Below are 55237 nucleotides of genomic sequence, written 5' to 3'. Positions count from 1 at the left end.
CGCGCAGCGCCGGGCCGCGGCCCTGGAGGCGGGGGACGCGGTGACCCGGCCGAGCGAGCGGCGGCCGGGGGCGCGGCGGAGGCGTACGACGACCTGAACGTGACGGTCGGCTGGGGCGGCACCGGATCGGTGCCGCCCCAGTGGTATGTCCGGCTGCCGTGCTACGTGACGGTGTGGCCGTAGCGCAGCAGGTTGTCCGGGTCGTACGTCTTCTTGGCCTCGCGCAGGCGGGTGAGGACCTCCGGGGTCCAGGCGCGGGCCCGGTCCTCGGCGTCGCCCGGGGTGCCGTGGATGTTGACCATGGTGCGGCCGGTGCCGTACGGAGCCATGGTGCGGTGCAGGGAGGCCGTGGCCCGCTCGATCGCTTCCGCCGCCGGCGGGGCGGCCAGGACGCCCACCGCTTCGAGGAGGAAGGTGGCGTCCCGGGCGCAGATCGCGTCCTCGGTGCGTGCCGGGCGGGACAGGGCGCCGCCCATGTGGCGCAGGCCGACCGCCAGCAGGGGGTAGTCGGCTGCCTGCGGGCCCGCCTCGTGGAGGAAGGCGCGGATCGCCTCCGGCGGGAGGTCGCGCAGCAGGCTGCACGATTCCCGGGCGGGGAGCGGGTCCTGGGGTTCCATGTAGATGCGGTCGAGTGCCGCGTACGGCATCTCCTCGACCAGGTCGACGGCTACCGGGGCGGCCTCGCGGATCGGTGCCAGCAGGGCTTCGCCCTCGGCGGGGTCCGCGGTCCAGGCCACCGCGACGCGGGCCCAGGAGCCGCCGCGCAGGGGTTCGGGGATCTGGGGGATCGGGGGCAGGCGCAGCAGCGTGAACGCGCTGCACATGGTCTCCGGGACGTCCTGGGCCCACTGTGCCCAGGCGGTCATGAGGGCTTCGGCGTGCTGGATCTCGCAGTAGATTCCGCCGCCGAGGAGGGTGGGGAGTTCGAGCAGGCCGCAGGTCATGGAGGTGACGACGCCTACGTTTCCCTTGCCGCCCTTCAGGGACCGGAAGAGTTCCGGTTCGTGGGTGGCGTCCGTTTCGTGCAGGGTGCCGTCCGGGGTGACCACCTGGAAGCTGTGGACCAGGTCGGCGGCGAAGCCGTAGGCGCGGCCCAGGACGGGGAGGCCGCCGCCGAGGGTGTAGCCGATGGCTCCCGCGTCGGTGGCGGAGCCGCTGAGGGCGGCGAGGCCGTAGGGGGTGGCGGCGTCCAGGACGTGTCGCCACTTGGCGCCCGCGGAGATCTTCGCGGTGCGGGTTTCCGGGGTGACCGTCACGTCGGTCATGCGGGTGGTGTTGATGAGCAGGCCGTGGTCGATGGGGAAGTTGGCGCCGTGGCCGGTGGCCTGGACGGCGACGGGGGTGTGGGTGGCCGAGGCCCAGCGGAGGGCGGTGACGATGTCGTGGGGGCTGGTGGCTCCTACGACGACGTCCGGGGTGTGGAGGGCGGCGAGGTTGAAGCCGGTGACTTCGTCGCCGTAGCCGGGGTCGCGGGGGCGCAGGACTGGGCCCTGGATCTCCGAGAGGGCGAAGAGGTCGGGGGTGGGGTGGGGGGCGGTCATGTGGTCCTCCGTCGGGGGTGTACGGAGGGACGGCGGCGGTCGGGGGCGGCCGTCGGGGTCCTGGGTGCGCGCGCTTGTTCTTCCAGGATGACTGGTGGGGGTGGGGTGTGCAGGTTGGCGGGGGTGGGGGCGGGTGCGGGTGCGGGGGTTGCGGGGCGCCTTCGTGGGGGCCTTTTTGGGGTGCGGGTTGGTTGGGGCTGGGGTGGGGTGGGTTTCGCTGAGCCCCCGCTGGCGGGATGCCTCCCCCAGAGGGGGAACCCCCAGCCCACCAGTGCCGCCCCAGCGGCGGACGCCCGCAGCTACGCGGGTTGGGGGCGGCTGTCTGCAGCCGCGCGGGTGGGGGACGGTTGTCTGCGGCTGCGCGGGTTGGGCACGACGGCCCGCGGTTGCGCGGGTGGGGCGCTGGTGTCGCGGTGACGTGGGTGGGGCACGACGGCCTGCGGCTGCGTGGGCTGGGGGCGCGGCTGCCCGCGGTTGCGCGGGTCGGGTGTCGGTGCGCAGTGGCGTGGGTGGGGGCGGGTGCCTGTGGTTGCGCCGGTGGGGGCGCTGGTGTCGCGGTGGGGCGGGTGTCTGCGGCTGTGTGGGTGGAGGACACGACTGCCTGCGGCTGCGTGGGTTGGGGGCGGCTGTCCGTGGCTGCGTGGGTGGAGGTCGACGGCCCGCGGCTGCGTGCGTTGGGCACGGCTGCCTGTAGCTGCGTGGGCGGGGTTGTGGTGGGTGGGGGAGGCCGACATTGCGTCGGCATCGGGGGGGTCTGGGCGGGCGTAGCGTAGGTGGTATGACGACGTATGGATCTTTTCCGGGGACTCGGCCCCGGCGGTTGCGGGGTTCCGCTGTCATGCGGCGGATGGTTGCCGAGACCCGGCTGCATCCGGCCGACTTCATCCTTCCGGCCTTCGTGCGGGAAGGGGTCAGTGAGCCTGTGCCGATCGCCGCCATGCCGGGCGTCGTGCAGCACACCCGGGACAGCCTGAAGAAGGCCGCCGCCGAGGCCGTCGCCGCCGGCGTTTCCGGGATCATGCTCTTCGGCGTGCCCGAGGAGAGCAAGAAGGACGCCCTCGGCACCCCCGGGACCGACCCGGACGGCATTTTGCAGGTCGCCCTGCGGGACGTGCGCGCCGAGGTCGGTGACGAGCTGCTCGTGATGTCCGATCTGTGTCTCGACGAGACCACAGACCACGGACACTGCGGGGTGCTCGACGCCCAGGGGCGCGTCGACAATGACGCCACCCTGGAGCGGTACGCCGAGATGGCTCAGGTCCAGGCCGACGCCGGCGCCCATGTCGTCGGGCCCAGCGGGATGATGGACGGGCAGATCGGGGTCGTCCGGGACGCTCTGGACCAGATCGGCCGGGAGGACGTCGCCATCCTCGCGTACACCGCCAAGTACGCGTCCGCCTTCTACGGCCCCTTCCGCGAGGCCGTCGGCTCCTCCCTCCAGGGGGACCGCAAGACCTACCAGCAGGACCCCGCCAACGCCCGGGATTCCCTGCGGGAGTTGGCCCTCGATCTGGAGGAGGGGGCCGACATGGTGATGGTCAAGCCCGCCGGGCCCTATCTCGACATCGTCGCGCGCGTCGCGGACGCCGTGGACGTGCCCGTCGCCGCCTACCAGATCTCCGGCGAGTACTCCATGGTCGAGGCCGCCGCCGAGAAGGGCTGGATCGACCGGGACCGGGCCATCCTGGAGACGCTCACCGGGATCAAGCGGGCCGGAGCGCGGAACATCCTCACCTACTGGGCCACCGAGGCTGCTCAGAAGCTCCAGGAGCGTCAGTAGCCCAGCGCGTCCCGGAGGCCGGGCGTCCGTATCGCGGAAAGCTGCTTGTAGGCACCACCTAGCTCCTTACAGTGCGGGAAGCAGCCGTATCGCCAACGAGGAGCCGCCCCGTGACCGTCGTCGAGCCCGTGCCGTTCCGTTCCGCGCCCGTTCCGCCGCTCGCCTCCCGCGCCCGGTCGGTGGGAGGGTCGCCGGTACGCGACATCCTGGCCGTCACCGCGCGGCCCGAGGTGATCAACTTCGCCGGCGGGCTGCCGGCGCCGGAGCTGTTCGACGTGGCGGGGATCGCGGCGGCCTACGGGGCGGTGCTGGCCGACGTGCCCGCGCGGGCGCTCCAGTACGCCCCCACCGAGGGCGAGCCGGAGCTGCGGGCCGCGCTCGCCGCGCGGACGTCCGCGCGGGGGCTCGCCACCGACGCCGACGACATCCTCGTCACCACCGGCTCGCAGCAGGCGCTGTCCCTGCTCGCCACCGCGCTGCTGGAGCCCGGGGACACCGTGCTGGTCGAAAGCCCCTGCTATCTGGCGGCACTTCAGGCCTTCGCTCTCACCGGGGCGCGGCTCGTGGCGGTGCCGGGCGACGGGGACGGCGTCGACCCGGCCGCGCTGGAGGAACTGGTCGTCCGGGAGCGCCCCAAGCTGCTCTACACCGTCCCCACCTTCCAGAACCCGACCGGCCGCACCCTGCCCGCCGCCCGCCGGGCCGCCGTCGCCGCGGTGGCCGCCCGGCACGGGCTGTGGATCGTCGAGGACGACCCGTACGGCGAACTGCGCTTCGAGGGCGAGCGCGTGCCGTGGATCGCCGCCCACCCGGGCGCCGAGGACCGTACCGTCCTGCTCGGATCCTTCTCCAAGGTCATGGCACCCGGGCTGCGCCTGGGCTGGCTGCGCGCCCCGGCCGGGCTGCGCCGCGCCTGCACGGTCGCCAAGCAGGCCGCCGACCTGCACACCCCGACCGTCAACCAGCTCGCCGCCGCACGCTACTTGGCCGACCGGGACCTCGACGCCCACGTGGCCCGCGTCGCGCGCGTCTACGGCGAGCGGCGCGACGCCATGCTCGCGGGCCTGGCCGACGCCCTCCCGCCCGGCTCGACCTGGAACCGGCCCGAGGGCGGCATGTTCCTGTGGGCCCGGCTGCCCGAGTCGTACGACACGGCCGCCCTGCTGCCGAAGGTGGTGCGCGAGGACGTCGCCTACGTCCCCGGCGCCCCCTTCTACGCCGGCGAACCCGACCCCTCGACCCTGCGCCTGTGCTACGTGACGGAGACCCCGGAGCAGATCGCGGAAGGGCTGCGGCGGTTGGGCCGAGGGCTGCGGGACTAGGACGGAAGTCCCGGCGCTGTTGCGGCTGAGGTCCGCCGACGGGGGCGGGGGCGGCTGCCTAGGGTGAAGGCATGTCCGACACAGTGGAGTTCGACCTCGACGCGTATCTCGGCCGCATCGGATGGGACGGGGAGCGCAGGGCCGACCTGGCCACGCTGCGGGGGGTGCATCTGGCGCACTCCCGGTCCGTTCCGTTCGAGAACCTGGACGCGGTCAGCGGCAGGGCGCCCTCGCTGGAACTCGGCGACCTCATGGCCAAGTTGATCCACGGGCGCCGCGGCGGCTACTGCTACGAGCACAACACCCTCTTCCGGCACGCCCTGGAGGCCCTCGGCTTCCGGGTGACCACGCTGGCGGCCCGGGTCGTCCTCGGCGCGGACCGGCCCGAGAGCCGGCCCCGCACCCACATGACCCTGCTCGTCCAGGTCCCCGGCGAACCCGAGCCCTACCTCGCCGACGTCGGCTACGGAGCCCTCGGCGCGCTGCTGGAGCCGGTGCCGCTGAGGACCGGCGCCGAGTTCCGCGGCGCGGGCCGCCGGCACCGGCTCGTGCACGTCCCGCACCACGGGCCGCTGGAGCTGTGGATGCTGGAGTGGCACGACGGCAAGGACTGGGAGCAGCAGTACGCCTTCACCCTGGACCCCTTCGAGGAGCCCGACTACGAGGTGTTCAACTGGCACGTCGGGACCAACCCGCGCTCCCCGTTCACCCAGAGCCGCTACGTCCAGCGCGTCACCCCCGACCGCCATGTCCTGCTGCACGGCAACCTCCTCACCGAGACCCGCGCCGACGGCACGGTCAGCGCACGCGAGGTCGCGGACGAGGACGTCGAGCGGCTGCTGAAGGAGGAGTTCGGGATCGAGGCCTAGCCGGCGCGGGCGTCCACGCACTCCCGGCGGCCGTCGGCGGGCCAGAAGCAAGCGCGGACGGTGGCTCCGGGGGGCGTCGCGGTCATCGGCGTGTAGACGTAGGCGTCCGCGTCGATGCCGTCCTCGATCCGCCTGCCGCGGGTCGCGCCGCCCGCCTCCACCTCCAGCCGGTCCCCGACCCGCGTGCCCCACATCCGGCCCCAACTCGCCCCGCACGCCGGGTTGTAGCGCACCGCCACCCAGGCTCCGGAGGCCGTGCGGTGCTCGGCGAGGGTGGCGGGGCCCCTGCCGCAGCCCATGTGCATGGGGTCCTGCCCCTCGCAGGCGGCCCCTCGGCAGCGGGGGCCGGTGAGCGTGCCGGCGGGGGCGGCGGACGGTTCGGCGCCGTCGCCCGGCAGCAGGAGCAGGCCCGCCGCGACGACCCCGGCGAGCAGTACGACGCACCCGGCCACGAGCGGAACGCGTCGCCGCCGGCCTGCCGCGACGGGCGGCTCCGGCTCCTTCGCCCGGCCGCTCCACTCCGCCTCCGCGATCTCCCACAGCGCCAGATACCGGCCCTCGGGCTCCCGGGCGATCCGGCACAGCTCTTGCACGGCCCGCCGGGGCGGCAGCGTCTTGCCGTTGAGGTACCGCTCCCAGGACGACTTGCTGTACGTCGTCCGGCCCGCCAGCGCCGCCATGCTCAGGCCCGTACGCGACCGCAACTCCCGCAACTCGGCGGCGAGTCGGGCGCCGGTCATCCGCGCAGGGCCTTCCAGGTGTGCGGCCCGATGATGCCGTCCACGACCAGACCCTCCCGCTCCTGGATCCGCTTGACCGCGCCCTGCGTCAACGGGCCGTAGATCCCGTCGATCTCGCCCGCCGGGAACCCGGCCCGGCGCAGCAGGCACTGCGCCTCCGCTACCTCCGGGCCCGCCTGGCCGTACGCCAGGATCGCGTCCCGGGTACGGCTGTTGCCCGCGTACCAGCGGCCGTCCGCGCTCCGCTCGACCCGGCACTCGTAGGTGCGCTTGGACCGGGACGCCGACGCGGGCCTCGGAGGCGCCGCCGCGCGTTCCTCCCCGGAGCCGCCGTCCGTGAACCGCACGACCAGCACGACCGACGTGGCGATCGCCACCACCAGGGCCACCGCACCCGACACGAACACGACCCGCAGGCGCCGCGGTGCCTCCGGTGCCACCCGGCGCGCACCCCACGCCTCCGCGGCGACCTCGTGCAGGGCGAGCAGCCTCGTCGGATCGTCCCCGCCGACGCGGGCCAGCGCCGCCACGGCCTCCCGGGGCGGCAGCGACCGGCCGCCCAGGTACCGCTCCCAGGACTTCGCGCTGTACCCCGTCTTGACGGCCAGTTGCCGCATGCTCAGCCCGCTGTGGTCCTTCAGCCGGCGCAGGCGCACCACCAACTGGCGCACCTGCGGGCTCAATCCGGCGGGCAGCTCTCTCCAACGCGCCATGCCGGCAAGTACGGCCCCCACCGCCCCGCGGTTCCCGCCGCCGTCCGGAACCGGCCACCGCGGCCGTCCCGCGCCGCCGTCCCGGCCGACCGCGTCCCCGCAGGTCAGCGCGCGGGACGTCCCGGGAGGCCGTCACTTGCCCGGTGACCGTGGCGGGCGGCCGGCCCGACCCCGCAGTCTCGATGGCGACGCACCACTGTCCAATCGAAGGGGGAACACCATGGGAGCCATGACGAGGACCCTCGTCAGTCTGACCGCCGCCGCCGGGATCGCCGCGGGGGGCCTGGCCGCCACGGGCACCGCCCACGCGGCCTCCGCACCGGCCGCCCGGCCGGCCGTGAGCGCCGAGGCCGTCGCACCGCTCGCGGTCAACAACCTCGGCCTGAACACCACCCAGGCCAAGAACTGGCAGTGCTGGCTGCGCGACACGGGCTACAACCCGGGCGCGATCGACGGCCAGCTGGGCACCAACAGCTGGAAGGCGGCCCAGCGGAAGTTCAACGACCTGGGCCTGGGCGCCGGTGCCGTCGACGGAGTCGTCGGAACCAACACCGTCAAGGCGCTCCAGCGCTACCTGAACATCTTCGACTACGGCCTCACCGTCGACGGGGTCGCCGGAACGAAGACCAGGGCCGCCTTCGCCGACTTCAACTCCATCGGCTGCTGAGCGGGCCCGCACACGCCGCGGCCCGTCCTCCCAGCGGGGGAGAGGACGGGCCGCGGTCCCGCGTGCGCGGTTACAGCCGTGCGGGCGTCCGGATGCCCAGCAGGGCCATGCCCCGGTGGAGGGTGCGGGCCGTGAGGTCGCACAGCAGCAGACGGTTCTCCGCCACGTCCCTCGGCGGCTCCGGCTTGATCACCGGGCACTTGTCGTAGAACGTCGTGAACAGCGACGCCAGCTGGTACAGGTACGCGGCCAGTTTGTGCGGGGCGTACTCCGCCGCCGCCTCGAAGACCGTGTCGCCGAAGGCGTCCAGGTGCAGGCCGAGAGCCCGCTCGGCCGGGGCGAGTGCGAGCTCCGGGTGCGCGGCCGGCTCGGTCGCGCCCGCCTTGCGCAGGATCGACTGGATCCGGGCGTACGCGTACTGCAGGTACACGCTCGTCTCGCCGTTCAACGACACCATCTGGTCCAGGTCGAACTTGTAGTCCCGGTTCGGCGACGTCGACAGGTCCGCGTACTTCACGGCGCCGATGCCGACCTGCGCGGCCCGCTCCTGGATCTCGTCCTCGGTGAGGTCCCGCGCCTTCTCCCGTACGACCTCGGCGGCCCGCTGGGTGGCCTCGTCGAGGAGGTCCTCCAGCTTCACCGTCTCGCCCTCACGGGTCTTGAACGGCTTGCCGTCCGCGCCGAGCACCGTGCCGTAGCCCATGTTGTGCGCGGTGACGTGCTCGCCGAGCCAGCCCGCCCGGCGGGCCGTCTCGAAGACCATCTTGAAGTGCAGCGACTGGCGGACGTCCACCACGTACAGGAGCGTCGTCGCCTTCAGGTCGAAGACCCGGTTGCGGATCGCGGACAGGTCGGAGGCCGCGTAGCCGAAGCCGCCGTCCGCCTTCTGCACGATCAGCGGCACCGGCTGGTCGTCCTTGCCGCGGATCTCGTCGAAGAAGACCACGAGCGCGCCCTCGGAGCGCACGGCGACGCCGGACTCCTCCAGCAGCCGGGCCGTCTCCGGCATCAGGTCGTTGTACGCCGACTCGCCGACGATCTCCTCGTCCCGGACCCGCATGTCCAGCTTCTCGAAGACCGAGTAGAAGTAGACCTTCGACTCGTCCACGAACTGCTGCCACAGCTCCAGGGTCTCCCGGTCGCCGGACTGCAGGGCCACGACCCGCTTGCGCGCCCGCTCCTTGAACTCCTCGTCGGAGTCGAAGAGCGCGCGGGAGGCCTTGTACACCCGGTTCAGGTTCGACATGGCCTGCTCGCCGTCGACCTCCGAGGCGGGGGCCAGCACGCCGGGGTGCTCCAGCAGGTACTGGATGAGCATGCCGAACTGGGTGCCCCAGTCGCCGATGTGGTGCCGGCCGATCGTCTTCTCGCCGGTGAAGTCGAGCATGCCGCGCAGGGCGTCGCCGATCACCGCGGACCGCAGGTGGCCGACGTGCATCTCCTTCGCCACGTTCGGCTGGGCGTAGTCGATGACCGTGACGCCGGGGTTCTGCTTCGGCGCCACGCCGAGGCGGTCGGGGTCGGCGTACCGGGCGGCGAGGTTCTCGGTGATCGCCCTGTCGGTGAGCGTGATGTTGAGGAAGCCGGGGCCCGAGACCTCGACGTCCTTGATCACGTCGCCGGTGACGATGCTGCCGACGACCTGCGCCGCCAGCTCCCGCGGGTTCGCCTTGGCCTGCTTGGCCAGTGCGAGGACACCGTTCGCCTGGAAGTCGGCCCGGTCACTGCGTCGCAGCAGGGGGTCCGCGGAGGTCTCCGGCAGGGCGGCGGAGAGGGCGGCGGTGAGCTGCTGTTCGACGGAGTCGCTGAGGGACGTGACCGGAGCCATAGGAGTGGGTGCCGTTCTCCTCGTGGGAATCGATGGGCACGGTCAGTATCCCACGGGGGGTAAAGCCGTTTTTCCGGCCGCACGCAGGTCTGTGACAATGGAGCCTCACCCGTTCAGAAAGAAGGACGTGCCGATCGTGGCTCAGAGCACCGAGACCACCGACTGGGTCTCCCGTTTCGCGGATGAGGTCATCGAGGAGTCGGAGCGTCGGGCCCCGGGCAAACCGGTCGTCGTCGCGTCCGGGCTCTCCCCCTCCGGGCCCATCCACCTGGGCAACCTCCGTGAGGTCATGACCCCCCACCTCGTCGCGGACGAGATCCGGCGCCGTGGCCACCAGGTCAGGCACCTGATCTCCTGGGACGACTACGACCGCTACCGCAAGGTGCCCCAGGGCATCGCCGGGGTCGACGAGGAGGCCTGGACCGAGCACATCGGCAAGCCGCTCACCTCGGTGCCGGCGCCCAAGGGCTCCCCGCACCCGAACTGGGCCGAGCACTTCAAGGCCGCGATGATCGACTCGCTCGCCGAGCTGGGAGTGGAGTTCGACGGGATCAGCCAGACCGCGCAGTACACCTCCGGGGTGTACCGCGAGCAGATCCTGCACGCCATGAAGCACCGCGGCGACATCGACGCGATCCTCGACCAGTACCGCACCAAGAAGTCCCCCGCGAAGAAGCAGCAGCAGAAGCCCGTCGACGAGGCCGAGCTGGAGGCCGCCGAGGGTTCGGGGGCCGCGGCCGAGGACGACGGCTCCTCCGGCTCGGCCGGGTACTTCCCGTACAAGCCGTACTGCGGCAACTGCGAGAAGGACCTCACCACGGTCACCTCCTACGAGGACGAGACCACCGAGCTGTCGTACACCTGCAACGAGTGCGGCTTCGCGGAGACCGTCCGGCTGAGCGAGTTCAACCGCGGCAAGCTGGTGTGGAAGGTCGACTGGCCCATGCGCTGGGCCTACGAAGGTGTCGTCTTCGAGCCGAGCGGTGTCGACCACTCGTCCCCGGGGTCGTCCTTCCAGGTCGGCGGGCAGATCGTCGGGATCTTCGGCGGCCGGCAGCCCATCGGGCCGATGTACGCCTTCGTCGGCATCTCCGGCATGGCGAAGATGTCCTCCTCGCGCGGCGGCGTGCCCACGCCCGCGGACGCCCTCCAGATCATGGAGCCGCAGCTGCTGCGCTGGCTGTACGCCCGCCGCCGCCCCAACCAGTCCTTCAAGATCGCCTTCGACCAGGAGATCCAGCGGCTGTACGACGAGTGGGACAAGCTCGACGCCAAGGTCGCCGACGGCTCCGCCCTCCCGGCGGACGTCGCCGCGCACGCCCGTGCGGTGCGCACGGCCGCCGGGGAGCTGCCCCGGACGGCCCGGCCGATGCCGTACCGGACCCTCGCGTCCGTCGCCGACATCACCGCCGGGCACGCGGACCAGGCGCTGCGGATCCTGTCCGAGCTGGACCCGGCGAACCCGCTCGGCTCGCTGGACGAGGCCCGGCCGCGGTACGACAAGGCCGAGGCGTGGATCAACACGCATGTGCCCGCCGACCAGCGGACCATCGTGCGGTCCGAGCCCGACGCCGAGCTGCTGAAGTCGCTGGACGAGGCGTCCCGGCAGTCGCTGCGGCTGCTGCTCGACGGGCTGGCCTCGCACTGGTCGCTGGACGGGCTGACCCACCTCGTCTACGGCGTGCCCAAGGTGCAGGCCGGCTTCTCGGCCGACGCCACGCCCAAGGAGCTGCCGCCGGAGATCAAGACGGCTCAGCGGACGTTCTTCGCGCTGCTGTACCACCTGCTCGTCGGGCGGGACACCGGGCCCCGGCTGCCCACGCTGCTGCTGGCGGTGGGGCAGGAGCGGGTGCGGGCCCTGCTCGGGGAGTAGGCGGTACGTACGGAAAGGGGGCCCTCGGCTTGGTCGAGGGCCCCCTTTCGTGTGCCTGCTGTTTCTGTGCCTGTCAGGCGATGTGCTCGTCCGCCAGTTCCGCGTTGAGGCGGTTCGAGAAACGGTTCACCATGCGCTTGGCCTCGGCCTCGGGGAGCGTGACCCCGTAGGTCGCCTCCACGTCGGCCATGAAGCCGCGGGGCGTGGGGGCTCCGTTGCCGCTCTTTATCGACTCGCGGAAGACCTGGTAGTAGGCGTCCTCGTCCGGTTCGGCGGGGAGGGTGCCGCCGCCCTCGCCGAGTTCACGGGTGCGGCCGGGGGCGACGGGGATGGGGAAGCTGCCGGTTTCCTCCATGGAGGGCTCCGGGGTGGGGGGTTCCTCCTGGTGCCACTGGTCGAAGCCCGGGTCGTACGTGGGGTCGTAGCCGCCGTGGTACTCGATCTCTTCCGGGTGCCTGGCGTGCAGCCAGGGGCTCTCTTCCGGCTCGGGTTCGTGGTCGAGGTACTCGGGGTGCGGATCGCGGGGCAGTTCGGGGCGCTGCTCGCGGGCGGGCACCGCCGCGTCGGCGCGGCCGGCCGTGACCGGCTCGGGCCGGGGCGCCGGAGGGAGCAGGGCCGGTTCGATTCCCGCCGCCGCCAGGCCCGCCGGGGCCGTTTCCGCCAGGGGGACGCCGTAGCGGGCCAGGCGCAGGGGCATCAGGCTTTCCACCGGGGCCTTGCGGCGCCAGGACCGGCCGTAACGGGAGCGGAGGCGGGCCTGGTAGACCAGGCGCTCCTGCTCCAGCTTGATGACCTGCTCGTACGAGCGGAGCTCCCAGAGCTTCATGCGGCGCCACAGCAGGAACGTCGGGACCGGGCTCAGCAGCCAGCGGGTCAGCCGGACGCCCTCCATGTGCTTGTCGGCCGTGATGTCCGCGATCCGGCCGATCGCGTGCCGGGCCGCCTCCACCGAGACCACGAACAGGATCGGGATCACCCCGTGCATGCCGACGCCCAGCGGGTCCGGCCAGGCCGCCGCGCCGTTGAAGGCGATCGTCGCCGCCGTCAGCAGCCAGGCCGTCTGGCGCAGCAGCGGGAACGGGATGCGGATCCACGTCAGGAGCAGGTCCAGCGCCAGCAGGACGCAGATGCCCGCGTCGATGCCGATCGGGAAGACGTACGAGAAGTTCCCGAACCCCTTCTGCAGGGCCAGCTCGCGGACGGCGGCGTACGACCCCGCGAAGCCGATGCCGGCGATGATCACGGCGCCGAACACGACCACGCCGATGAGAACGCGGTGCATCCGGGTCAGCTGTATTGGCGCGGCCACCCGTACTCCCCTCCCTTACCTGGTGTTGCGCGCAACAGGGTGGCACATGTGTGCGGCGCACGTGGTGCCGGAGGGGGTCAGCTCTTCTTCGTCGCCGTGGCGGAGGGCTTCTTCGAGGGCGACTTCGAGGCCGAGCCGGAAGCCGACTTGGCCGGGTTCGCGCTCGCCGAGCCGCCGCCCGCGCCGTTCGCCTCCGTCACCGCGGCCACCGCCTCCTTGGCGGCCTTCTTCGCCAGCTTGGTGAGGGTGTCCGCGCTCGGGGTCTGCTCACCGGCGAGACCGGCGCCGTTGTAGTCGAGGGTGACGACGACGTTCTCGACGCGGGCCACGACCGACTGCTGCTTGAAGAGCCCTTCCTTCTTCTTCAGGTCGTAGCGCACGGCCGTCGCCTCGTCGCCCGTGCCGGTGACCGGCTCGGACTTGACGTTCTTCGCGCCGTCCACCGCCTGGACGTCCTCGACCTGCTTCGCGTAGTACTCCTGCGCCAGCTTGTCGCCCTCGCCGCGGGTGACGTCGGAGTCGAAGCGCAGCAGCGAGACGTTCAGCCAGCGGAACTGCGAGCCGTCCACGCCGTTGTTGTCCAGGCTGTTCCAGGAGCAACTGGCGCGCGCCGCCGTGTCGTTGGACGCGCCCTCCTTGCCCGACTTGCTCGCCTTCGGCACGAGATCGCTCAGGGTGCCCTTCGACAGCACGTCGCAGGCCTCGGGCAGCTTGCCGTACGCGGCGGCCTGCACCGTGGGCGACGGGCTCGCCGAGGCCGAGGCGCTCGCGGAGCTCTTGCTCGCGTCGTCCGTGCCGGAGTCCGAGGAGCAGCCCGCGGCGATCAGCATCACGGGGACGGCGGCCGCACCGACAACAGCGCGGGAAAGGCGCCTGGCTCGCTGGGGGCTCGGGTCACGCTGGACTGCTCGCTGCATGGTTCCTTCACTCATGAGACTCGTGGTTCCTGCCGTCGGATCGGGTCCGAGGGGCCACGGTACGCGGTGAGCACGGCGGGCGTTTCGGTTTCGCCGTCTTCGCGAACGGCCGCGAACGGACCTCAGCCGGCCAGCGCGTCCGCCAGCTCGGCCGCCAGATTCCGCGCCCTGTCCTGCATTTCCTTGCTGTCCGGGACGGTGCCGACGGTGGCCGGCTGCTCCTCGTACTGGATGGTCACGATGACGTTGGACGTGCGGAACGCCACAGTCACCGTGCGCTGCTGGACCGTCGAACCGGCGCTGCTCAACACGTCGTCCAGGAACGCCTCGTCGCCCACGTCGTCCAGGACGCGGGGCTGGAGGTCGGTGGGGGTGGCGGACGGCGAGGAGGAGGGGGAGGAAGAGGCGGGGTCCGGTTCCGAGGGGGTCGCCGAGGCGGACGCGGAGCCGCTCGGGGTGATGGTGGGGGCCACGGAGTCGGACTCGGTGACGGTCGGCACCGGGAGGTCGGCCGCCGTGCGCCGGCCGGCGAAGAGCTGCTCGGCCTGGGTGTCGTCGCTGACGCTGTTGTCGTAGGACACCACCCGCTCGAAGTCGATGAAGAGGTGGTCGGTGGCGTCGGCGGACTCCACCTTCCAGCGGCAGCCGACCTTGCGGTCGGTGTCGTAGGTGAGGGTGGCGGTGCCCTCGTAGGCCTTCTCGCGCTGGTTCGGGTCGGCGATCTGCGGGATGCCGGGCAGCAGGACGTCGAGGGTGTCGGCGCTGACCGCGCCGCAGGGTTCGGGCAGCGTGCGGTAGCGGCCGGGCTCGGCCGCCGTCGTCGCCGTACCGGAGTCGTCCGCGTTGGAGCCGTCCGTCGTGCCGGTGTCCGCGGAGCCGCCGGTGCAGCCGGCCAGCAGGGCCGCGAGGAGCGCGACGGCGCCGGATACGTACGCCTTCCGCTGCACGGTCGGCTCCTCTCGCTGCGGGTTAATCGTTTGCGGGGTGGGGGCGGCCCCTGCAGACAATGTGTATCGCACGCACTGCCGTGAACGCCGGTCCGTTGTCCCTTACGTTGACCTTGGCGCCGGTTTTGCGATTTAAGACTTGTGTTGCTTATCGGGGGAATGAGGACGATATGTCGTACGTGGAAATGCCCGGCGCGAAGGTTCCGATCCGGATGTGGACGGATCCGGCGACGGTGGAGGACGTGGCCCTCCAGCAGCTGCGGAACGTGGCGACCCTGCCGTGGATCAAAGGTCTGGCGGTCATGCCGGACGTTCACTACGGCAAGGGCGCGACGGTCGGCTCGGTGATCGCGATGCAGGGTGCGGTGTGCCCGGCGGCGGTCGGCGTCGACATCGGCTGCGGTATGTCGGCGGTCCGGACGTCCCTCACGGTGAACGATCTGCCGGGGGATCTGTCGAGGCTGCGGTCGAAGATCGAGCAGGCGATCCCGGTGGGCCGGGGCATGCACGACGACGCCGTCGACCCGACCCGGATGCACGCCTTCGGCACGGCCGGGTGGGACGACTTCTGGGGCCGCTTCGACGGAATCGCGGACGCGGTGAAGTTCCGGCAGGAGCGGGCCACCAAGCAGATGGGGACGCTGGGCAGCGGCAACCACTTCGTTGAAGTTTGTACGGACACCGAGGGTGCCGTCTGGCTCATGCTGCACTCCGGTTCGCGGAACATCGGCAAGGAACTGGCCGACTTCCACATCGGTGTGGCCCAGAAGCTGCCGCACAACCAGGGTCTGGTCGACCGCGACCTCGCCGTCTTCATCGCGGACACCCCGCAGATGGCGGCGTACCGCAACGACCTGTTCTGGGCGCAGGAGTACGCGAAGTACAACCGCTCGATCATGATGGCGCTCCTGAAGGACGTGGTCCGCAAGGAGTTCAAGAAGGCGCGGCCCACCTTCGAGCCGGAGATCAGCGCGCACCACAACTACGTGGCCGAGGAGCGCTACGACGGGATGGACCTGTTGGTCACCCGCAAGGGCGCGATCCGTGCGGGCTCCGGCGAGTACGGGATCATCCCGGGCTCGATGGGCACCGGTTCGTACATCGTGAAGGGCCTCGGCAACCCGCTGTCCTTCAACTCGGCCTCGCACGGCGCGGGCCGGCGCATGAGCCGTACCGCCGCCAAGCGCCGCTTCTCGACGAAGGACCTGGAGGAGCAGACGCGGGGCGTGGAGTGCCGCAAGGACTCCGGGGTCGTCGATGAGATCCCGGGTGCCTACAAGCCGATCGAGCAGGTCATCGATCAGCAGCGGGACCTCGTCGAGGTCGTGGCGAAGCTGAAGCAGGTCGTCTGCGTCAAGGGCTGACCGACCGCGGGGGCCCGGGCCGTTCTGGCTCGGGCCCTTTCGCGCGTCAGGCCAGCTTCTTCTCCAGCAGCAGCGTCACCGGGTACGGGCCTCTCAGGTCGCCCTGTTTCGTGGGGTGTTCGCCGACCACCTGGTAGCCCGCGGACTCGTAGTACGTGCGCAGGCGGGGGTTGGCGGTGGGGCAGGTCAGGCGGGCGTAGGGGCGGCCGGTTGTGGTGATGCGGGATTCCGCCTCGGCCAGCAGGGCTCGGCCCGTGCCCGGTGGGGCGGTGTGGGCAGTGGTCATCAGGCGGTGGATGTAACCGGCGTCGTCCGGGCGGGGGCCCCAGGCCTCGGGGTCGGTCCAGCACAGTTCCCAGGCGCCGGCCAGCCGGCCGCCCGCGTGGGCGAGCCAGACCTCGCCGTCCCGCATGCGGTCGAGGAAATGGGCCTCGTCCTTCTCGCCGGGCTTCCACTGGTCGATGCCGCGGGCCAGTTGCCACAGGGCCGCGGAGTCGTGGAGGCGGGCGAGGGTGCCGGTGTCGGTCACCACCGCCTTGCGGTAGGTCAACTGTGGCCAGGTGGCGGGGGGTTGTTCCAGGAGTGCGGTGCGCAGGGTGTGCGTGAGGGCCTGCGCGTCCAGGGACAGGGCCTTGGTGACGTAGTCCTCGAGCGAGCCGTAATGGGTGGTGAGGGAGGCCAGGAACAGGCGCATCACCGACTCGGGGGCGCGGCCGTAGCCCAGCCAGGTCGGTGTCCGGCCGTCGTTCCGCGCCCGCCACTCGGCGAGGAGCGCCGGGGCCGCCAGCTCCGTGAGGCTGAAGTCCTCGATGACGGTGTGGTCGTCGACGCCGAGCAGTCCCAGGACCAGGGCCGCCAGCAGTCCCGTACGGTCCTTGCCGGAGGCGCAGTGGAAGACCAGGGGCTGGTCCGCCTCGGCCGCATCGGCCACCAGTTCCAGGGCCCGGCGGATCTCCTCCGTGCCGTCCTGCGCCACCTCCAGGTAGCGCTCCGCCAGATACGGGCCCGGATCCACGTCGGCGGCGAGCGCGGGCTGGTCGTAGGGGCGGTGCTCGATGCTGAGGTTGTGGTAGGCGAGGCCGTCGTGGTGCGGGACGCGGCCGCGGCTCTCGATCTCCCAGGGATGGCGCAGGTCGATCACCGTGCGGATGCCCAGGGAGCGGAAGCGGGACCAGTCCGGGGTGGCTTCGGCCAGCTTGCTCAGGGAGTCCGCGCGGTAGAGGCGGGACGGGCGGACGCGGCGGCCGTCCGCGGCCGGATAGCCGCCCAGATCGCGGAAGTTGTGCAGGGCGTCGAAGCGTATGTGTCTGTCCACACGATCGTTCTACTGCCCGTTGTGTTGCGAAGCCCCCGGAAACGGAAAGGTCGTCACAGGTCGCGGTGCACCTTGGTGTTGGACGCCTGGGCGCGCGGGCGGACCACCAGCAGATCGATGTTGACGTGGCTGGGGCGGGTCACCGCCCAGGTGATGGTGTCGGCCACGTCGTCCGCGGACAGCGGCTCGGCCACGCCCTGGTAGACCTTGGCCGCCTTCTCCTCGTCGCCGCCGAAGCGGGTGAGCGCGAACTCGTCGGTCTTCACCATGCCGGGCGCGATCTCGATGACGCGGACCGGGCGGCCGACGATCTCCAGGCGGAGGGTCTCCGCCAGGACGTGGGCGCCGTGCTTGGCGGCGACGTACCCGCCGCCGCCCTCGTAGGTGCTGTGGCCCGCGGTGGAGGAGACGACGACCACCGTGCCGTCGCCGCTCGCCTCCAGCTTCGGGAGCAGGGCCTGGGTGAGGTTGAGGGTGCCGATGACGTTCGTCTCGTACATCGTGCGCCAGTCGGCCGGGTCGCCGGTGGCCACCGGGTCGGCGCCGAGGGCTCCGCCGGCGTTGTTCACCAGGACGCCGATGGTCCGGAAGGCGGTGGCGAACTCGTCGACCGCGGCGCGGTCGGTGACGTCCAGCTGGTAGGCCGCCGCCGAGTGGCCGGCCGCGCTGATCTCCTCGGCCAGCGCCTCGATGCGGTCCTTGCGGCGGGCGGTGAGGACGACCCGGTATCCGGCCGCCGCGAGCCGCCGTGCGGTGGCGGCGCCGATTCCGCTGCTCGCACCGGTGACGACGGCGATGCGGGAGGCGGCGGAGGGTGCGGCGGTGGCCATGGGGCTGCTCCTCGGGGCGGACCGGTGGAAGGTCTCGGGTCGGCGGACTGTCCGGCCAGGATAGGCGGGCGGTGGGACAATGAAACGGGTGATCCCCACTGTGGGAGGTGGACCATGGGACAGGCACGTGAGGTCATGGACCGGCTCACGGAAGCGATCACGTCGGCGGACCAGAAGACCATCGGCGAGCTCTACGCGCAGGACGCCGTCGCGATCACGCCGGACGGCGGTGAGCTGCACGGCCGGGAGGACATCGCCGCGTACTGGCGGCAGATGACGGAGGCGATGCCGGAGGCCAGGTTCGAGTCGGTGCACTCGTACGAGGTCGGTGACACGGCCATCGACGAGGGCATCTACACCGGCCGGAACACGGGGCCGATCCAGCTCCCCACCGGGGAGACGCTGCCCCCGACGCAGAAGGAGATCAGGATCCGCGGGGTGGACTTCGCCACCGTCGACGACACCGGACACATCGTCGACTACCGGCTCTACTTCGACGAGATGGAGTTCCTCGACCAGCTCGGCCTGCTGCCGCCCGGCTGATCCCCCGGCTCAGCCGCCTCGCGGGGCGTACATGATCACGGCCATCCCCGCGAGGCAGATCAGCGCACCCGTCACGTCCCACCGGTCGGGCCGGTAGCCGTCCGCGACCATGCCCCAGGTGAGGGAGCCGGCCACGAAGACCCCGCCGTACGCGGCGAGGATGCGCCCGAAGTCCGCGTCGGGCTGGAGGGTGGCCACGAAACCGTAGGCGCCGAGCGCGACGACGCCCGCGCCGATCCACAGCAGCCCGCGGTGCTCGCGCACCCCCTGCCAGACCAGCCAGGCGCCGCCGATCTCGAACAGGGCGGCGACGGCGAAGAGGGCTGCGGAGCGGGCGACGAGCATGCGCAGCAGCTTCGCATACGGCCGTCCGCGGGCCGTCACCTGATGGAGGGCGCCTGCGGCCCGCTCCGCGTGGGATACATCCGTACGACGAGATGACCGGCGGTGTGCGATCGCGGAGGAGTGGGCGGTATGCGGAGTGTGCGGGTGCTCGGGACCGGGGTCGCGGCGGTGCTGCTGGCGGCGGGCGGGGCGGCCGATGCCGGCGCCGCCGAAGGGCGGGAGGCGGATCTCGCCTATCACGGGGCCGCGTCCCTGGCCTTTGGTCAGGTCGACCTGCGGTTCACCCCGCGCAATCACGGACCGGCGGCGGTACCGGACGCGACGGTACGGCTGCGCTGGTCCGAGCCGCTCGCCGACCGGCAGGAACTGCCCGACGGGTGCGCCCGGTCCGGGGCGCGGGCGGTGCTGTGCCGGGTGGGGGCACTGGCGGCGGACGAGGCGGGGGAGCGGATCGGGCTGCGCGTCCAGCTCCACAAGGCCGCTTCCGAGGTGCGGCTGGAGATCGACACGGTGTGGAGCGGCGGGGCGGTGGACCGGAACCCGGACAACGACCGGCAGCGGGTGCTGATCCTGGACACCGGGGACGCGTACTACTTCTGAGGGGGCTGCCGGGCGGTGGGAATAGCGGGACCGGGGGTGCCGTTCCCAGGTATAGTTGAACAGTCAACAACCTGGAGGGTGAGCGGCCATGCAGTTCGGGATCTTCAGCGTCGGCGATGTCACACCGGACCCCACCACGGGCCGGACGCCGACCGAGCGGGAGCGCATCAAGGCCATGGTCGCCATCGCGCTGAAGGCCGAGGAGGTCGGTCTGGACGTCTTCGCGACCGGTGAGCACCACAACCCGCCGTTCGTGCCGTCCTCGCCGACCACGATGCTCGGCTACATCGCGGCCCGGACGGAACGGCTGGTCCTGTCCACCTCGACCACGCTGATCACCACCAACGACCCGGTGAAGATCGCCGAGGACTTCGCGATGCTCCAGCACCTGGCCGACGGCCGGGTCGACCTGATGATGGGCCGCGGCAACACCGGCCCGGTCTACCCCTGGTTCGGCAAGGACATCCGCGAGGGCATCAACCTCGCCATCGAGAACTACCACCTGCTCCACCGGCTGTGGCGCGAGGACGTGGTGAACTGGGACGGCAAGTTCCGCACGCCCCTGCAGGGCTTCACCTCCACGCCCCGGCCGCTGGACGGCGTACCGCCGTTCGTCTGGCACGGTTCCATCCGCTCGCCGGAGATCGCCGAGCAGGCCGCCTTCTACGGCGACGGCTTCTTCCACAACAACATCTTCTGGCCGGCCGACCACACCAAGCGGATGGTCGAGCTGTACCGGACCCGCTACGCCCACTACGGGCACGGCACCGCCGAGCAGGCGATCGTCGGACTCGGTGGGCAGGTGTTCATGCGGAAGAACTCCCAGGACGCGGTGCGCGAGTTCCGCCCGTACTTCGACAACGCGCCCGTCTACGGCCACGGGCCCTCGCTGGAGGACTTCACCGAGCAGACCCCGCTGACCGTCGGCTCGCCGCAGCAGGTCATCGAGAAGACCCTGTCCTTCCGCGAGTACGCCGGTGACTACCAGCGCCAGCTGTTCCTGATGGACCACGCCGGGCTGCCCCTGAAGACCGTGCTGGAGCAGCTCGACCTGCTCGGCGAGGAGGTCGTGCCGGTGCTGCGCGAGGAGTTCGCGAAGAACCGCCCGGCCGGTGTCCCGGAGGCTCCCACCCACGCTTCCCTCATCAAGAAGGCCCAGGAGGTGACCGTCGCATGAAGCTCGTCGTCGTCTCGGCGGGGCTGAGCGTCCCGTCCTCCACCCGGCTGCTCGGCGACCGTCTCGCCGCCGCGGCCGCCGGGCGGACCGGGGCCGAGGTCGAGGTCGTGGAGCTGCGCGACCTCGCGGTGGAGATCGCGCACAACTTCACAGGCGGCTTCCCTGGCCGGAAGCTGGCCGCCGCGCAAGACACGGTTACCCGGGCCGACGGGCTGATCGTCGTCACCCCGGTGTTCTCGGCCTCGTACAGCGGACTGTTCAAGTCGTTCTTCGACGTCCTGGAGCAGGACGCGCTGGCCGGGAAGCCGGTGCTGGTCGCCGCGACCGGCGGCACCGCCCGGCACTCGCTCGTCCTGGAACACGCCCTGCGCCCGCTCTTCGCCTACCTCAAGGCCGTGATCGTCCCGACCGGCGTCTACGCGGCCTCGGAGGACTGGGGAGCGGAGGGCCTGGACGGCCGCGTCGAGCGGGCCGCGGGTGAGCTGGCCGCGCTGATGAGCGGGCTGAGCACGACGAAAGCCGCCGGGGCGGAGCGTCTGGTGCCCTTCGCGGAACAGCTCGCCGCGCTGCGTCCCACGGGGTGAGAGGCCGGTAAGAGGCACCCCGGGTGAGCTGCTCGCCACACCGTAGGACGGGCCGGGTTGGCACACTGAACACCGTGCCTCAGACCGTGCTCCTCGCCGAAGACGACCGCGCCATCCGGCATGCCCTGGAGCGTGCCCTGACCCTGGAGGGCTACCGGGTCATCGCGGTCGCCGACGGCGTGGAGGCGCTGGCGCAGGCCCACACCGCACCGCCGGACGTGCTCGTCCTCGACGTGATGATGCCCGGCATCGACGGCCTCCAGGTCTGCCGGGTCCTGCGCGCCGAGGGCGACCGCACGCCGATCCTGATGCTGACGGCGCTGGTGGAGACCCAGGACCGGATCGCGGGCCTGGACGCGGGCGCCGACGACTACGTGGTCAAGCCCTTCGACGTCGAGGAGGTCTTCGCCCGCCTGCGGGCGCTGCTGCGCCGCACCGGACAGGCCGAGCCCCCGTCCGTCGCCGACGTACCGAAGCAGCCGGAGCCCGAGCCCGAGCGGGGTGTGGAGGCGGCCGGGCTGCGCATGGACCTCCAGGCGCGCCGGGCCTGGCGCGGCGGGCGCGAGCTGGAGCTCACCCGCACCGAGTTCGAGCTGCTGGAACTGCTGGTGCGCAACGCCGGGATCGTCCTCGACCACGCCACCATCTACGACCGCATCTGGGGCTACGACTTCGGCCCCGGCTCCAAGAACCTCGCCGTCTACGTCGGCTATCTGCGCCGCAAGCTCGACGAGCCCGGCGCCCCGCCGCTGATCCACACGGTGCGCGGGGTGGGTTACGTGCTCCGGGAGAACTGAGTGGCCCGCTTCGGCCGGCTGCTGCGGCGCCCGCGGCCCCGGCTGGTCTCCCTGCGCACCACCTTCGCGGTGTCCTTCGCCGCCGTCACCGCCGGGGTCACCGTCCTGGTCGGCATCCTGTCCTACAGCGCCGCCGCCCGGCTGGTGCGGGTGGACCAGCAGTCCGTGTTCGACGAGGTCGTGCAGGACGTGCGCAGCGAGGTCCGCAACCGGCGGATGGAACCCGTCGACTTCTCCTCCACCGCCCCCGGCCACGACCTGGTCCGCCCCGCCCGCACGGACGTGCAGGTCCTCGGCGCGGACGGCTCTGTCTACGACCCCGGCCGCCCCGGCCTGCCCGTCACCGACGCCGACCGGCGGATCGCCGCCCAGCAGGTCTCCGGGCGCACGGTCGTGCACGCGGACGTCGATGTCGGCGACGACGTCTACCGCGTCGCCACCGTCTCGTTCGGGGGCGGACGGGGAGCGGTGCAGATCGCGCAGGAGTTCAGCAACACCGAGGATCTGCTGCGCGCGCTCCAGCAGCGGACCCTGATCCTCATGTCGGCGGTCGTGGTCGCGGCCGGGCTGTTCGGGTGGTGGCTGGCCCGGCGCATCACCCGCCGGTTGATCGTCCTCACCTCCGCCGCGGAGGACGTGGCGCGGACCCGGCGGCTCGGCATCCAGGTGCCGGTCACCGGATACGACGAGGTGGGGCGTCTGGGGCGGGCCTTCGACCGCATGCTGGGACGGCTCGCCCAGTCCGAGGAGGACCAGCGGCGGCTGGTGCAGGACGCGGGGCACGAGCTGCGCACCCCGCTGACATCCCTGCGTACCAACATCTCGCTGCTGCGCCGTATCGAGGAGTTCCCGCCGCAGACCCGGGACGAGCTGGTCGCCGACCTCGCCCAGGAGGCGCTCGAACTGACCGACCTGGTCAATGAGCTGGTGGACCTGGCGGCCGGGCAGTCCGACTCGGAGCCGCCGCAACGGGTGGACCTCGCCGATGTCGCGGAGGACGTGGCGGGGCTCGCCCGGCGCCGCACCGGGCGGCGGATCGTGGTGCGGGCCAGTGGCGATACGACGACGGACGGGCGGCCGGGGATGCTGCAGCGGGCCGTGTCCAACCTGGTGGAGAACGCGGCGAAGTTCGACCGGGGCGGGACGGCGCCGATCGAGATCAACGTGGCGGGGCCCGCGGTGCACGGGACTGTCCGGGTGGAGGTGCTGGACCGGGGGCCCGGGATCACCGACGACGACCTTCGGCATGTGTTCGACCGGTTCTACCGGGCCGCGGATGCGCGGTCCCTGCCGGGGTCGGGGCTGGGGTTGTCGATCGTGCGGGAGGTTGCCTTCGCGCACGGGGGTGCGACGTTCGCTGCGCGGCGGGCGGGGGGTGGGTCTGTTATCGGGTTCACGGTGGGGGGTGGTTGAGTTGCGTGGTTGGGCGCGGGGCGGTGGGGGCTGAGCGCGCAGTTCCTCGCGCCCCTGGGTGGGTTCTAGCATCCGGCGTTATGTTGAGCCGTGAAGAGGCGCTTGGGCTGGACGCCATCGATGAGGCCGACGTCGGCCGTACCCTGCTCGAACTGATCGCGATACCCAGCGTCACCGGCACTCCCGCCGAATCCGAGATCCAGCATCACCTCGCCCGTCGCCTCGAACTCATCGGGCTGGACGTCGACTTGTGGTCCATGGATCTCGACGCTCTGCGCTCACACCCCGCCTTCCCCGGCTCCGAGGCCCCCCGCGACGAGGCCTGGGGCCTGGTCGGGACGACGGCCGGTGGGGACGGGCCGACCCTCGTCCTGCAGGGCCACGTCGATGTCGTACCCCCAGGAGACCCTGCCACCTGGCCCGGCGACCCCTTCGTCCCCCGGGTCACCGGAGATCTCGTGCACGGCCGCGGCGCCTGCGACATGAAGGCGGGACTGACCGCGCACCTCGCCGCGCTCGCCGCGATACGGGCGGCCGGGATCAGGCTGCGCGGGCGGGTCGCCGTGCACTTCGTCGTGGGGGAGGAGGACGGCGGGATCGGCGCCTTCGGGACCCTGGAACGCGGCTACCGCGGTGACGCCTGTGTCATCGCCGAGCCCACCGCGGGGAGCGTCATCACCGCCAACGCCGGTGCGCTGACCTTCCGCCTCGCGGTACCCGGCAAGTCGGCGCACGGCAGCTCGCGCGAGCAGGGCGTGAGCGCGATCGACGCCTATCTGCCGCTGCACCGGGCGCTGGCCCGCCTGGAGGCCGAGCGGAACAGGGACCCCGCGCCGCTGATGGCCGAGTACCCGATCCCGTACGGCCTCTCCGTCGGCACTCTGCGCGCCGGTGACTGGGCGAGCAGCGTGCCCGATCTGCTGGTGGCCGAGGGACGGCTCGGGGTGCGGCTGGGGGAGGAACCGGCCGATGCGCGCGCGGAGTTCGAGCGGTGTGTGGCGCGGGCGTGTGCCGAGGATCCCTGGCTGCGCGAGAATCCGGCTCAAGTGACCTGGCCCGGCGGGCAGTTCGCGAGCGGGGCGCTGCCGGACGGGCATCCGTTGGCGGAGCTGGTGCGGGACGCCCGGTCCGACGCCGTCGGCGACGGCAGGCCGCGGGTGCGGGGGGCGACGTACGGCAGTGATCTGCGCCTGTACGCCGGGGCCGGTATCCCCACGCTCCAGTTCGGGCCCGGTGACATCCAGGTCGCCCACAGTGCGCGGGAGCATGTCTCGGTGCGCGAAGTCGTGGCGGCGGCACGGACGTTGGTGCCGGTGATCCTGCGGACCGTGGGGACGAGGTGAGCACCGGCGCCCGCGAGCGGGCCGGACGCCGGTGCCGTGGGGTTACGGGGTGACCGCGGTGCCGCCGAACGTCACCACCAGGCGGCCGTCCGGGGCGAAGGACCAGCCGAGGGCGCCGTCGTAGGAGGAGCAGCGGGAGCCGTTCGTACCGGACCAGAACTGGTTGGTGGCGTCGGAGTTGCCGATGATCCGGTCGTTCGTGCCGCTGCTGAAGCGGCAGGAGGTGTTGTTGCGGAACACCGAAGTGCCCGCGTCGAAGTTGAAGTTGCGCTCGGTGTTGTCGACGCTGACGTTGTCGGAGATCGTCATCGTGCCCGGGTTGCTGTTGTAGGTGAACCCGTGCTTGCCGTTGTCGACGGCGAAGCTGCGCCGCACGATGTGGTTGACGGGCACGTTCTCGCCGCCGAGCTTGTAGCCGTTGCGGTCGCCGGCGCCGGCCTGGGAGCCGTCGCTGAGGGTGCCGTTCTCGTAGGCGAGGGAGTCCTCGACGGTCACCGGGCCGATGGGGTCCTGGTCGGCGTAGGTGTACAGGTCCCAGCCGTCGTCGATGTTGTGGTGGGCGACGGCGTGGCGGAAGACGTTGCCGGTGCCCGTGGTGAGCTTCGCGGCGAAGCCGTCGGCGTCCTCGCCGTCCGAGTCGGCGTTGTCGTGCGACTCGGCGCTCAGGATGAGGTTGTTGGACGGCCACTGGGCGGTCGGCGTGGTGGAGGTCATCCGGCCGAGCTGGAGTCCGGTGTCGCGGTTGAAGCGGGTCACCGTGCGCTCGATGACGTTGTTGCTGCCGCCGACGAAGATGCCGTTGTCCCCGGCCCGTTCCACGATCAGGCCCTTGATGTGCCAGTACGAGGCGTTGAGCTGGAGCCCGCGGTTGGCCGAACTCTCGATCTGTGCGGAGAAGTTGAGCACCGGGGTCTCGCCCGGGTAGGCGGCCAGGGTGGTGCGGGCACCGGCGGTGCCGTTCTGGCCCGCCGGGACGGTGACCGTCGAGGGCTGGCGGTACGTCCCTCCGCGCAGGTAGATCGTGCCGCCCGCGGAGATCCGGCTGATCGCCGAGGTGAGGGTGGTCGGGGCCGACTGGGTGCCGGCCGCGCTGTCGGTGCCGTTCGGGGCGGCGTAGAGCGTGGCGCCGGTCGGCGGCGGGGTGTCGCCGGTGACGACGTCCAGGTGGTCGAGGTTGGGCAGGCCGGTCGCGGTGGTCGGGCTGAGGCGGACGGTGTTGCTGCCCGCGGCGAGCGGGACGGTCAGCGTCTTGGTGGTCCAGGCCGACCAGGTGCCGGTGCCCTCGAAGGACGGGGTCTGCACGGTGGTGCCGTTGACGATCAGGTTCGCCGGGCGGGGGGTGGTGGTGCCGTTGGCGAAGCGGACGTTCAGGGTGGCGGTGCCGGCGGTGGCCGCGTTCACGGTGAACTGGACGTACGCGCCGGTGGCGTTGGTGCCGTTGCAGAAGCCGCTGCCGGAGTACCCGGGCCAGTCGGAGTCGATGGTGCCGGTGCAGACGGCGGCCTCGGCCTCGTACCGGGTGGTCGCGGCCTGTGCCGGGTTGCCGGACAGCGCGACCAGCGCACCGGCGAGCAGTGCGGCGCACGCGAGGGCGGGTCTCAAGTGCATCGGGTGCCTCCAGGCTCTTGGGAGCAAGCGCTTTCTCCCCGGAAGCTTGGGAGTTGTGTTGTGTGCGCGTCAATATCCGGGTAGTTGATTCTTATTCACGGACATGAACACCGGAACGCCGTGGTGTGGGTCACAGGCTCGGGATTGAGTGCGGGGCGGGGGCGGACGTCGTACCCACGCCTGACGGGACGTGCCCGGATGCGAGGATGAGGCGCTGTGACAGCAGGGTGGGGTACGCGCACGACACGGGCCGCGGTGTTCGCGGCCGTGTGCGTGCTGCTCGCCGCCCTGGGGCACGTCCTGATGTCCGGCAGCCATGTGCCCGCGTGGACGCTGGCGGCCGGGGTGGCCGGCGCCGGGGCCGTGGGGTGGTGCCTGGCGGGCCGCGAGCGTGGGCTGCCGCTGGTCGTGACGGTCGTGGTGGCCGCGCAGACGGGGCTGCACTCGGTGTTCTCCTGGGCGCAGTCGGCGTCTGGCGGGTTGGGTGCGTCCGGTGCGTCTGGCGGGTCTGGTGCGTCCGGCGGGTCCGGTTCGTCCGGCGCGTCCGGTGCGGATATGGGTGCGGGGCACGTGCACTCCATGGGTGCCATGGATATGGGGCACATGCATCACGGGAGTTCGATGACGGCCGCGGTGCCGTCGCCGGCGGAGGTGTCTCCGTCGGTGGGGATGCTCGCCGCCCATCTGCTCGCCGCCCTGCTGTGCGGGTTGTGGCTGGCGTACGGCGAGAAGGCCGCGTTCCGCATCCTGCGGGCGGTGGCCGGATGGCTGGCCGCGCCGCTGCGGCTGCTGCTCGCCCTGCCCGCCCCCGCCGACCTCACCCCGCGCCCACGCCTCGACCGGGGCCGCGCGGACCGCGTACCGCGCCTTCTCCTCGTACACGCGATCACCTCTCGGGGTCCGCCGGTGGGGCCCGCTGTCGCCTGACGACAGCCGGCGCTTACGGCCCTGTGGCCGTACCCCCACATCCCTCACCGGGTCCCTGACCGCCACGCCTGCCCGCACCGCACGCCGCGGTCCGGACTCGGGACGACCCGAAGGACAACAGGTGATCGCTCCTGCCTTGCCGGAAACGCCGCCGTGCGCGTGGAAACCGGTGGCAACCGTCCCGCACGCCCCGAACCCCCTTCCGTACCACCCCGCACCCCCCAGATCCGCCGCCCTCGACGATGCGATAACCGGGTGGGCGCTTGCCGCGCGTGCCGGGGACTCCGTTGCCGTCGAGCGGTTCGTGGGGGCGCTGCAGCGGGATGTGGTGCGGTATGTCGCGCACCTCGGGGCTGATCCCCAGGCTGTGGACGACCTCGCGCAGGACACGTTCCTGCGGGCGCTCGGCAGTCTGCACCGCTTCGAGGGGCGTTCCTCGGCCCGGTCCTGGCTGCTGGCCATCGCCCGGCGCGCGGTGATCGACAGTTATCGTCGTGCGGCCGCGCGGCCCCGCCTGTGCGACGTAGCGGACTGGCGGCTGGCCGTGGAGAACGCTCAGCCGCGAGGCGTGCCCGGGTTCGACGACGGGGTCGTCCTGCGCGATCTGCTGGCCGCGCTGCCCGTCGAGCGCCGGGAGGCGTTCGTGCTCACCCAGTTGCTCGGCCTGCCGTACGAGGAGGCCGCCGCGGTGAGCGACTGCCCGGTCGGGACCGTGCGTTCGCGGGTGGCGCGGGCGCGGGCGGCGCTGCTGGAGGCCGTGCGTCAGGCGGCGTGAGCCGGGGGAGGGGTGCCGGGTCTCCGGCACCCCGTTCCCGTCATGACGGTGGCCGGTCCCTCCTCACGTACCGGTTCAGCGGGGGCTCCTCCGCCAGGACCGCTCCGATGGTGACCGAGAAGGTGGCCGCGGCGCAGACCACGATCAGCCAGGAGAGGAGGGTGAGGACCAGACCGAGGGAGCCGTACTCCGCGAGGCTGCGGTTGAGCGCGTTGGGGACGTAGAGGCGGGCCGTCAGGGCCAGGGCGGTGGTGGAAGCCGCGGTGAGGATCGCGCCGGGCAGCAGCGGCAGCCAGTCGACGCGGCCCGCCAGCAGCAGGCGCTGCGTCCACAGCCACACGCCCGTGCTCGCCAGGAACAGCAGCGGGACGCCCAGCCACAGGCCGACGCCGAAGCCGCTGCGGATGGGGCCCTGCAACAGGACGAACAGCACCAGTGCGAGGAGCCACACCACCCAGCGCCAGGCCGCGATCCGGGTGCTCGCCCTCGGCAACTGCCAGGCGCGTTCGCAGACGCGGGCCATGACCCGGCTGAAGCTGGTGGCGGAGACCAGCGCGACGAGCAGTCCGACGACACCGCCGGTCTCGCGGGCGGTCTCGTCTACGGAGCCGCCGAGGACCTGATCCAGTTCCAGTTCGGCCCGGCCGTTGAGCCCGAACATCGCGCGCAGCGACTCCCCGAGTTGCTCGCGGACGCCGGTCGGGGTGAAGGCGGCGACGGCGAACAGCAGCGGTACGGAGGCCAGGAACGCCTGGGCGGCGAGCCTGGTCCCCGCGTCCAGGAGGTTCGCGGACAGCAGCCGGTTGGTGACCTCGGTCAGGACGGGAAAGCGCTCCTCGGCACGGTCGCGCAGACGCTGGATCCGCACCGTCCACGTCATACCGCCTCCCACGGCCGCACCACTCGCCCCCAGTCAAGGCCGTCCGCCTCGGGGCGGCGAGCGGGGGTGGCCCGTCGGGGGCAGGGGGTGTTCTCGGGGGTGGGGCGTTGGGACGCTGGGGCGGGGTGTCGGGGCCGCTGGGGGTTCAGGTTCGCCTCAAGGTGTTGCGGTCAATCGGCCCTGGGCAAGGCCGTCCGCCTCGGGGCAGGGAGCGGGGGTGGTCCGACGGGGCAGGGGGTGTCCTCGGGTGGACTATCGAGGCCCCCGAGGGGCCGGCGGGATGGTGGTTCGGTTCGGCTCGGGGTGTTGTGGTCAGCCGCTCCCCGCGAGGCCCGCCCCCGGACGGCGGCCGGGTCGGCCAGATGGAGTCAGCGGGAGGCCTCGTCGGACGGGGCGCCGAGGCCCTGGGAGTCCGGGTGGGACGCCACCCGGTTCAGCAGGGGGTCGGGCAGGGCGGTCGCGGTCAGCCGTTCCAGTGCTGCCCGGCGCTCGTCGAGCGGCTGCGCCCGGTCCTCGGGTGCCTCGGCGCGCACCCGGTCGAGCAGGGCCCGCAGCCGCCGTACGACCTGCGGGTTGGCGCAGCCGTAGAGAAGGGTCTCGTCCAGGGCGAGGGAGACGAAGTCGGCCCACTGCGGTGCGGGGCAGCGGACACGGGGCCGGCCGGCCCGGTCGAGCAGCCAGGCGGGTCCCAGCGGGCGGCGGGCCAGCCGCAGCAGGCCCTCCTCGATCTGGTCCAGCGCCTGGACGGCCGTGGTCGGGTCGTTGACGGCCGGGGACAACGAGCGGATCGCGATGTCGGCGAGCAGGCGGAAGCCGTACCCCACGTCCTGTTCCACGGTACGGGTGGGGCCGTAGCGCACACAGGAGGCGGCCCGCCGGGCCAGGCGGGCGGGGACGGGACCACGGCCGTCGAGCCGTCCGACCACGACCCCGGATCCGACGAAGTCACCGACCGCCTGCCGCAGCTGGACCTGGACGTCATGGCGGGCCGCGAGCCGGGTCAGGCGCGGTTCGTCGACGGCGAAGACGACGGCCGGGGGCCCGTGATGGACGAGCGGGATGCCGCGGGGCTCCCCGGGACTCCCTGACGCCCCGAACACGGCGGAGTACGCCGAGCTGGGATCCCGGGCCGGTTCTGGACGCCACGTGGGCTCCGCCTCGGACGTCTCGGCGGAGTGCGTCGAGCCGGATTCCCCAGCGGCCTCGGGGTGCCTCTTGGGCTCCGGCCCGGTTACGTCTGCGGAGTGCGTCGAGCCGGATTCCCCAGCGGCCTCGGGGTGCCTCTTGGGCTCCGGCCCAGTTGCCCCCGTATCCCGAGCCAAGCGCGAGCCCCCAGCCCGCCCAGAGCCCCCAGCCCGCCCAGAGCCCCCCGCCTGCTCCGAACCCCCAGCCCCCTCCCACCTCCCTGCCCCCTCCCACCTCCCTGCCCCCTCCCACCTCCCTGCCCCCTCCACCGGAAACACCTCCTCGATAACCGTCCGCAGCCGCTCCCCCACCGCTCGGGCCAGGCCGCCCCCGGTGACGGCGTGGCGGAGTGAGGCGAGCAGGCGCAGGACCGTGACGGAGTCGATCAGGACGAGGCCGATCGCGAGCGTCACACTCACCCGGGGCACGCTGTCACCCCGGATCTGGCTCAGGGTCACCAGCGCGTACAGGGCCGTCCCGATCAGCAGACCGAACAGGACCAGGTACCGGCTGAAGTGCCCCAGCGCCGACACCAGCCGCGGCGACATGGCCTGCACGGTCTGCACGACGAGCGTGATGGCCGTGACCACGAACCCGGCGAGGGTGATCATCCCCCCGGCGATCGCGGCGAGCGTGGCCTGCGCCGTTGAGGCGTCGAAGCTCAGCCCGGCCTCGGGCAGATGCCGTTCCCACCGCGGCAACGCCCAGCCCAGCAGCGCCCCCGCGGCGACCAGCACGAGCGCGGCGCCGTTGCTGCGGGCGCGCCGGGCACGCTGACTGCCGCTGCCGCTGCCGCGGTGCGGCGGCCGGGCGCGTACGGGCTCTGTCGCCATTCACCGGTCCAGGTCCAGGGGAGAGAGGGACTTCGAGTGTCCGGCGGGGCACGGCCGGGGGCGAGTCGTCGTTCCCCTGTCCGGCCCACACCCGCTCGTGACGCCGCCGGGTCCGGGAGACGGTGGCACCAACCCCTCCGGTGAGGGAGTTCCACACGACGCTGCGAGGGAGTCCGACATGACCCGCTCCGACGGATCCAGGCCCGCCGAGCCGGGCATCGCCGCGGCCAACCGGGCGGTGCTCAGCCGGTTCCCCTTCGACGACGAGCAGGATCTGGCGGACGCGCGGCACGGGTTCATGGGCACGGCCCGGGACGGCGTCGTACGCGACACGGAAGGCCGTACCGTCTGGGACCTGGACGCCTACGGCTTCCTCGCCCAGGACTGCCCCGACACCGCCAACCCCAGCCTGTGGCGGCAGAGCAGGCTCTGCTCCGACCACGGCCTGTTCGAGGTGGTCGAAGGCATCTACCAGGTGCGCGGCTTCGACCTGTCGAACATGACCCTGGTCGAGGGCGAGCGGGGCGTCTTCGTCATCGACCCGCTGCTGTGCGCCGAGACCGCCGCCGCGGGGCTGGCCCTGTACCGGGCCCATCGCGGGGACCGGCCGGTGACGGGCGTGCTGTACACCCACAGCCACGCCGACCACTTCGGCGGCGTACGCGGTGTGGTGACGGATGACGTGCCGATCCTCGCCCCGCGGGGCTTCCTGGAGCACGCGGTCAGCGAGAACGTCTACGCCGGTACGGCCATGAGCCGCCGCGCCGCCTACATGTACGGCGCCGCCCTGCCGAAGGGCGAGCGCGGGCAGATCGGCACCGGCCTCGGACAGACCGTCTCCACCGGCACGGTCGGTCTGATCCCGCCGACCGTGGACATCACCGCCACCGGGCAGACCGAGACGGTCGACGGCGTCCGCATGGTCTTCCAGCTCACCCCCGGCACCGAGGCACCGGCCGAGCTGAACGTCCACTTCCCCGACCACGCGGCGCTGTGCATGGCCGAGAACGCCACCCACAATCTGCACAACCTGCTGACGCTCAGGGGCGCGCAGGTCCGCGACCCGAAGGAGTGGGCCCGCTACCTCACCGAGGCGATCGACCTGTTCGCCGGCTCCTCGGACGTCGCCTTCGCCTCCCACCACTGGCCGGTCTGGGGCCGCGAGCGCCTGATCGGGTTCCTGTCCGAACAGCGGGACCTGTACGCCTACCTCCACGACCAGACCCTGCGCATGCTCAACCAGGGCCTCACCGGCCCGGAGATCGCCGAGCTGATCGAGCTGCCCCCGGCCCTGGAGCGGGCCTGGCACACCCACGGCTACTACGGCTCCGTCAGCCACAACACCAAGGCCGTCTACCAGCGTTACCTCGGCTGGTTCGACGGCAACCCCGCCCACCTGTGGGAGCATCCGCCGGTCGAATCCGCCCAGCGGTACGTGGAGTTCATGGGCGGCGCCGACGAAGTCCTGCGCCGGGCCCGGGAGTCCTTCGCCGCCGGTGACTTCCGCTGGGTGGTCCAGGTCGTCAACCACGTCGTCTTCGCCGACCCCGGCCACACCGAGGCCCGCGCCCTCCAGGCCGACGCCCTCGAACAGCTCGGCTACGGCAGCGAGAACGGCACCTGGCGCAACTTCTTCCTCATGGGCGCCCTCGAACTGCGCCACGGCTCCGTCGGTACGCCTACGGCGACCAGTTCGCCCGACCTGCTCGCGGCGCTCACCCTGGACCAGCTCTTCGACGCCCTCGCCATCCGGGTCGACGGCCCGCGCGCCTGGGACGCGGACCTCACCGTGCGCTGGAACGTGACCGACGGCGAGCCCGTCACCCAGCGCCTGCGCAACGGCGTCCTCACCCACGTGACGGGCACCGGCCCGGCCGCGGCCGCCCCGCAGGTCGAGGTCACCCTCGGCGAGGCGGACCTGCGGGCCGTCCTGCTCGGCACGGTGCCGCCGGCGGACCTGGCGTCCCGGGACGGCATCACGGTCACCGGTGACGCGGGCGTACTGGCCGAACTGCTCGGCCATCTCGGGGAGCCGGACCCCGACTTCGCCGTCGTCACCCCCTAGCGGTGCTCTGCGGGGTTCAGTACCGCAGGGCCGTGCCGACCTCCGCCCGCACACTCCCGGAGAGCTTGTGGGTGCTGCGTGCCGTCGCGCTGCCGGAGGCGTTGGCGGCCACGTCGGAGAGGGTCACCACCACCATGTCGACCAGCTTGCCGTCCTGGGCGCGGAACTCGACCCGTACGGCGAAGGACTTGGGGTCGCCCGCCGTGTTCCGTGCCGTCACCTGGACCGTGGTGCGGCCGTCGCCGTCCGTGCCCGGCTTGCCCAGCGTCACCTGGTCCTTGGCCTCGACGCCCCCCTTGATGGACTCCATCGCCTGTCCGGCCTCCGCGGTGGCCGAGGCGACGGCGTCGGAACCCCGGGAGGCCAGGGAGGAGGCCGCGGAGGCCGCCCTGCTGGCGGCGCCCGAACCGACACCGTCGCCGCCGTCCGAGCAGCCGCCCACCCCGGCGGCACACACCGCCACCAGCACCGCACCTACCGCGGTCCGTCCGGCCCGTCCCACCTGTCCAACCATGACGTCTCCTGCCTGTCCGTGATCAGCCGTCACCCCAGTGAAGGGCCGCCGAACAGCCCCCGCATGCCCCGGCGACCGGGGGCGCCGGGGATTCACACCAACAGCCCCGCGGCGCGCTTCACCCGAACGGCCCGGCCCTCGTGGCCGGCTCCCGGCGCGGCGCGGAAGGTCGAGGCGTACGGCGCCGGCCGGACCGGGCCGCCGGACAGGCACCGGAAGGGGACACCATGCGGCGCTACCCGCCCATCGCCGACCACGGGATGATCGGCGACCTCCAGACCACCGCGCTCGTCTCCTCCGACGGCGTCGTGGACTGGTTCTGCGCCCCGCGCTTCGACTCGCCGAGCCTCTTCGCGGCCCTGCTCGACCACGACCGCGGCGGACACTTCGCGATCGCCGTGGAGGGCGCGGACGTGACCACGCGCCAGCTGTACCTGGCCGACACCGCCGTGCTCATCACCCGTTTCCTCACCCCCGACGGGGTCGGCGAAGTGGTCGACTTCATGCCCGTGGACCGCCCGGAGACGGCCACCGACCGCCACCGGCTGGTCAGGGTGATGCGGGTGACCCGGGGCCGGGTCCGCTTCTCGCTCACCTGCCGTCCCCGCTTCGACTACGCCCGCGCCGAGCACCGCCTCACCCTGCGCGAGGACACCGCCCACTTCTCCGCGCCCGGCACCGAGGCCTACCTCCAGACGGCGGGACCGGTGTCCCTGCAACCGGACGGGCGGGACGTGCGCGCCTTCGTGGACCTGGAGCCGGAACACGTGGCGGCGGCGGTCCTGACGGTGTGCGCGGCCGGTGGCGAGCCGCCCCCCTCGCCCACGGCGGACAGCGTCCGCGCCGAGTTCGAGGAGACGTACGCCTTCTGGCACCGCTGGATCCGCCGCAGCCGCTACCGGGGCCGCTGGCTGGAGACGGTCAACCGGTCCGCGATCACGCTGAAGCTGCTCACCTACGCCCCCACCGGCGCCCCCGTCGCCGCCGCGACCGCGGGCCTGCCCGAGCAGCTCGGCGGCGAACGCAACTGGGACTACCGCTACACCTGGGTCCGGGACGCCTCCCTCTCCCTGCACGCCCTGCTCGGCCTGGGCTTCACCGAGGAGGCGCACGCCTTCCGGCAGTGGCTCGGCGAGCGGCTGCGCGAGGGCCGCACGGTCACCGGGGAGCCGTTGCAGATCATGTACCGGGTCGACGGCGACCCCCGGCTCGCCGAGGAGACCCTCGGCCATCTGGAGGGCTACCGCGGCTCCGCCCCGGTCCGCATCGGCAACGGCGCCGCCGACCAGCTCCAGCTCGACATCTACGGCGAGGCGGTGTACGCCCTCACCCGTACCGAGGACCTCGCCCACCACATGGGGTACGACGGCTGGCTGGGCCTGTCCGGCGTGCTCGACTGGCTGGTGGAGAACTGGGACCGCCCCGACGAGGGCATCTGGGAGACCCGGGGCGGCCGGCAGGACTTCACCTACAGCCGGCTGATGTGCTGGTCCGCCTTCGACCGCGGCATCCGTGTCGCCCGCGAGCTGGCCCGCCCCGCCGACCTGGCCGGCTGGACCGCCGCCCGGGACGCCGTCTTCCGGCAGATCATGGACCGCGGCTGGAGCGAGCGGCGCAAGGCGTTCGTCCAGCACTACGGCAGCGACGTGCTCGACGCCTCACTGCTGCTGATGCCGTCCGTCGGCTTCATCACACCCCGCGACCCGCGCTGGCTGTCCACCCTGGACGCGATGGAGAGCGAGCTGGTCTCCGACAGCCTGGTCTACCGCTACGACCCGGCCGCCTCCCCCGACGGACTGCGCGGCAGCGAGGGCACCTTCTCGCTGTGCAGCTTCCTCTACGTCGACGCCCTCGCCCACTCCGGCCGCCTCGCCCAGGGCCGCTATGCCTTCGACAAGATGCTCACCTACGCCAACCACGTCGGCCTGTTCGCCGAGGAGATCGGCCCCACCGGCGAACAACTCGGCAACTTCCCCCAGGCCTTCACCCACCTGGCCCTGATCACAGCGGCCCTGTCCCTGGACGAACACCTGGACGACGCCCCCGAGAAACCCCGGCTCAGGACCGCCCAGAATTGACGATGTGTCACCGGATGCACACCTTCTGTAGCAGTCTTGCGTCATGACATACATCCCGGAAGACCTGAAATACACCTCGGAACACGAGTGGGTCCGCACCCTGAGTGCCAACAAGGTCCGCGTCGGCATCACCGAGCACGCGCAGAAGCAGCTCGGCGACATCGTCTTCGTGGAGTTCCCCGCCATCGACGGCCAGGTCGTCGCCGGCGAAGCGTTCGGCACCCTGGAGTCGGTCAAGGCCGTTTCCGAGGTCTACATGCCGGTGACCGGCGAGGTGACCGCCCGCAACGACCGTCTGGGCGAGGACCCAGAGCTGATCAACACGGATCCGTACGGCGACGGGTGGCTGATCGAGGTCACCTTGAGCACCCCGAGCACCGACGGCCTGATGACCGCCAAGGAGTACGGCGCCTACCTCACGGCCGAGGACTAGCCTCCCGCCGGCGGCCGCGATCACTCCAGGGAGCGCCCGCCAGCGCCTGTCACCACCGCCAGGAAGGGGCGAGCCGCATCAGGGCCACACAAGGCAGTACGGCTGATGCCCCGCCTCATGCAGGCGGTGGCTGAAGTCCTGCCACTCGTGCAGGAGTTGGTAGACGTTGAACGCGTCCCGCGGGCCCCCGCGGTCGGGGACCGTGGACCAGATGAAGGCCGCCGCGCCGACCGCTTCCTCGCCGATGCCGCGCAGGGGGTCGACGACCGTCATGGGGAGTTTCACCACGGCGTAGTCGGGATGCAGGACGACCAGCTCCAGCGGGGGGACCTTGTGCAGGGGGACGCCCTCGATGCCGGTGAGCACCATCGCGGCCATGGTCTCCGGCTTGATCTTGGTGAACATGCCGTTCATGCCCAGCTCGTCGCCGCCGAGTTCCTCCGGGCGCATCGAGATCGGGACGCGGGCCGCGGTCGCGCCGTCCGGCGCGCCGAAGTACTTGTACGTCACCCCCACCCGACCACCATTCCCGCTCGCCTCCCGGAGCCGGTCGACACGTCGGTCGATCCGCTCGGGGTCGGTCTGTCCGCCCTGTGCCTGCCGTGCGTCGGTGGTGTCCGCCGCCTCGCGCCGGTGCTTCCCCCGCCGGGCACGTCGAGGACCCAGGTCATCAGTCCCCTCGCCCAGTCCGCCACCGCGATGCATATCTCCACCCGACTGCTTTTCTGGGACGCGTGGCCCCCGCCGCGCAACCCGATCATCGTGTCAGTGACCTCCCCCACGGCCGCTCGCCGAAACGTGCGCGCTGAAACACCTGTCCGCAGGATCTTGTACCAGCCCCCAGTTTCGCAGATCGCCCGGGGGTAGGAGTCGGATGTCCGGTCGGAGGAGAGCGGGCCCACAGCCCCGGACGCCCGCTGGCCTACCCTGAGGAGGTCACTGGCAACCGGAGTCCGAGCAGTCGGAGAAGGTCGGAGAAGTCGCACGACATGAGCTCACTGCCCTATTCATACGATGCGCCTGAGTCGCAGGCTCTGTTCGACCGTGCGGCGGCCGTCACGCCCGGCGGCGTGAACTCCCCGGTGCGCGCCTTCCGCGCGGTGGGCGGAACACCCCGGTTCATGGTGTCCGGCACCGGTCCCTACCTCACCGACGCCGACGGACGCGAGTACGTCGACCTCGTCTGTTCCTGGGGGCCCATGATCCTCGGGCACTCGCACCCCGAAGTCATCGCCGCCGTGCAGGAGGCCGTCGCGCGCGGCACCTCCTTCGGTACGCCCGGTGAGGGCGAGGTCGCGCTCGCCGAGGAGATCGTCGACCGGGTCGGCCCGGTGGAGCAGGTGCGCCTCGTCTCCAGCGGCACCGAGGCCACCATGTCCGCGATCCGGCTCGCCCGCGGGTTCACCCGGCGCACCAAGGTGGTCAAGTTCGCCGGCTGCTACCACGGCCACGTCGACTCCCTCCTCGCCGCCGCCGGCTCCGGCGTCGCCACCTTCGCGCTGCCGGACACCCCGGGTGTCACGGGCGCCCAGGCCGGCGACACCATCGTGCTGCCGTACAACGACCTGGAGGCCGTGCAGGAGGCCTTCCACCGGCACCCGGGCGAGATCGCCTGCGTCATCACCGAGGCCTCGCCGGGCAACATGGGCGTCGTACCGCCGCTGCCCGGGTTCAACCAGGGGCTGAAGGACGCCTGCCAGGCCAATGGCGCCCTCTACATCTCCGACGAGGTCATGACCGGCTTCCGCACCAGCCGCGCCGGCTGGTTCGGCGTCGACGGTGTCGTCCCCGACCTGATGACCTTCGGCAAGGTCATGGGCGGCGGCTTCCCGGCTGCGGCCTTCGGCGGCCGGGCGGACGTCATGGCGCACCTCGCGCCCGCCGGGCCCGTCTACCAGGCCGGCACCCTCTCCGGGAACCCGGTCGCCACGGCCGCGGGGCTCGCCCAGCTCCGGCTCCTCGACGACGCCGCGTACGAGAAGGTCGACGCCGTGTCGGAGCAGATCCGGACCCTCGTCGGCGAGGCGCTCACCAAGGAAGGCGTCGCGCACCGGCTGCAGACCGCCTCCAACATGTTCTCGGTGTTCTTCACCGACCGGCCGGTGCGGAACTACGAGGACGCCAAGAAGCAGGAGTCCTTCCGCTTCACCGCCTTCTTCCACGCGCTGCTGGAGAACGGCGTCTATCTGCCGCCGTCCTCCTTCGAGTCCTGGTTCGTCTCCACGGCCCACGACGAGCGGGCCGTGCAGAAGATCGCCGACGCTCTTCCGGCGGCGGCCCGGGCGGCGGCGGAGGCGCGGGCATGAGCGGCTCCGACATCACCGTCGTCCATCTGATGCGGCACGGCGAGGTCGCCAACCCGGACGGCGTCCTCTACGGCCGGCTCCCCGGCTACCACCTCTCCGAGCTGGGCCGGCAGATGGCCGACCGGGTCGCCGAGCACCTCGCCGCCCGGGACATCACCCATGTCGGCTCCTCCCCGCTGGAGCGGGCCCAGCAGACCGCCACGCCGATCGCCAAGGCGCACGGCCTGGACCTCGCCACCGACGAGCGGCTCATCGAGGCCGACAACGTCTTCCAGGGCAAGACCTTCGGCGTCGGCGACGGCGCCCTGAAGCGGCCCGGGAACTGGAAGCACCTGGTCAACCCCTTCAAGCCGTCCTGGGGCGAGTCGTACTTCGACCAGGTCGTGCGGATGATGGGCGCCCTGGACACCGCCAAGGACCGGGCGCGCGGTCACGAGGCCGTGCTGGTCAGCCATCAGCTGCCGATCTGGATCGTGCGGTCCTACGTCGAGAAGCGCCGACTGTGGCACGACCCGCGCCGCCGCCAGTGCACGCTGGCGTCCCTGACGACGTTCACGTTCCAGGGCGACCGGATCGTCTCGGTCGGCTACAGCGAGCCGGCGATCGACCTGGTTCCGCCGCATCTGCGGGCCGGGGCACGGCCGGTCAAGGGCAAGAACAAGGCATTCGGGGCCTGAGGGGCCCTGAGCCCTCTCAGAGCCTTAGTGCCCATTCTTCGTATTTGTTGTGAAACACATGTGATCCGCCGGAACCTCCCCCTTCGTCACGTCCTCTGACTGGGTGACCAGCACAGAACGTGACGAACGGGGATGCCATGCGCACTCTCACCCGCAGGGGAGCACTCGGACTCGGCGTCGCCGGGGCCGCCGCGGTCGGACTCGGCGGGTGCGGGACCTCCACCCCGTCAGAGGAGCCGACCCCCTCCCGGGGTTCCGCGGATCACCGCCCGGCCGGTTCCGGGCCGAAACCGTCGGCCCGTCTCATCGGCGACGGCTCCACCGCGTACACCGGCAAGCAGCCGAAGCAGCCCGAGCGGCCGGTGCCGCTGGAACCGGGGCAGATCCCGCCCCAGTTCGTCGTCTTCTCCTGGGACGGCGCCGGTGAGGTCGGCAACGGCCTCTTCCCGCGCTTCCTCGACCTCGCCGCGGAGCACGGCGCCGGCATGACCTTCTTCCTGTCCGGGCTCTATCTCCTGCCCGAGTCCAAGAAGCGGCTCTACGATCCCCCGAACAACCCGCGCGGCGCCTCCGACATCGGCTACCTCACCGACGCGCACATCAAGGACACCCTGGAGAACGTCCGCCGCGCCTGGCTCGACGGACACGAGATCGGCACCCACTTCAACGGCCACTTCTGCGCCGGTTCCGGTTCGGTCGGCAACTGGACCCCGCGGCAGTGGCGCAGCGAGATCGACCAGGCGAAGTCCTTCGTGAAGGAGTGGCGAAGCCACAGCGGCTGGACCGACCTGCCCCCGCTGCCCTTCGACTACGACAAGGAACTCGTCGGCGGCCGCACGCCCTGTCTGCTCGGCCAGGACAACCTGCTGCCCGTCGCCCGCGACCTCGGCTGGCGCTACGACGCCTCCTCGCCCGGCGGCCGCCAGGTCTGGCCCACCAAGAAGCAGGGCATCTGGGACCTGCCGCTCCAGCAGATACCTTTCCCCGGCCGGAGCTTCGAGGTCCTGTCCATGGACTACAACATGCTCGCCAACCAGTCCGTGAACTCCACCAACGCCCCCGCCCACAACTACCCGGTCTGGCGCGAGCAGTCGGCCCAGGCGTACATATCGGGCTTCAAGCGGGCGTATGAGACAAATCGCGCACCCTTCTTCGTCGGCAACCACTTCGAGCAGTGGAACGGCGGCATCTACATGGACGCCGTCGAGGAGGCCCTGAAGCACATGGCGCGGGAGAAGGAGAAGGGCGGGGACGTGCGGCTCGTCTCCTTCCGGCAGTTCACGGACTGGCTGGACGTGCAGTCGCCGGAGGTCCTGGACAAGCTGCGCACACTGGACGTCGGCCAGGCGCCCGCGGAAGGGTGGAAGCGCTTCTGAAATGCGGGTTTTCACCTGCAAGGGGGGTGTGCAAGATCCCCGGAACGGACATGCGAAACTTTTCACATGAGTGCCGCCAGTCGCGCCCCCCTGACCCTCGCCGGTGCCGTCGCCGCCGCGTCGCTGCTGTCCGCGTGCACGTCCGGAGGCACCTCGGGCGGCGGCGGTGACACGAACTTCATCATGGGCAAGGACGGCATCTCCACCGTGGCGAAGGGCAAGCGCCACGCGGCCCCTGACCTGTCCGGGAAGACCCTCGACGACAAGCAGCTCGCGGTCTCGTCCTTCAAGGGCAAGGTCGTCGTCCTGAACGTGTGGGGCTCCTGGTGCGCCCCCTGCCGCGCCGAGGCCCCCAACTTCGAGAAGGTCCACAAGGACCTCAAGTCGCGGGGCGTGCAGTTCGTCGGCATCAATGTCGCCGACCCCCAGATCCGCAGCGCCCGCGCCTTCGAGGAGCAGTACGGCGTCAGCTACCCGAGCCTGTACGACCCGAGCAGCAAGCTGATGCTCCGCTTCGAGAAGGGCACCCTCAACCCGCAGGCGATCCCCTCCACGCTCGTCCTCGACCGGGACGGGAAGATCGCGGCCCGCTCGCTGGCCGCGCTCAGTGAGGAGAAACTCCGCAAGATGATCGACCCGGTCCTCGCGGAGAAGTGACGTGAGCGCGCTCACCACGCTCGCCGCGGAGGGCTACAACGGCACCGTGCTCAACGGCGCCCTGCTGGTCGCCCTGCCCATCGCGCTGCTCGGCGGACTCGTCTCCTTCTTCTCCCCGTGCGTACTGCCGCTGGTCCCCGGCTATCTGTCCTACGTCACCGGCATCAGCGGCACCGACCTGGCCGAGGCCCGGCGCGGCCGGATGGTCGCGGGCGCCTCCCTGTTCGTGGCGGGCTTCACCGCCGTGTTCGTCTCCGGCGGGGCCCTGTTCGGCTACTTCGGGGCGACGCTCCAGGAGCAGCAGGACGTCCTGTCCAAGGTGCTGGGCGGGCTCATGATCCTCATGGGCGTGTTCTTCATGGGCCTGATGCCCTGGATGACCCAGCGGGAGTTCCGCTTCCACCGCAGGCCGGTGGCCGGACTGGTCGGCGCCCCCCTGCTCGGCGCGCTGTTCGGCATCGGCTGGACGCCCTGCATCGGCCCGACCCTCGCCTCCGTGCTCGCCCTGTCGTCGCAGCAGTCGAGCGCGGGCCGCGGTGCCATACTGACCGTCGCCTACTGCCTGGGCCTCGGCGTGCCGTTCGTGCTCGCCGCGGTCGCCTTCCGCAAGGCGCTCGGTGCCTTCGGCTGGGTCAAGCGCCACTACGTCTGGGTGATGCGGATCGGCGGGGCGATGATGATCGTCACCGGTCTGCTGCTGCTGACCGGAGCCTGGGACAGCCTCGTACAGGACATGCAGTCCTGGTCCGCTGGATTCACCGTGGGGATCTGACCGATGAGCAAGACGACAACCGACCGCGCCGAAGACCAGGACCTCGGCGCCGCCGGCTCCCAGCTCTCGACCGCCCCCAAGGAGGAGCCGGCGAACCTGCCCGCGATGGGGGTCGTCGGCTGGGTCCGCTGGTTCTGGCGGCAGCTGACCTCGATGCGGGTCGCGCTGCTGCTGCTCCTGCTGCTGGCCCTCGGCGCGATCCCCGGCTCGCTGATCCCGCAGTCCGGCAGCGACGAGACGAAGGTCGCCGAGTTCCGCGACCGGCACGAGATCCTCGCGCCGGTCTACGACAAGCTCGGCCTCTTCCACGTCTACAGTTCGGTGTGGTTCTCCGCGATCTACATCCTGCTGTTCGTCTCCCTCATCGGCTGCATCGTGCCGCGCACCTGGCAGTTCGTGGGCCAGCTGCGCGGCCGGCCGCCGGGCGCCCCGAAGCGGCTGACCCGGCTGCCCGCCTACACCACCTGGCGCACCGAGGCGGAGCCCGAGCAGGTCCGCGAGGCCGCTCTCGCCCTGCTGAAGAAGAACCGCTTCCGCGCGCATGTCGACGGTGACGCGGTCGCCGCCGAGAAGGGCTATCTGCGCGAGGTCGGCAACCTCCTCTTCCACATCGCGCTGATCGTGATGCTGATCGCCTTCGCCTGGGGCCAGCTCTTCAAGTCCGAGGGCAACAAGCTCCTGGTCGAGGGCAACGGCTTCTCCAACACCCTGATCTCCTACGACGACTTCAAGTCCGGCAACCTCTTCAGCACCGACGACCTGACGCCGTTCAGCTTCACCCTCGGCGACTTCACCGGCACCTACGAGACCACCGGCCCCAACAAGGGCACCCCGCGCACCTACCAGACCACCCTCACCTACTCCGAGGGCGCCTACGGCAAGGACCGCAGGACGACCGTCAAGGTCAACCAGCCGCTGGAGATCGGCGACTCCAAGGTCTACCTCACCGCCCACGGCTACGCCCCCGTCGTCACCGTCCGGGACGGCAAGGGCAAGGTGGTGTTCCGGGACGCCGTGCCGCTGCTGCCGCTGGACTCCAACGTCACCTCCACCGGCGTGATCAAGGTCCTCGACGGCTACAAGAACGCCGAGGGCGTGACCGAGCAGCTCGGGATCAAGGCCTTCTTCCTGCCGACCTACACCGCCGGCAGCGAGGTCGCCTCCACCTTCCCCGCCCTGATCAACCCGGTGCTGAACCTGGAGCCCTACCACGGCGACCTCGGCGTCAACTCGGGCATCCCGCAGAGCGTGTACCAGCTCGACAAGAAGCACATGAAGGGCTTCAAGAACGCCAAGGGCAAGCAGCTGCGGGAGAACCTGCGGCCCGGGCAGACCGTGAAGCTGCCCGGCGGCGCCGGCTCGATCACCTACGAGGGCACCAAGGAGTGGGCGAACTTCCAGATCACCCAGCAGCCCGCGAGCGGCTGGGCGCTGGCCGGTTCCCTCGCCGCGATCCTCGGCCTGGCCGCCTCCCTGTTCATCCAGCGCCGCCGGGTGTGGGTGCGGGCGGTCAGGGGCGCCGACGGGGTGACCGTCGTGGAGATGGCCGGGCTCGGCCGCAGCGAGTCCGCCAAGGTGCCAGAGGAGCTCGGCGACCTCGCCGGGATCCTGTACGAACAGGCGGCGCCCGGCGCGCCGGACCCCGAACCCACAACCGACCCCGCTGTACCTGCCGAAGGGGCTGAGAAGTGACTCTCGCCGCCGCAACCAACGAAAGCCTCGCGAGCCTCAGCAACACGCTGATCTACTCCGCGATGGCCGTCTACACCCTGGCGTTCTTCGCGTACATCGCCGAATGGCTCTTCGGCAGCCGCAGCAAGGTCGGCCGCACCGCCGCCGCGCTCACCGCGTCGCAGAAGGCGGGCGCTCCGGCGGTCACGGTGCGCAAGGCCGGCGGCACCGCCGTCCTGGAGCGGCCGAAGGTCGTCGTCCGGGCCGCGAGCGGCACCCGCGACGTGCCCGACGGTCCCGGCGCGCACGGCGGGGACGAGCAGGGCGACCTCTACGGCCGTATCGCCGTCTCGCTCACGGTGCTCGCCTTCCTCATCGAGTTCGGCGGTGTGCTCGCCCGGGCCCTGTCGGTGCAGCGGGCGCCGTGGGGCAACATGTACGAGTTCAACATCACCTTCTCCACGGTCGCCGTCGGGGTGTACCTGACGCTGCTGGCGCTGAAGAAGAACGTGCGCTGGCTCGGGCTGTTCCTGATCACCACGGTCCTCCTCGATCTCGGTCTCGCCGTCACTGTCTTGTACACCGACAGCGACCAGTTGGTTCCCGCGCTGCACTCGTACTGGCTGTACATCCACGTCTCCACGGCGATCTTCTGCGGCGCGGTGTTCTACGTGGGCGCGCTCTCCTCGCTGCTGTACCTCTTCAAGGACAGCTACGAGAACAAGCTCGCGGGCGGCGGCACCCCGGGCCGGTTCGCGAACTCGGTGCTGGACCGGCTGCCCGCCGCGGCGTCCCTGGACAAGTTCTCCTACCGCGTCAACGCCGCCGTCTTCCCGCTGTGGACGTTCACGATCATCGCGGGCGCGATCTGGGCGGGCGACGCCTGGGGCCGCTACTGGGGCTGGGACCCCAAGGAGACCTGGTCCTTCATCACCTGGGTCGCCTACGCCTGCTACCTGCACGCCCGCGCCACGGCCGGCTGGAAGGGCCGCAAGGCCGCCTACCTGGCCCTGATCGCCTTCGCCTGCTGGCTGTTCAACTACTACGGCGTCAACATCTTCGTCTCCGGCAAGCACTCCTACGCCGACGTGGGCCTGGGCGCGCTGCAGTCCGTGGGGTTCTGAACCTACGCTGGTGTCATGACCGGACCCATCGAACAGGGCACCAGCCGGACCGACGGGAGCACGCACATCCTGCACTTCCTGGTGCGGCTCCCGAAGCGCATGGAAGAGGTCTGGCCGGCCCTCGCGACCCCGGAGGGGCTGGCCGGCTGGTTCACCGACGTCGACGTCCTCGAACCCCGGCTCGGCGGGATCGTCGCCCTGCGCGGCCTGGGCGCCGGGGAGGTCACCGCCTGGGACGTGGACCGGGTCGCCGAGTACACCGTGGCGGGCGGCGGCCGTATCCGCTTCCACCTGGAACGCGACGGCGACGAGGCGAGCGCCCTCCGCTTCACCCACGAGTACGAGGGCGGAACGGAGCCGGAGGACCGCTGGAGAACCCGCTTCGAACGCCTGATCGAGCTACTGCGGTAGGCCCCCGACGAGACAAGACCCCGGGAAACCCGGCCCTCACTCCCCGATGTCCTCGTGCCACAGCTCGGGCCGCTGCCGGATGAAGTCGCGCATCATCCCGACGCACTCGGGGTCGTCGAGCAGCACGACCTCCACGCCGTGCCCGGCCAGCCAGTCGTGCCCGCCGTGAAAGGTGACGGCCTCCCCGATGACGACCCGCGAGATCCGGAACTGCCGGACGAGCCCGGAGCAGTACCAGCAGGGCGAGAGGGTCGTCACCATGGTCGTCCCGCGATACGACCGCTGCCGTCCCGCGTTCCGGAACGCCGCCGTCTCCGCGTGGGTCGACGGGTCGTCGTCCTGGACGCGCCGGTTGCGGCCGCGGCCGAGCAGGGTGCCGTCGGCGCCGTAGAGCGCCGCGCCGATCGGGATGCCGCCCTCGGCGAGCCCGGCGCGGGCCTCCTCGACGGCGGTGGTGAGCCAGGTGCGTGCCTGTGCCTGATCCATGGGTCCACTCTGGCCGAACGAAACCGGTGCCAGCCACGTCGGAGTCACAGGCAGCGGGAAGAGGGGGAGTCCATGAGGGCGGTAGTGGTGATGGCCGGGATCACGGTCGTGGCGTTGAGCGCGGTCGGCTGCGCCGAGGCGGGCGGGGGCGGGACCGCGGACGCGGTCTGCGCGTACCGCGTCGCTTACGACGACCGCCAGTACGGGGACGTGGCCAACATCGACTTCCAGCGGGGCGGGAAGCTGGGCACGGCGGTAGAGCCCCCCTGCGACGACACCCCGAGCGACGGCGACGACGGCTCGCCCGCGCGCGAGGTGACGGCGTACCGGGTCAAGGGCCTGGACCCCGAGGTGGCCATCGCCGTGGGGGACGACCCGGACGACCTCCTCCTGGTCGCCGTCCGCCGGAACGGCGAACTGCCCCTCGAGGTCGAGAAGTTGCGGCAGGCGGCGACGGACGAGTGCGTCGGCACCCGTCCCGCCCCCACCGCGTCAGGCACCGACGACAACCCGGACGACACCCCCCTCTATCGCACCCTCGCCCACATCGACCGACTCGCCGCGAAGCGGTACGCGGGGTCCTTCACCGGGCTCTCCGTCGACCAGGACGACACCGCGGCCGACCTCTACCGCATCCCCTCCGCCGCCTTCGACAAGGCCGTCTGCGACGCCGCCGAGCAGGGCGTCACCGTCCGGATCCACGACACCGACGCCAACCGGAAGGACCTCGACGCCCTCGCGAACCGGATCAGCGAGGACATGAACCGCTGGGACGGCACCTTCCAGCTCCGCGAGGTCGCGGTCGACGAGCGCGGCTGGGTCCATGTCGGGGTCGACGAGCCCGGCACCGCCGAGCCCTTGATCCAGGACGCCTTCGGCACGGAGCACATCAAGGTCGTGCACGTCGGACAGGCTGAAGCCAACTGATCGGCATCCTCGATGGGCCCATCGGCAGGACGCCCCAGCAGCCCGTGGACCTGCGCCGACACCGGCTCGTAGCGTCACCGCCATGACCTCACAGAGCAAGGGCTCAGTTCAGCTGGCGGCGGCGATGGTGCTCTCCGGCACCCTCGGTGTCTTCGTCGTCGAGTCGGGCGCCTCGCCCTTCAACGTCGTCTTCTTCCGCGTCCTGTTCGGCGCCCTCGCCCTCGGCGGCTACATCCTCGCCCGCGGCTGGTTCCGTGAGCGCGGCCTCGGCTTCACGCCCCGCACCCTCGGACTGGCCGTCCTCGGCGGCGTGTTCATCGTCTTCAACTGGGTCTTCCTCTTCCAGTCGTACGAGAACACGTCCATCTCCGTCGCCACGGTCGTCTACCACACCCAGCCGTTCTACGTCGTCCTGCTCGGCGCCGTCCTCTTCCGCGAGCGGATCACCGCCGCCAAGGCCGGCTGGATCGGCGTCGCCTTCGCGGGCCTGGTCCTCGTCTCCGGCGTCCGCCCCGGGGACCTGACCGGCGCCTCGGGCGAGTACGTCCTCGGCCTCGGCCAGGCGCTCCTCGCCGCGCTCCTCTACGGCCTGTCCACCGTCGTCACCAAGAGAATCACCGGCGTCCGCCCGCACCTCATCGCCCTGGTCCAGGTCCTCGTCGGCATCCCGCTCCTCCTGCCCTTCGCCGACTTCGGCGCGATGGCCGGCACCGGCGCGGACTGGGGCTGGCTGGTCGGGCTCGGGGTCATCCACACCGGGCTGATGTACGTCCTGATGTACGCCGCCTACGCCCAGCTGCCCACCCCGAAGATCGCCGTCCTCGCCTTCGTCTACCCGGCGGTCGCGATGACCGTCGACTGGGCGGTGTACGGCCATCACATCGGCCTGGTCCAGGCGCTCGGCGTCCCGCTGATCGTGACGGCGAGCCTGAAGGTCACCCTTGCTCGGCGATCAGCTTCCGTGCCTGCTCCAGGAACAGCCGGGCGTGCGCCGGAAGCCGCTTCCCGGCCCGCCACGCCAGTTGCGTCCGAAGCGTGAACGGCGGCTCCCACGGCAGCCGCACCAACGACCCCTCCGCGAGTTCGGCGGCGACCGTCACCTCGGGCAGCAAGGCGATCCCGAGACCGGCCGCCGCCGCCCGCTTGGTCGCCTCGATGGTGCCGAACTCCATGAACTCCACCGCCGGGTCCACCGACTTGAGCTCCCGCTCCAGCAAGTCCCGGTAGGCGCAGCCGGGTTCCGTGGCGAGCAGCGGATGCCGGAGCAGATCGGCCGTCCCCGAGACCTCCACCGGGGCGCCCGCCACCAGCGCCAGCGGCTCGACCGCCAGCACCTCGCTCTCCAGGCCGGGATGGTCCGTCTCCGCCTCCATCAGGAAGCCGAGGTCGTACGTCCCCTGCCGCAGCGCCTGCCGGGTCTCGTCGCCGATGGTCGTGCGCAGCGCGAGCCGCACCTTCGGATAGCGGTGGTGGAACAGTTCCAGCAGCGGGGGCAGCCGGTAGGAGGTCAGCGACTCCATGGTGCCGACGACGAGCGACCCCGTCGGCTCCTCCGCCGCCGTCACCGCGGCCCGAGCCTCCGCGCTCAGCTCGATGATCTGCCGGGCGTACGGGAGCAGCCGCTCACCCGCCTCCGTCAGCCGGATCCGCCCGCCGAGCCGGTCGAACAGCTCGGTGCCGAGGGAGGATTCCAGGGCCCGGATCTGACTGGTGACACTGGACTGCGCGTACGCCAGCTCGGTCGCCGCCCGCGTGAAGCTCAGGACGGTCGCGACCTTCTCGAAGGTGACGAGGAGCCGCAGCTCCATCTCAGGGCTCGTCCCGCTTCTTCTTGTCGTCGTCCTCGTCCAGGGACTTCAGGAAGTCCGGGTTGTCGTCGGGCGCCACCCACTGCTGGGAGCGGCCCGTGCGCACCCCGGACCAGCCCTCGGCGGCCGGGCTGCGCTTCTTGCCCGCGATCAGCCACGAGACCGACCCGACCAGCGGGAACAGCAGCACGAGGATCGCCCACAACGGCTTGGGGATGTGCCGGATGTCCTCGTCCTTCGTGCTGATGCAGTCGATGAAGGCGTAGATGCTCAGCGCCAGCGGTACCAGGAACATCAGCACCCGGAGCATGGGGCCCTCCAGCGATCGGTGGTCGGGGACGCGATCACAGCCCCCAGGTACAAGGCCAGGGTAGCCGCTCGGGGATACTTGACCCCATGGCTTACGACGATCTTCGTTCCCTGCTCAGGGCACTGGAACGCGAAGGCGACCTCAAGCGCGTCAAAGCTGAGGTCGATCCGTATCTGGAGGTCGGGGAGATCGTCGACCGGGTGCAGAAGGCAGGTGGCCCGGCACTGCTCTTCGAGAACGTGAAGGGCTCCTCGATGCCCCTCGCGATGAACGTCTTCGGCACCGACCGCCGGCTCCTGAAGGCCCTCGGCCTGAAGTCCTACGCCGAGATCAGCGAGAAGATCGGCGGGCTGCTCAGGCCCGAGCTGCCGCACGGCTTCGTGGGCGTGCGGGAGGCCTTCGGCAAGCTCGGCGCGATGGCCCACGTACCGCCGAAGAAGGTCAAGTCCTCCGACGCGCCGGTGCAGGAGGTCGTCCTGCACGGGGACGACGTCGACCTGGACGCCCTGCCCGCCCTGTTCACCTGGCCCAAGGACGGCGGCTCCTTCTTCAACCTGGGGCTGACCCACACCAAGGACCCGGAGTCCGGGGTCCGCAACCTCGGTCTGTACCGCCTCCAGCGCCACGACCGGCGCACCATCGGCATGCACTGGCAGATCCACAAGGACAGCCGCAACCACTACCAGGTCGCCGCGCGCCGGGGCGAGCGGCTGCCGGTCGCGATCGCCTTCGGCTGCCCCCCGGCCGTCAGCTACGCCTCCACCGCCCCGCTCCCCGGCGACATCGACGAGTACCTCTTCGCCGGTTTCCTCGCGGGCAAGCGGATCGAGATGGTCGACTGCAAGACGGTCCCGCTGCAGGTCCCGGCGCAGGCGGAGGTGGTGATCGAGGGCTGGCTGGAGCCGGGCGAGATGCTCCCCGAGGGTCCCTTCGGCGACCACACCGGCTTCTACACCCCGCAGGAACCGTTCCCCGCACTGAAGATCGACTGCGTGACCATGCGGAAGCGCCCGCTGCTCCAGTCGATCGTCGTGGGCCGCCCGCCGACGGAGGACGGGCCCCTGGGCCGGGCCACCGAGCGGTTCTTCCTGCCCCTGCTGAAGATCATCGTCCCGGACATCGTGGACTACCACCTGCCCGAGGCCGGCGGCTTCCACAACTGCGCGATCGTCTCGATCGACAAGAAGTACCCCAAGCACGCGCAGAAGGTGATGCACGCGATCTGGGGCGCCCACATGATGTCCCTGACGAAGCTGATCGTGGTCGTCGACTCCGACTGCGACGTCCACGACCTGCACGAGGTCGCCTGGCGGGCGCTGGGCAACACCGACTACGCCCGTGACCTGTCGGTCGTCGAGGGTCCCGTCGACCATCTCGACCACGCCTCCTACCAGCAGTTCTGGGGTGGCAAGGCGGGCATCGACGCGACGAAGAAGTGGCCCGAGGAGGGCTACACCCGCGACGGCGGCTGGCCGGACATGGTGGAGTCGGACCCGGAGACGGCGGCGAAGGTGGACCGCCGGTGGAAGGAGTACGGACTGTGACTTCCGCCTCTGCCGCGCTTCCCCAGCCGGGCCGCACCAAGGCGTTCCTGCGCCTGGTCATGATCGAGCACTCGGTCTTCGCGCTGCCGTTCGCCTACATCGCCGCCCTGACCGCGATGTTCCAGTGGGACGAGAACATCCACTGGGGCCGGCTGCTGCTGGTCACCGTCTGCATGGTCGGCCTGCGCACCTTCGCCATGGCCGTGAACCGGATCATCGACCGCGAGATCGACGCCCGCAACCCCCGCACCGCCCACCGCGAGCTGGTCACCGGCGCGATGTCGGTGAAGCACGCCTGGACGGGCGCGCTGATCGCGCTGGTGGTTTTCCTGGGCTCGGCGGCGGCGCTGAACCCCCTGTGCCTGGCCCTCGCGCCGGTCGCGGTGATCCCGATGGTGGTCTACCCCTACGGCAAGCGGTTCACGAACTACCCGCAGGCCATCCTGGCGCTGGCCCAGGCGATGGGCCCGATCGGCGGCTGGCTGGCGATCACCGGCGAGTGGTCCTGGGACGCGGTGATACTGGGCCTCGCGGTCGGCATCTGGATCGGCGGCTTCGACCTGATCTACGCCTGCCAGGACGTGGAGTCGGACCGCGAGACCGGCGTCAGGTCGGTCCCGGCCCGCTTCGGTGTCCCGGCGTCCATCCAGGCCGCCCGGGTCTGCCACGCCGTCACCACGCTGCTGCTCGTCTGGTACGCGGTCGCCACCGGCGCGGGCGCGTTCTTCTGGCTCGGCCTGCTGATCGTGGCGGGCGCCTTCGTCTACGAGCACACCATCGTCCGCCCGACCGACCTCTCCCGCCTCAACAGGGCGTTCTTCAGCGTCAACGGCTTCATCGGCATCGCCCTGTTCGCTTGTGCGCTGCTGGACCTCCTGGTGCGGGGGCTGACCGTCTGACCGTCCCGTCCACCGGTACGCTCAAGATGTGAACGCAGGAGAATCGCAGCGCGTGCCTTGGATCGTGGGGGTGTCCGGAGCATCCGGGACGCCGTACGCGGCTGCTGTGCTGCGTGCTCTGCTCGCGGCGGGGGAGAGCGTGGACCTGGTGGTGAGCCGCGCCTCGCGGCTCACGCTGCTCGACGAGACCGGGCTGCCCTTCCGGGACGCGCACTGGCAGGACGACCTGCGCGCCTGGCTGTCCCGGGGGGCGGACGGAAAGCCGGGCACCTTCGACCCGGACATCGCGGGGGTACGGCACTGGAGTGCCGGGGACCTCGCGGCGGGGCCGTCCTCCGGCTCGTACCCCACGAAGGGCATGCTGATCGTGCCGGCGTCCACCGCCGCGGTCGCGGGTGTGGCGCTCGGGCTGTCCAAGGACCTGCTGCAGCGGACCGCGAGCGTCACCCTGAAGGAAGGCCGCAAGCTGGTCGTCGCCGTACGGGAGACCCCCTTGAACGGGCAGACGCTGCGGCACCTGGTCACCCTCGACGACGCGGGCGCCACCGTCGTGCCCGCCTCGCCGGCCTTCTACGCCGGGGCCACCCACATCCAGGACCTGGTGGACTTCGTCGCCGGACGGGTGCTCGACGCGGCGGGCGTGGAGCACCGCCTCTACCGCCGCTGGAAGGGCGACCTCGGCGGCGCACGCACCGACTGAGGCGGCACAGCAGGGATCAATCGACCGTTTCAGACCTCTTCAGATCTTTCGGATCAGGATCATTCAGCGGAAGGCTTCGAATCGCATGGACGCGGTGGACAGGCAGCTCATCCAGGCCCTGAGGGAGAACGGCCGGGCCTCCTACGCGGAGCTTGGGCGCCTCGTCGGCCTGTCGGGACCCAGTGTCACCGACCGCATCAACCGGCTGGAGGCGGCCGGGGTCATCACCGGCTACCGCGCCACGGTCGACGCGGCCTCCCTCGGCCTCGGCGTCACCGCCCTGATCGGCATCTCGCTCTCCGACGCGGCCGACCACGAGGACGTGGCCCGGCGCATGAAGGACCTCTCGGAGATCGAGGACTGCTGGTTCATCGCCGGCGACGACTCGTACATGCTCAAGGTGCGGGCGAACGACGTGGACGGCCTGGAGAAGATCATCCGGCGGCTCAGCGGCACCAAGGGCGTCTCCCGGACCCGTACCACCATCGTGCTCTCCACGAAGTGGGAGAACCGGGTGGGTGAGTTGCCCGAAGAGGTGTAGGCCCGCAGGGCCGTATGGGGGTACCGCCCGCCCGAAGGGTGGGGGAGTAGGTTTGTCACGTCGGTCTAGGAGAGGGTGTACGCATGGACGTCGGGCTCAAGCGCGAGCTGGAGGAGAAGGTCCGCTCCGGTGAGCGGCTGACCCGCGAGGACGGCATCGCGCTGTACGCGTCGGACGATCTCGCCTGGCTCGGCGGACTCGCCCACGAGGTGCGGACCCGCAAGAACGGCGACGTGGTCCACTTCAACGTCAACCGTCACCTCAACATGACCAACGTGTGCACGGCGTCCTGCGCCTACTGCTCCTTCCAGCGCAAGCCGGGGGAGAAGGACGCGTACACGATGCGCATCGAGGAGGCGGTGAAGCTCGCCAAGGCGATGGAGTCGGAGAACCTGACCGAGCTGCACATCGTCAACGGCCTGCACCCGAACCTGCCGTGGCGCTACTACCCGCGCTCGCTGCGGGAGCTGAAGGCCGCCCTGCCGCACGTGTCCCTGAAGGCCTTCACGGCGACGGAGATCCACCACTTCGAGACGATCTCGGGCCTGTCGGCGTCGGAGATCCTGGACGAGCTGATCGACGCCGGTCTGGAGTCCTTGACCGGTGGCGGCGCGGAGATCTTCGACTGGGAGGTCCGCCAGCACATCGTGGACCACCGCACGCACTGGGAGGACTGGTCGCGGATCCACCGCCTGGCGCACGAGAAGGGTCTGAAGACCCCGAGCACCATGCTGTACGGCCACATCGAAGAGCCCCGGCACCGGGTGGACCATGTGCTGCGGCTGCGCGAGCTGCAGGACGAGACCGGCGGCTTCCAGGTCTTCATCCCGCTGCGCTACCAGCACGACTTCGTGGACATGCAGGACGGCAAGGTCCGCAACCGCCTCCAGGCGCGCACCCAGATGGCGACCGGGGCGGAGGCGCTGAAGACGTTCGCGGTGTCGCGGCTGCTGTTCGACAACGTGCCGCACGTCAAGGTCTTCTGGGTCATGCACGGCGTCCAGACGGCGCAGCTGGCGCTGCAGCACGGCGCCGACGACATGGACGGTTCGGTCGTCGAGTACAAGATCACCCACGACGCGGACAACTACGGCACGCCGAACAAACTCACCCGCGAGGACCTGCTGGACCTGATCAGGGACGCGGGATTCCGCCCGGTGGAGCGCAACACGCGGTACGAGATCATCCGAGAGTACGAGGGCCCGGACCCGGCCCGCAGGGAGTCCCCCCAGCCGATGCGGGTGTGAGGGCCGACTGCGGGTCGAAACTCGATCAGCTGTACCGACTCAGGGGCGCGGGGAACTGCGCGACCAGCCCCCACCGGCCCGCACTCGACTGAGCCCCGCCCCCAAGATCGCGGCCCCGACATGCTTCACTGGATGTCGCACCTTTGGGACTTTGTCGGAATCGGAAGACTGGATTGAGATGCTCCGCTACACGCTGATGCGCCTCGGGATCTTCGCGGGCTGCCTCGTGGTCGTCTGGGGCCTCGTCTACTCCGGTGTCGCCCCGCGCGGCCTCGGCGACTCCAACGGCATGTGGGTCGTGCTGCTCGCCCTGCTGATCTCCGCCCCGATCAGCTTCGTCGTGCTGCGCAAGGAGCGGGACCGCGCCTCCGTGCAGATCGTCCAGAGGGTCGACCGGGTGAAGGCGAACCTGGAGGCGAACCGCTCCCAGGAGGACGGCATCGACGACTCCGCTCGGGCGCAGGGGCAGACGTCCTAGTCTTGGCCCCATGGGTGCAGTCAAGTCCAAGCGAATGCCGCGTGCGGTCCGTGAACAGCAGATGCTGGACGCCGCCGTACGGACCTTCGGGCGCCGCGGATACATGGCCGCCTCGATGGACGAGATCGCCGAACTCGCCGGTGTCTCCAAACCGTTGGTCTACCTGTACCTGAACTCCAAGGAAGACCTCTTCACCGCCTGCATCCGCCGCGAGGCGCAGGCGCTCACCGCCGCCGTGCGGGCCGGCGTCGAGACCGACGCGCCCGCCGACCGCCAACTCTGGGACGGACTGCGGGCGTTCTTCACGCACACCGCCCGCCACCCGGACGGCTGGGCGGTGCTGCACCTCCAAGCCCGCACCCACGGCGACGCGTTCGCCGCCGAGGCGACCGCTATGCGCGAGGAGATCGTCGCGTTCGTCACCCAGCTGATCCTCGCCGCCGCCCGCGCCGCCCACCGCGACCCGGACCTTCCCGAGGACGAGGTCGCCGGACTCGCCGAGGCCCTGGTCGGCGCCGCCGAGTCGCTCGCCGACTGGGCCAACGCCACCCCGGGCGTCACCGCCCGCCAGGCCGCCGCCACCCTGATGAACTTCGCCTGGGCGGGACTCGGCAACATGATGGACGCCCGCCCCTGGGTCCCGCCGGTCAGCTGACCGTCCCCGCCAGGTGCACGCGGCCCTCGCCGCCGCGCACTTCGAACCGCCCCGGCTCCGCCCCGTACGTCACCGTCCCAGGCAGCGGCACCGGCGCCCGGAACTCCGCGGTGACCCGGGCCGCCGGGGGAGCCCCGTAGGCAGCCAGGCAGCGCGCCACCGTCCACATCCCGTGCGCGATGGGCCGGGGGAAGCCGAACGGCCGGGCGGTGAGCGGGTGGAGGTGGATGGGGTTGCGGTCGCCGGAGACCGCGGCGTACCGCCGTCCGAGGTCCGCGCCGAGCCGCCAGTCGGCGACGGCGGGCAGCGGCGGCCGTTCCTCGCGCGCTGCGGCACGCGTGTCCGTCCGGTGCCGCGCGAGATAGGTACTGCGCGACTCCCATACGGCGGCCCCGCCGGCCCTGAATTCCGTCATCACCGTCGCCTCCGTGCCGCGCCGGTGCGGGGCCAGTCCGTCGACGTACACGGTGAGTTCGTACTCCTCCAGGGCCGCGAGCCGTTCCCGCTGGGTGATCTCGATCGAGGTGTGCACG

At 71.4% G+C, this 55237-nt stretch carries 55 protein-coding genes (2 of these 55 running past the window's edge); 36 read left to right on the top strand and 19 right to left on the bottom strand.

The window, feature by feature from the left end; translation table 11 throughout:
• On the top strand, positions 1 to 97 hold the final stretch of the coding sequence (locus ACFYW5_RS05550) for a uroporphyrinogen-III synthase (protein ID WP_389415589.1). 1604 nt of this gene lie to the left of the window's left edge; 97 of the gene's 1701 nt are visible here — the last part of the coding sequence; its start codon lies beyond the left edge, outside the window; it ends in the stop codon at positions 95 to 97.
• Between the two features lie 64 nt (positions 98 to 161).
• Here the strand turns inward: ACFYW5_RS05550 and ACFYW5_RS05545 are convergent, their stop codons facing one another.
• Complete coding sequence (locus ACFYW5_RS05545; protein ID WP_389415588.1) at positions 162 to 1541, bottom strand: FAD-binding oxidoreductase; 1380 nt, start codon at positions 1539 to 1541, stop codon at positions 162 to 164.
• A gap of 778 nt (positions 1542 to 2319) precedes the next feature.
• Between ACFYW5_RS05545 and hemB the strand changes: the two genes are divergently transcribed.
• The 3 genes from hemB to ACFYW5_RS05530 all read left to right on the top strand — a co-directional run bounded on the left by hemB (position 2320) and on the right by ACFYW5_RS05530 (position 5512).
• Complete coding sequence (hemB, locus tag ACFYW5_RS05540) at positions 2320 to 3321, top strand: porphobilinogen synthase (RefSeq protein WP_389415587.1); 1002 nt, start codon at positions 2320 to 2322, stop codon at positions 3319 to 3321.
• 110 nt (positions 3322 to 3431) lie between these two features.
• A complete protein-coding gene (locus ACFYW5_RS05535; RefSeq protein WP_389415586.1) occupies positions 3432 to 4643 on the top strand; it encodes a PLP-dependent aminotransferase family protein in 1212 nt (403 codons plus the stop codon).
• Between the two features lie 71 nt (positions 4644 to 4714).
• Positions 4715 to 5512, top strand: a complete 798-nt coding sequence (locus ACFYW5_RS05530) for an arylamine N-acetyltransferase (protein WP_389415585.1) — start codon at positions 4715 to 4717, stop codon at positions 5510 to 5512.
• Here the strand turns inward: ACFYW5_RS05530 and ACFYW5_RS05525 are convergent.
• Both ACFYW5_RS05525 and ACFYW5_RS05520 read right to left on the bottom strand, forming a co-directional pair.
• Positions 5509 to 6252, bottom strand: a complete 744-nt coding sequence (locus ACFYW5_RS05525; protein ID WP_389415584.1) for a helix-turn-helix domain-containing protein — start codon at positions 6250 to 6252, stop codon at positions 5509 to 5511. The genes ACFYW5_RS05530 and ACFYW5_RS05525 overlap by 4 nt on opposite strands.
• On the bottom strand, positions 6249 to 6965 hold the full coding sequence (locus ACFYW5_RS05520) for a peptidoglycan-binding protein (protein WP_389415583.1): 717 nt from the start codon (positions 6963 to 6965) through the stop codon (positions 6249 to 6251). The genes ACFYW5_RS05525 and ACFYW5_RS05520 overlap by 4 nt, the downstream gene beginning before the upstream one ends.
• Positions 6966 to 7194: 229 nt before the next feature.
• Here ACFYW5_RS05520 and ACFYW5_RS05515 point away from each other — a divergent pair, with 229 nt between their 5' ends.
• Positions 7195 to 7632 carry a peptidoglycan-binding protein gene (locus ACFYW5_RS05515; protein WP_389415582.1) on the top strand — a complete coding sequence of 146 codons (438 nt, stop codon included), beginning with the start codon at positions 7195 to 7197 and terminating at the stop codon, positions 7630 to 7632.
• Between the two features lie 70 nt (positions 7633 to 7702).
• On the opposite strand, the gene argS is transcribed toward ACFYW5_RS05515, so the two are convergent.
• A complete protein-coding gene (argS, locus tag ACFYW5_RS05510) occupies positions 7703 to 9460 on the bottom strand; it encodes an arginine--tRNA ligase (RefSeq protein ID WP_389415581.1) in 1758 nt (585 codons plus the stop codon).
• Between the two features lie 127 nt (positions 9461 to 9587).
• On the opposite strand from argS, the gene lysS reads away from it, so the two are divergent.
• Complete coding sequence (lysS, locus tag ACFYW5_RS05505) at positions 9588 to 11333, top strand: lysine--tRNA ligase (RefSeq protein ID WP_389415580.1); 1746 nt, start codon at positions 9588 to 9590, stop codon at positions 11331 to 11333.
• Between the two features lie 73 nt (positions 11334 to 11406).
• Here lysS and ACFYW5_RS05500 read toward each other — a convergent pair whose 3' ends face one another.
• The 3 genes from ACFYW5_RS05500 to ACFYW5_RS05490 form a co-directional block, all read right to left on the bottom strand.
• Positions 11407 to 12642: a DUF2637 domain-containing protein gene (locus ACFYW5_RS05500; RefSeq protein ID WP_389415579.1), complete on the bottom strand. Its 1236-nt coding sequence runs from the start codon at positions 12640 to 12642 to the stop codon at positions 11407 to 11409.
• Positions 12643 to 12719: 77 nt separating this feature from the next.
• The gene (locus ACFYW5_RS05495; RefSeq protein WP_389415578.1) at positions 12720 to 13574 is read right to left on the bottom strand and encodes a DUF3558 family protein; all 855 of its coding nucleotides are present in this window, start codon (positions 13572 to 13574) and stop codon (positions 12720 to 12722) included.
• 107 nt (positions 13575 to 13681) lie between these two features.
• Positions 13682 to 14506, bottom strand: a complete 825-nt coding sequence (locus tag ACFYW5_RS05490) for a DUF3558 domain-containing protein (RefSeq protein WP_389415577.1) — start codon at positions 14504 to 14506, stop codon at positions 13682 to 13684.
• Positions 14507 to 14676: 170 nt separating this feature from the next.
• On the opposite strand from ACFYW5_RS05490, the gene ACFYW5_RS05485 reads away from it, so the two are divergent.
• Positions 14677 to 15870 (top strand): RtcB family protein, encoded by a 1194-nt coding sequence (locus tag ACFYW5_RS05485; RefSeq protein ID WP_389415576.1) that lies wholly within the window; start codon positions 14677 to 14679, stop codon positions 15868 to 15870.
• A 46-nt stretch (positions 15871 to 15916) separates the two neighbouring features.
• On the opposite strand, the gene ACFYW5_RS05480 is transcribed toward ACFYW5_RS05485, so the two are convergent.
• Positions 15917 to 17185: a tyrosine-protein phosphatase gene (locus tag ACFYW5_RS05480; protein WP_389415575.1), complete on the bottom strand. Its 1269-nt coding sequence runs from the start codon at positions 17183 to 17185 to the stop codon at positions 15917 to 15919.
• A gap of 53 nt (positions 17186 to 17238) precedes the next feature.
• A complete protein-coding gene (locus ACFYW5_RS05475) occupies positions 17239 to 18015 on the bottom strand; it encodes an SDR family NAD(P)-dependent oxidoreductase (RefSeq protein ID WP_389415574.1) in 777 nt (258 codons plus the stop codon).
• Between the two features lie 114 nt (positions 18016 to 18129).
• On the opposite strand from ACFYW5_RS05475, the gene ACFYW5_RS05470 reads away from it, so the two are divergent.
• Positions 18130 to 18558, top strand: coding sequence for an ester cyclase (locus ACFYW5_RS05470; protein WP_389415573.1), 429 nt, complete (start codon positions 18130 to 18132; stop codon positions 18556 to 18558).
• A 9-nt stretch (positions 18559 to 18567) separates the two neighbouring features.
• Here ACFYW5_RS05470 and ACFYW5_RS05465 read toward each other — a convergent pair whose 3' ends face one another.
• On the bottom strand, positions 18568 to 18903 hold the full coding sequence (locus ACFYW5_RS05465) for a YnfA family protein (protein ID WP_389415653.1): 336 nt from the start codon (positions 18901 to 18903) through the stop codon (positions 18568 to 18570).
• A gap of 129 nt (positions 18904 to 19032) precedes the next feature.
• On the opposite strand from ACFYW5_RS05465, the gene ACFYW5_RS05460 reads away from it, so the two are divergent.
• The 6 genes from ACFYW5_RS05460 (at position 19033) to ACFYW5_RS05435 (ending at position 24817) form a co-directional block, all read left to right on the top strand.
• Positions 19033 to 19503 carry a hypothetical protein gene (locus tag ACFYW5_RS05460; RefSeq protein WP_389415572.1) on the top strand — a complete coding sequence of 157 codons (471 nt, stop codon included), beginning with the start codon at positions 19033 to 19035 and terminating at the stop codon, positions 19501 to 19503.
• An 88-nt stretch (positions 19504 to 19591) separates the two neighbouring features.
• Positions 19592 to 20680 (top strand): LLM class flavin-dependent oxidoreductase, encoded by a 1089-nt coding sequence (locus tag ACFYW5_RS05455; protein ID WP_389415571.1) that lies wholly within the window; start codon positions 19592 to 19594, stop codon positions 20678 to 20680.
• On the top strand, positions 20677 to 21264 hold the full coding sequence (locus ACFYW5_RS05450) for a CE1759 family FMN reductase (RefSeq protein ID WP_389415570.1): 588 nt from the start codon (positions 20677 to 20679) through the stop codon (positions 21262 to 21264). The genes ACFYW5_RS05455 and ACFYW5_RS05450 overlap by 4 nt, the downstream gene beginning before the upstream one ends.
• A 74-nt stretch (positions 21265 to 21338) precedes the next feature.
• Positions 21339 to 22061, top strand: a complete 723-nt coding sequence (locus ACFYW5_RS05445) for a response regulator transcription factor (RefSeq protein ID WP_389415569.1) — start codon at positions 21339 to 21341, stop codon at positions 22059 to 22061.
• Positions 22062 to 23474, top strand: coding sequence for an ATP-binding protein (locus ACFYW5_RS05440; RefSeq protein WP_389415568.1), 1413 nt, complete (start codon positions 22062 to 22064; stop codon positions 23472 to 23474).
• An 80-nt stretch (positions 23475 to 23554) separates the two neighbouring features.
• On the top strand, positions 23555 to 24817 hold the full coding sequence (locus ACFYW5_RS05435; protein WP_389415567.1) for an ArgE/DapE family deacylase: 1263 nt from the start codon (positions 23555 to 23557) through the stop codon (positions 24815 to 24817).
• A gap of 42 nt (positions 24818 to 24859) precedes the next feature.
• On the opposite strand, the gene ACFYW5_RS05430 is transcribed toward ACFYW5_RS05435, so the two are convergent.
• Complete coding sequence (locus ACFYW5_RS05430; RefSeq protein ID WP_389415566.1) at positions 24860 to 26425, bottom strand: carbohydrate-binding protein; 1566 nt, start codon at positions 26423 to 26425, stop codon at positions 24860 to 24862.
• 216 nt (positions 26426 to 26641) lie between these two features.
• Between ACFYW5_RS05430 and ACFYW5_RS05425 the strand changes: the two genes are divergently transcribed.
• A complete protein-coding gene (locus ACFYW5_RS05425) occupies positions 26642 to 27352 on the top strand; it encodes a hypothetical protein (RefSeq protein ID WP_389415565.1) in 711 nt (236 codons plus the stop codon).
• A 247-nt stretch (positions 27353 to 27599) separates the two neighbouring features.
• Entirely contained in the window at positions 27600 to 28127 is a 528-nt protein-coding gene (locus tag ACFYW5_RS05420; RefSeq protein ID WP_389415652.1) for a sigma-70 family RNA polymerase sigma factor, read from the top strand.
• Between the two features lie 40 nt (positions 28128 to 28167).
• On the opposite strand, the gene ACFYW5_RS05415 is transcribed toward ACFYW5_RS05420, so the two are convergent.
• Together ACFYW5_RS05415 and ACFYW5_RS05410 are read right to left on the bottom strand one after the other, a co-directional pair.
• The gene (locus tag ACFYW5_RS05415) at positions 28168 to 29007 is read right to left on the bottom strand and encodes a YhjD/YihY/BrkB family envelope integrity protein (protein ID WP_389415564.1); all 840 of its coding nucleotides are present in this window, start codon (positions 29005 to 29007) and stop codon (positions 28168 to 28170) included.
• A gap of 368 nt (positions 29008 to 29375) precedes the next feature.
• Entirely contained in the window at positions 29376 to 31025 is a 1650-nt protein-coding gene (locus ACFYW5_RS05410) for a DUF2254 family protein (RefSeq protein ID WP_389415563.1), read from the bottom strand.
• A gap of 178 nt (positions 31026 to 31203) precedes the next feature.
• Between ACFYW5_RS05410 and ACFYW5_RS05405 the strand changes: the two genes are divergently transcribed.
• Positions 31204 to 33090: an alkyl/aryl-sulfatase gene (locus ACFYW5_RS05405; RefSeq protein WP_389415562.1), complete on the top strand. Its 1887-nt coding sequence runs from the start codon at positions 31204 to 31206 to the stop codon at positions 33088 to 33090.
• A 16-nt stretch (positions 33091 to 33106) separates the two neighbouring features.
• Here ACFYW5_RS05405 and ACFYW5_RS05400 read toward each other — a convergent pair whose 3' ends face one another.
• Positions 33107 to 33604 (bottom strand): hypothetical protein, encoded by a 498-nt coding sequence (locus tag ACFYW5_RS05400; protein WP_389415561.1) that lies wholly within the window; start codon positions 33602 to 33604, stop codon positions 33107 to 33109.
• A gap of 227 nt (positions 33605 to 33831) precedes the next feature.
• Between ACFYW5_RS05400 and ACFYW5_RS05395 the strand changes: the two genes are divergently transcribed.
• Together ACFYW5_RS05395 and gcvH are read left to right on the top strand one after the other, a co-directional pair.
• The gene (locus ACFYW5_RS05395; RefSeq protein ID WP_389415560.1) at positions 33832 to 35682 is read left to right on the top strand and encodes a glycoside hydrolase family 15 protein; all 1851 of its coding nucleotides are present in this window, start codon (positions 33832 to 33834) and stop codon (positions 35680 to 35682) included.
• A gap of 43 nt (positions 35683 to 35725) precedes the next feature.
• Positions 35726 to 36115, top strand: a complete 390-nt coding sequence (gene gcvH / locus ACFYW5_RS05390) for a glycine cleavage system protein GcvH (protein WP_389415559.1) — start codon at positions 35726 to 35728, stop codon at positions 36113 to 36115.
• Positions 36116 to 36193: 78 nt separating this feature from the next.
• Here the strand turns inward: gcvH and ACFYW5_RS05385 are convergent, their stop codons facing one another.
• Positions 36194 to 36820, bottom strand: coding sequence for a hypothetical protein (locus ACFYW5_RS05385; RefSeq protein WP_389415558.1), 627 nt, complete (start codon positions 36818 to 36820; stop codon positions 36194 to 36196).
• Positions 36821 to 37104: 284 nt separating this feature from the next.
• Here ACFYW5_RS05385 and hemL point away from each other — a divergent pair, with 284 nt between their 5' ends.
• The 8 genes from hemL (at position 37105) to ACFYW5_RS05345 (ending at position 45109) form a co-directional block, all read left to right on the top strand.
• Positions 37105 to 38421, top strand: coding sequence for a glutamate-1-semialdehyde 2,1-aminomutase (gene hemL, locus ACFYW5_RS05380; RefSeq protein ID WP_389415557.1), 1317 nt, complete (start codon positions 37105 to 37107; stop codon positions 38419 to 38421).
• Entirely contained in the window at positions 38418 to 39098 is a 681-nt protein-coding gene (locus ACFYW5_RS05375) for a histidine phosphatase family protein (RefSeq protein ID WP_389415556.1), read from the top strand. The genes hemL and ACFYW5_RS05375 overlap by 4 nt, the downstream gene beginning before the upstream one ends.
• 137 nt (positions 39099 to 39235) lie before the next feature.
• Positions 39236 to 40474, top strand: coding sequence for a hypothetical protein (locus ACFYW5_RS05370; RefSeq protein ID WP_389415555.1), 1239 nt, complete (start codon positions 39236 to 39238; stop codon positions 40472 to 40474).
• Positions 40475 to 40540: 66 nt separating this feature from the next.
• Positions 40541 to 41131, top strand: a complete 591-nt coding sequence (locus tag ACFYW5_RS05365) for a TlpA family protein disulfide reductase (protein WP_389415554.1) — start codon at positions 40541 to 40543, stop codon at positions 41129 to 41131.
• Between the two features lies 1 nt (position 41132).
• A complete protein-coding gene (locus ACFYW5_RS05360) occupies positions 41133 to 41903 on the top strand; it encodes a cytochrome c biogenesis CcdA family protein (RefSeq protein ID WP_383311253.1) in 771 nt (256 codons plus the stop codon).
• Between the two features lie 3 nt (positions 41904 to 41906).
• Complete coding sequence (locus tag ACFYW5_RS05355; protein ID WP_389415553.1) at positions 41907 to 43595, top strand: cytochrome c biogenesis protein ResB; 1689 nt, start codon at positions 41907 to 41909, stop codon at positions 43593 to 43595.
• Positions 43592 to 44698: a c-type cytochrome biogenesis protein CcsB gene (ccsB, locus tag ACFYW5_RS05350; RefSeq protein ID WP_389415552.1), complete on the top strand. Its 1107-nt coding sequence runs from the start codon at positions 43592 to 43594 to the stop codon at positions 44696 to 44698. The genes ACFYW5_RS05355 and ccsB overlap by 4 nt, the downstream gene beginning before the upstream one ends.
• Before the next feature lie 15 nt (positions 44699 to 44713).
• On the top strand, positions 44714 to 45109 hold the full coding sequence (locus tag ACFYW5_RS05345) for a hypothetical protein (protein WP_389415551.1): 396 nt from the start codon (positions 44714 to 44716) through the stop codon (positions 45107 to 45109).
• A gap of 36 nt (positions 45110 to 45145) precedes the next feature.
• On the opposite strand, the gene ACFYW5_RS05340 is transcribed toward ACFYW5_RS05345, so the two are convergent.
• Entirely contained in the window at positions 45146 to 45595 is a 450-nt protein-coding gene (locus ACFYW5_RS05340) for a nucleoside deaminase (RefSeq protein ID WP_389415550.1), read from the bottom strand.
• Positions 45596 to 45667: 72 nt separating this feature from the next.
• Between ACFYW5_RS05340 and ACFYW5_RS05335 the strand changes: the two genes are divergently transcribed.
• A complete protein-coding gene (locus tag ACFYW5_RS05335; RefSeq protein WP_389415549.1) occupies positions 45668 to 46522 on the top strand; it encodes a DUF6281 family protein in 855 nt (284 codons plus the stop codon).
• Between the two features lie 82 nt (positions 46523 to 46604).
• Positions 46605 to 47561 (top strand): DMT family transporter, encoded by a 957-nt coding sequence (locus tag ACFYW5_RS05330; RefSeq protein ID WP_389415548.1) that lies wholly within the window; start codon positions 46605 to 46607, stop codon positions 47559 to 47561.
• Here ACFYW5_RS05330 and ACFYW5_RS05325 read toward each other — a convergent pair.
• Both ACFYW5_RS05325 and ACFYW5_RS05320 read right to left on the bottom strand, forming a co-directional pair.
• On the bottom strand, positions 47458 to 48330 hold the full coding sequence (locus ACFYW5_RS05325; protein ID WP_389415547.1) for a LysR family transcriptional regulator: 873 nt from the start codon (positions 48328 to 48330) through the stop codon (positions 47458 to 47460). The two genes, ACFYW5_RS05330 and ACFYW5_RS05325, sit on opposite strands and share 104 nt — an antisense overlap.
• A gap of 1 nt (position 48331) precedes the next feature.
• A complete protein-coding gene (locus ACFYW5_RS05320) occupies positions 48332 to 48640 on the bottom strand; it encodes a PLD nuclease N-terminal domain-containing protein (protein ID WP_389415546.1) in 309 nt (102 codons plus the stop codon).
• Positions 48641 to 48726: 86 nt separating this feature from the next.
• Between ACFYW5_RS05320 and ACFYW5_RS05315 the strand changes: the two genes are divergently transcribed.
• From ACFYW5_RS05315 to ACFYW5_RS05285, 7 genes are all read left to right on the top strand, one after another.
• Positions 48727 to 50184 carry a menaquinone biosynthesis decarboxylase gene (locus ACFYW5_RS05315; protein WP_250070818.1) on the top strand — a complete coding sequence of 486 codons (1458 nt, stop codon included), beginning with the start codon at positions 48727 to 48729 and terminating at the stop codon, positions 50182 to 50184.
• Positions 50181 to 51083 (top strand): menaquinone biosynthesis prenyltransferase MqnP, encoded by a 903-nt coding sequence (gene mqnP / locus ACFYW5_RS05310; protein WP_389415545.1) that lies wholly within the window; start codon positions 50181 to 50183, stop codon positions 51081 to 51083. The genes ACFYW5_RS05315 and mqnP overlap by 4 nt, the downstream gene beginning before the upstream one ends.
• Before the next feature lie 52 nt (positions 51084 to 51135).
• On the top strand, positions 51136 to 51783 hold the full coding sequence (locus ACFYW5_RS05305; RefSeq protein ID WP_389415544.1) for a UbiX family flavin prenyltransferase: 648 nt from the start codon (positions 51136 to 51138) through the stop codon (positions 51781 to 51783).
• An 85-nt stretch (positions 51784 to 51868) separates the two neighbouring features.
• Complete coding sequence (locus tag ACFYW5_RS05300; protein ID WP_250070821.1) at positions 51869 to 52324, top strand: Lrp/AsnC family transcriptional regulator; 456 nt, start codon at positions 51869 to 51871, stop codon at positions 52322 to 52324.
• Between the two features lie 83 nt (positions 52325 to 52407).
• Positions 52408 to 53571, top strand: coding sequence for an aminofutalosine synthase MqnE (gene mqnE, locus ACFYW5_RS05295; RefSeq protein WP_389415543.1), 1164 nt, complete (start codon positions 52408 to 52410; stop codon positions 53569 to 53571).
• Between the two features lie 178 nt (positions 53572 to 53749).
• On the top strand, positions 53750 to 54049 hold the full coding sequence (locus tag ACFYW5_RS05290) for a DUF4229 domain-containing protein (RefSeq protein WP_389415542.1): 300 nt from the start codon (positions 53750 to 53752) through the stop codon (positions 54047 to 54049).
• 10 nt (positions 54050 to 54059) lie between these two features.
• A complete protein-coding gene (locus ACFYW5_RS05285) occupies positions 54060 to 54704 on the top strand; it encodes a TetR/AcrR family transcriptional regulator (RefSeq protein WP_389415541.1) in 645 nt (214 codons plus the stop codon).
• Here ACFYW5_RS05285 and ACFYW5_RS05280 read toward each other — a convergent pair.
• Positions 54697 to 55237, bottom strand: partial view of a MaoC family dehydratase gene (locus ACFYW5_RS05280; RefSeq protein ID WP_389415540.1) — the 3' portion only. 248 nt of this gene lie beyond the right edge of the window; the window shows 541 of its 789 coding nt (coding positions 249–789); the start codon falls outside the window, past its right edge; the stop codon is at positions 54697 to 54699. The genes ACFYW5_RS05285 and ACFYW5_RS05280 overlap by 8 nt on opposite strands.

Origin of the sequence: Streptomyces sp. NPDC002779, assembly GCF_042888685.1 — a bacterium.
GTDB lineage: Bacteria > Actinomycetota > Actinomycetes > Streptomycetales > Streptomycetaceae > Streptomyces.
Note: the sequence above shows the minus strand (reverse complement) of the source record. Positions and strands in the feature narration are given on the sequence as shown.

What these genes read in the sequence shown, in the direction of transcription:
- ACFYW5_RS05300 (WP_250070821.1), top strand. Translation starts at nt 51,869, where the DNA reads ATGGACGCGGTGGACAGGCAGCTCATCCAGGCCCTGAGGGAGAACGGC.
- ACFYW5_RS05495 (WP_389415578.1), bottom strand. Translation starts at nt 13,574, where the DNA reads ATGAGTGAAGGAACCATGCAGCGAGCAGTCCAGCGTGACCCGAGCCCC.
- ACFYW5_RS05395 (WP_389415560.1), top strand. Translation starts at nt 33,832, where the DNA reads ATGCGGCGCTACCCGCCCATCGCCGACCACGGGATGATCGGCGACCTC.
- ACFYW5_RS05400 (WP_389415561.1), bottom strand. Translation starts at nt 33,604, where the DNA reads ATGGTTGGACAGGTGGGACGGGCCGGACGGACCGCGGTAGGTGCGGTG.
- ACFYW5_RS05335 (WP_389415549.1), top strand. Translation starts at nt 45,668, where the DNA reads ATGAGGGCGGTAGTGGTGATGGCCGGGATCACGGTCGTGGCGTTGAGC.
- ACFYW5_RS05330 (WP_389415548.1), top strand. Translation starts at nt 46,605, where the DNA reads ATGACCTCACAGAGCAAGGGCTCAGTTCAGCTGGCGGCGGCGATGGTG.
- ACFYW5_RS05460 (WP_389415572.1), top strand. Translation starts at nt 19,033, where the DNA reads ATGCGGAGTGTGCGGGTGCTCGGGACCGGGGTCGCGGCGGTGCTGCTG.
- ACFYW5_RS05415 (WP_389415564.1), bottom strand. Translation starts at nt 29,007, where the DNA reads ATGACGTGGACGGTGCGGATCCAGCGTCTGCGCGACCGTGCCGAGGAG.
- ACFYW5_RS05410 (WP_389415563.1), bottom strand. Translation starts at nt 31,025, where the DNA reads ATGGCGACAGAGCCCGTACGCGCCCGGCCGCCGCACCGCGGCAGCGGC.
- ACFYW5_RS05515 (WP_389415582.1), top strand. Translation starts at nt 7,195, where the DNA reads ATGACGAGGACCCTCGTCAGTCTGACCGCCGCCGCCGGGATCGCCGCG.
- ACFYW5_RS05315 (WP_250070818.1), top strand. Translation starts at nt 48,727, where the DNA reads ATGGCTTACGACGATCTTCGTTCCCTGCTCAGGGCACTGGAACGCGAA.
- ACFYW5_RS05470 (WP_389415573.1), top strand. Translation starts at nt 18,130, where the DNA reads ATGGGACAGGCACGTGAGGTCATGGACCGGCTCACGGAAGCGATCACG.
- ACFYW5_RS05345 (WP_389415551.1), top strand. Translation starts at nt 44,714, where the DNA reads ATGACCGGACCCATCGAACAGGGCACCAGCCGGACCGACGGGAGCACG.
- ACFYW5_RS05450 (WP_389415570.1), top strand. Translation starts at nt 20,677, where the DNA reads ATGAAGCTCGTCGTCGTCTCGGCGGGGCTGAGCGTCCCGTCCTCCACC.
- ACFYW5_RS05290 (WP_389415542.1), top strand. Translation starts at nt 53,750, where the DNA reads ATGCTCCGCTACACGCTGATGCGCCTCGGGATCTTCGCGGGCTGCCTC.
- ACFYW5_RS05285 (WP_389415541.1), top strand. Translation starts at nt 54,060, where the DNA reads ATGGGTGCAGTCAAGTCCAAGCGAATGCCGCGTGCGGTCCGTGAACAG.
- ACFYW5_RS05455 (WP_389415571.1), top strand. Translation starts at nt 19,592, where the DNA reads ATGCAGTTCGGGATCTTCAGCGTCGGCGATGTCACACCGGACCCCACC.
- ACFYW5_RS05545 (WP_389415588.1), bottom strand. Translation starts at nt 1,541, where the DNA reads ATGACCGCCCCCCACCCCACCCCCGACCTCTTCGCCCTCTCGGAGATC.
- ACFYW5_RS05525 (WP_389415584.1), bottom strand. Translation starts at nt 6,252, where the DNA reads ATGACCGGCGCCCGACTCGCCGCCGAGTTGCGGGAGTTGCGGTCGCGT.
- argS (WP_389415581.1), bottom strand. Translation starts at nt 9,460, where the DNA reads ATGGCTCCGGTCACGTCCCTCAGCGACTCCGTCGAACAGCAGCTCACC.
- ACFYW5_RS05530 (WP_389415585.1), top strand. Translation starts at nt 4,715, where the DNA reads ATGTCCGACACAGTGGAGTTCGACCTCGACGCGTATCTCGGCCGCATC.
- ACFYW5_RS05475 (WP_389415574.1), bottom strand. Translation starts at nt 18,015, where the DNA reads ATGGCCACCGCCGCACCCTCCGCCGCCTCCCGCATCGCCGTCGTCACC.
- ACFYW5_RS05365 (WP_389415554.1), top strand. Translation starts at nt 40,541, where the DNA reads ATGAGTGCCGCCAGTCGCGCCCCCCTGACCCTCGCCGGTGCCGTCGCC.
- ACFYW5_RS05520 (WP_389415583.1), bottom strand. Translation starts at nt 6,965, where the DNA reads ATGGCGCGTTGGAGAGAGCTGCCCGCCGGATTGAGCCCGCAGGTGCGC.
- ACFYW5_RS05325 (WP_389415547.1), bottom strand. Translation starts at nt 48,330, where the DNA reads ATGGAGCTGCGGCTCCTCGTCACCTTCGAGAAGGTCGCGACCGTCCTG.
- ACFYW5_RS05385 (WP_389415558.1), bottom strand. Translation starts at nt 36,820, where the DNA reads ATGCATCGCGGTGGCGGACTGGGCGAGGGGACTGATGACCTGGGTCCT.
- mqnE (WP_389415543.1), top strand. Translation starts at nt 52,408, where the DNA reads ATGGACGTCGGGCTCAAGCGCGAGCTGGAGGAGAAGGTCCGCTCCGGT.
- ACFYW5_RS05430 (WP_389415566.1), bottom strand. Translation starts at nt 26,425, where the DNA reads ATGCACTTGAGACCCGCCCTCGCGTGCGCCGCACTGCTCGCCGGTGCG.
- ACFYW5_RS05435 (WP_389415567.1), top strand. Translation starts at nt 23,555, where the DNA reads ATGTTGAGCCGTGAAGAGGCGCTTGGGCTGGACGCCATCGATGAGGCC.
- ACFYW5_RS05485 (WP_389415576.1), top strand. Translation starts at nt 14,677, where the DNA reads ATGTCGTACGTGGAAATGCCCGGCGCGAAGGTTCCGATCCGGATGTGG.
- ACFYW5_RS05465 (WP_389415653.1), bottom strand. Translation starts at nt 18,903, where the DNA reads ATGCTCGTCGCCCGCTCCGCAGCCCTCTTCGCCGTCGCCGCCCTGTTC.
- hemL (WP_389415557.1), top strand. Translation starts at nt 37,105, where the DNA reads ATGAGCTCACTGCCCTATTCATACGATGCGCCTGAGTCGCAGGCTCTG.
- ACFYW5_RS05320 (WP_389415546.1), bottom strand. Translation starts at nt 48,640, where the DNA reads ATGCTCCGGGTGCTGATGTTCCTGGTACCGCTGGCGCTGAGCATCTAC.
- ACFYW5_RS05370 (WP_389415555.1), top strand. Translation starts at nt 39,236, where the DNA reads ATGCGCACTCTCACCCGCAGGGGAGCACTCGGACTCGGCGTCGCCGGG.
- ACFYW5_RS05340 (WP_389415550.1), bottom strand. Translation starts at nt 45,595, where the DNA reads ATGGATCAGGCACAGGCACGCACCTGGCTCACCACCGCCGTCGAGGAG.
- hemB (WP_389415587.1), top strand. Translation starts at nt 2,320, where the DNA reads ATGACGACGTATGGATCTTTTCCGGGGACTCGGCCCCGGCGGTTGCGG.
- ACFYW5_RS05355 (WP_389415553.1), top strand. Translation starts at nt 41,907, where the DNA reads ATGAGCAAGACGACAACCGACCGCGCCGAAGACCAGGACCTCGGCGCC.
- ACFYW5_RS05375 (WP_389415556.1), top strand. Translation starts at nt 38,418, where the DNA reads ATGAGCGGCTCCGACATCACCGTCGTCCATCTGATGCGGCACGGCGAG.
- gcvH (WP_389415559.1), top strand. Translation starts at nt 35,726, where the DNA reads ATGACATACATCCCGGAAGACCTGAAATACACCTCGGAACACGAGTGG.
- ACFYW5_RS05405 (WP_389415562.1), top strand. Translation starts at nt 31,204, where the DNA reads ATGACCCGCTCCGACGGATCCAGGCCCGCCGAGCCGGGCATCGCCGCG.